47 protein-coding genes (2 of these 47 only partly in view) are annotated in these 57,671 nt (G+C 58.2%); 22 read left to right on the forward strand and 25 right to left on the reverse strand.

Translation table 11 applies throughout. From position 1 onward, the window contains the following. On the forward strand, positions 1 to 448 hold the 3' portion of the coding sequence (locus IE038_RS08595; protein WP_163935171.1) for a metal ABC transporter ATPase. It extends 515 nt beyond the left edge of the window; only the last 448 of its 963 coding nucleotides appear in the window; its start codon lies off the left edge, out of view; its stop codon occupies positions 446 to 448. A 15-nt stretch (positions 449 to 463) separates the two neighbouring features. Here the strand turns inward: IE038_RS08595 and hldE are convergent, their stop codons facing one another. Both hldE and msbA read right to left on the reverse strand, forming a co-directional pair. Further along, positions 464 to 1,885: a bifunctional D-glycero-beta-D-manno-heptose-7-phosphate kinase/D-glycero-beta-D-manno-heptose 1-phosphate adenylyltransferase HldE gene (gene hldE, locus IE038_RS08600; protein ID WP_189395467.1), complete on the reverse strand. Its 1,422-nt coding sequence runs from the start codon at positions 1,883 to 1,885 to the stop codon at positions 464 to 466. 132 nt (positions 1,886 to 2,017) lie between these two features. Further along, a complete protein-coding gene (gene msbA / locus IE038_RS08605; protein ID WP_163936192.1) occupies positions 2,018 to 3,820 on the reverse strand; it encodes a lipid A export permease/ATP-binding protein MsbA in 1,803 nt (600 codons plus the stop codon). Positions 3,821 to 3,935: 115 nt separating this feature from the next. Between msbA and IE038_RS08610 the strand changes: the two genes are divergently transcribed. Continuing rightward, positions 3,936 to 4,577 (forward strand): BUD32 family EKC/KEOPS complex subunit, encoded by a 642-nt coding sequence (locus tag IE038_RS08610; protein WP_163936189.1) that lies wholly within the window; start codon positions 3,936 to 3,938, stop codon positions 4,575 to 4,577. Between the two features lie 51 nt (positions 4,578 to 4,628). Here IE038_RS08610 and IE038_RS08615 read toward each other — a convergent pair whose 3' ends face one another. The 9 genes from IE038_RS08615 to putP all read right to left on the reverse strand — a co-directional run bounded on the left by IE038_RS08615 (position 4,629) and on the right by putP (position 15,308). Further along, positions 4,629 to 5,792, reverse strand: coding sequence for an O-antigen ligase family protein (locus tag IE038_RS08615; protein WP_163936185.1), 1,164 nt, complete (start codon positions 5,790 to 5,792; stop codon positions 4,629 to 4,631). Then, the gene (locus tag IE038_RS08620) at positions 5,785 to 6,549 is read right to left on the reverse strand and encodes a glycosyltransferase family 2 protein (protein WP_163936181.1); all 765 of its coding nucleotides are present in this window, start codon (positions 6,547 to 6,549) and stop codon (positions 5,785 to 5,787) included. The genes IE038_RS08615 and IE038_RS08620 overlap by 8 nt, the downstream gene beginning before the upstream one ends. 32 nt (positions 6,550 to 6,581) lie before the next feature. After that, positions 6,582 to 7,538: a glycosyltransferase family protein gene (locus tag IE038_RS08625; RefSeq protein ID WP_189395468.1), complete on the reverse strand. Its 957-nt coding sequence runs from the start codon at positions 7,536 to 7,538 to the stop codon at positions 6,582 to 6,584. 48 nt (positions 7,539 to 7,586) lie between these two features. Continuing rightward, positions 7,587 to 8,996 (reverse strand): PIG-L deacetylase family protein, encoded by a 1,410-nt coding sequence (locus tag IE038_RS08630; RefSeq protein ID WP_189395469.1) that lies wholly within the window; start codon positions 8,994 to 8,996, stop codon positions 7,587 to 7,589. Next, a complete protein-coding gene (locus tag IE038_RS08635; protein WP_163936175.1) occupies positions 8,993 to 9,889 on the reverse strand; it encodes an antimicrobial resistance protein Mig-14 in 897 nt (298 codons plus the stop codon). The genes IE038_RS08630 and IE038_RS08635 overlap by 4 nt, the downstream gene beginning before the upstream one ends. Next, positions 9,889 to 11,019, reverse strand: coding sequence for a glycosyltransferase (locus IE038_RS08640; protein ID WP_163936172.1), 1,131 nt, complete (start codon positions 11,017 to 11,019; stop codon positions 9,889 to 9,891). The genes IE038_RS08635 and IE038_RS08640 overlap by 1 nt, the downstream gene beginning before the upstream one ends. After that, entirely contained in the window at positions 11,003 to 12,760 is a 1,758-nt protein-coding gene (locus IE038_RS08645; RefSeq protein ID WP_163936168.1) for a carbamoyltransferase family protein, read from the reverse strand. The genes IE038_RS08640 and IE038_RS08645 overlap by 17 nt, the downstream gene beginning before the upstream one ends. Positions 12,761 to 12,871: 111 nt before the next feature. Then, a complete protein-coding gene (locus IE038_RS08650) occupies positions 12,872 to 13,708 on the reverse strand; it encodes a 23S rRNA (adenine(2030)-N(6))-methyltransferase RlmJ (protein WP_163936165.1) in 837 nt (278 codons plus the stop codon). A gap of 115 nt (positions 13,709 to 13,823) precedes the next feature. Continuing rightward, complete coding sequence (putP, locus tag IE038_RS08655) at positions 13,824 to 15,308, reverse strand: sodium/proline symporter PutP (protein WP_189395470.1); 1,485 nt, start codon at positions 15,306 to 15,308, stop codon at positions 13,824 to 13,826. Positions 15,309 to 15,787: 479 nt separating this feature from the next. On the opposite strand from putP, the gene putA reads away from it, so the two are divergent. Continuing rightward, complete coding sequence (gene putA, locus IE038_RS08660) at positions 15,788 to 19,741, forward strand: trifunctional transcriptional regulator/proline dehydrogenase/L-glutamate gamma-semialdehyde dehydrogenase (RefSeq protein ID WP_189395471.1); 3,954 nt, start codon at positions 15,788 to 15,790, stop codon at positions 19,739 to 19,741. A gap of 181 nt (positions 19,742 to 19,922) precedes the next feature. Here putA and IE038_RS08665 read toward each other — a convergent pair whose 3' ends face one another. Beyond that, positions 19,923 to 20,366, reverse strand: coding sequence for a hypothetical protein (locus IE038_RS08665; protein WP_189395472.1), 444 nt, complete (start codon positions 20,364 to 20,366; stop codon positions 19,923 to 19,925). A 346-nt stretch (positions 20,367 to 20,712) separates the two neighbouring features. Between IE038_RS08665 and IE038_RS08670 the strand changes: the two genes are divergently transcribed. The 6 genes from IE038_RS08670 (at position 20,713) to yccS (ending at position 29,950) form a co-directional block, all read left to right on the forward strand. Further along, positions 20,713 to 22,155, forward strand: coding sequence for a TldD/PmbA family protein (locus IE038_RS08670; protein WP_163933694.1), 1,443 nt, complete (start codon positions 20,713 to 20,715; stop codon positions 22,153 to 22,155). 8 nt (positions 22,156 to 22,163) lie between these two features. After that, the gene (locus IE038_RS08675) at positions 22,164 to 23,480 is read left to right on the forward strand and encodes a TldD/PmbA family protein (protein ID WP_189395476.1); all 1,317 of its coding nucleotides are present in this window, start codon (positions 22,164 to 22,166) and stop codon (positions 23,478 to 23,480) included. Between the two features lie 56 nt (positions 23,481 to 23,536). Beyond that, positions 23,537 to 24,964: a multidrug transporter subunit MdtD gene (gene mdtD / locus IE038_RS08680; protein WP_163933699.1), complete on the forward strand. Its 1,428-nt coding sequence runs from the start codon at positions 23,537 to 23,539 to the stop codon at positions 24,962 to 24,964. 105 nt (positions 24,965 to 25,069) lie between these two features. Beyond that, a complete protein-coding gene (gene dbpA, locus IE038_RS08685; protein ID WP_229775648.1) occupies positions 25,070 to 26,407 on the forward strand; it encodes an ATP-dependent RNA helicase DbpA in 1,338 nt (445 codons plus the stop codon). Between the two features lie 65 nt (positions 26,408 to 26,472). Then, positions 26,473 to 27,651 (forward strand): BaiN/RdsA family NAD(P)/FAD-dependent oxidoreductase, encoded by a 1,179-nt coding sequence (locus tag IE038_RS08690; RefSeq protein WP_163933705.1) that lies wholly within the window; start codon positions 26,473 to 26,475, stop codon positions 27,649 to 27,651. 118 nt (positions 27,652 to 27,769) lie between these two features. Next, positions 27,770 to 29,950 (forward strand): YccS family putative transporter, encoded by a 2,181-nt coding sequence (gene yccS / locus IE038_RS08695; RefSeq protein WP_163933710.1) that lies wholly within the window; start codon positions 27,770 to 27,772, stop codon positions 29,948 to 29,950. On the opposite strand, the gene IE038_RS08700 is transcribed toward yccS, so the two are convergent. After that, positions 29,951 to 30,691, reverse strand: coding sequence for a substrate-binding periplasmic protein (locus tag IE038_RS08700; RefSeq protein WP_163933707.1), 741 nt, complete (start codon positions 30,689 to 30,691; stop codon positions 29,951 to 29,953). A gap of 249 nt (positions 30,692 to 30,940) precedes the next feature. Here IE038_RS08700 and IE038_RS08705 point away from each other — a divergent pair, with 249 nt between their 5' ends. The 7 genes from IE038_RS08705 to IE038_RS08735 all read left to right on the forward strand — a co-directional run bounded on the left by IE038_RS08705 (position 30,941) and on the right by IE038_RS08735 (position 38,710). Then, entirely contained in the window at positions 30,941 to 31,387 is a 447-nt protein-coding gene (locus tag IE038_RS08705) for a GNAT family N-acetyltransferase (RefSeq protein WP_189395473.1), read from the forward strand. 677 nt (positions 31,388 to 32,064) lie between these two features. Next, positions 32,065 to 32,703 (forward strand): TnsA endonuclease N-terminal domain-containing protein, encoded by a 639-nt coding sequence (locus IE038_RS08710; RefSeq protein WP_011953077.1) that lies wholly within the window; start codon positions 32,065 to 32,067, stop codon positions 32,701 to 32,703. Beyond that, positions 32,684 to 34,642 (forward strand): TnsB C-terminal domain-containing protein, encoded by a 1,959-nt coding sequence (locus tag IE038_RS08715; RefSeq protein ID WP_011953078.1) that lies wholly within the window; start codon positions 32,684 to 32,686, stop codon positions 34,640 to 34,642. The genes IE038_RS08710 and IE038_RS08715 overlap by 20 nt, the downstream gene beginning before the upstream one ends. Beyond that, positions 34,639 to 35,598: a TniB family NTP-binding protein gene (locus IE038_RS08720; RefSeq protein WP_010951429.1), complete on the forward strand. Its 960-nt coding sequence runs from the start codon at positions 34,639 to 34,641 to the stop codon at positions 35,596 to 35,598. The genes IE038_RS08715 and IE038_RS08720 overlap by 4 nt, the downstream gene beginning before the upstream one ends. A 75-nt stretch (positions 35,599 to 35,673) precedes the next feature. After that, positions 35,674 to 37,590, forward strand: a complete 1,917-nt coding sequence (locus tag IE038_RS08725) for a TniQ family protein (protein WP_010951430.1) — start codon at positions 35,674 to 35,676, stop codon at positions 37,588 to 37,590. A 56-nt stretch (positions 37,591 to 37,646) separates the two neighbouring features. Next, positions 37,647 to 38,006 (forward strand): histone-like nucleoid-structuring protein, MvaT/MvaU family, encoded by a 360-nt coding sequence (locus tag IE038_RS08730; protein WP_010951431.1) that lies wholly within the window; start codon positions 37,647 to 37,649, stop codon positions 38,004 to 38,006. A 371-nt stretch (positions 38,007 to 38,377) separates the two neighbouring features. Further along, positions 38,378 to 38,710: a DUF2790 domain-containing protein gene (locus IE038_RS08735; RefSeq protein WP_011953079.1), complete on the forward strand. Its 333-nt coding sequence runs from the start codon at positions 38,378 to 38,380 to the stop codon at positions 38,708 to 38,710. A 97-nt stretch (positions 38,711 to 38,807) separates the two neighbouring features. Here IE038_RS08735 and IE038_RS08740 read toward each other — a convergent pair whose 3' ends face one another. From IE038_RS08740 to IE038_RS08765, 6 genes are all read right to left on the reverse strand, one after another. Next, positions 38,808 to 39,263: a DUF411 domain-containing protein gene (locus tag IE038_RS08740; protein ID WP_011953080.1), complete on the reverse strand. Its 456-nt coding sequence runs from the start codon at positions 39,261 to 39,263 to the stop codon at positions 38,808 to 38,810. Then, positions 39,253 to 40,032, reverse strand: coding sequence for a c-type cytochrome (locus IE038_RS08745; protein WP_011953081.1), 780 nt, complete (start codon positions 40,030 to 40,032; stop codon positions 39,253 to 39,255). Before IE038_RS08745 ends, IE038_RS08740 begins: the two co-directional genes overlap by 11 nt. 9 nt (positions 40,033 to 40,041) lie before the next feature. Next, entirely contained in the window at positions 40,042 to 41,157 is a 1,116-nt protein-coding gene (locus tag IE038_RS08750; protein WP_011953082.1) for a copper resistance protein B, read from the reverse strand. Beyond that, positions 41,147 to 41,470: a hypothetical protein gene (locus IE038_RS08755; RefSeq protein WP_012269845.1), complete on the reverse strand. Its 324-nt coding sequence runs from the start codon at positions 41,468 to 41,470 to the stop codon at positions 41,147 to 41,149. Before IE038_RS08755 ends, IE038_RS08750 begins: the two co-directional genes overlap by 11 nt. Before the next feature lie 14 nt (positions 41,471 to 41,484). After that, the gene (locus tag IE038_RS08760; RefSeq protein ID WP_012269846.1) at positions 41,485 to 43,443 is read right to left on the reverse strand and encodes a copper resistance system multicopper oxidase; all 1,959 of its coding nucleotides are present in this window, start codon (positions 43,441 to 43,443) and stop codon (positions 41,485 to 41,487) included. Between the two features lie 182 nt (positions 43,444 to 43,625). Then, the gene (locus IE038_RS08765) at positions 43,626 to 43,832 is read right to left on the reverse strand and encodes a co-regulatory protein PtrA N-terminal domain-containing protein (protein WP_011953085.1); all 207 of its coding nucleotides are present in this window, start codon (positions 43,830 to 43,832) and stop codon (positions 43,626 to 43,628) included. A 166-nt stretch (positions 43,833 to 43,998) separates the two neighbouring features. On the opposite strand from IE038_RS08765, the gene IE038_RS08770 reads away from it, so the two are divergent. The 6 genes from IE038_RS08770 (at position 43,999) to IE038_RS08795 (ending at position 52,768) form a co-directional block, all read left to right on the forward strand. Then, the gene (locus IE038_RS08770; protein ID WP_011953086.1) at positions 43,999 to 44,676 is read left to right on the forward strand and encodes a heavy metal response regulator transcription factor; all 678 of its coding nucleotides are present in this window, start codon (positions 43,999 to 44,001) and stop codon (positions 44,674 to 44,676) included. Further along, complete coding sequence (locus tag IE038_RS08775; RefSeq protein WP_011953087.1) at positions 44,676 to 46,082, forward strand: heavy metal sensor histidine kinase; 1,407 nt, start codon at positions 44,676 to 44,678, stop codon at positions 46,080 to 46,082. The genes IE038_RS08770 and IE038_RS08775 overlap by 1 nt, the downstream gene beginning before the upstream one ends. 470 nt (positions 46,083 to 46,552) lie before the next feature. Further along, on the forward strand, positions 46,553 to 47,806 hold the full coding sequence (locus IE038_RS08780) for a TolC family protein (protein ID WP_011953089.1): 1,254 nt from the start codon (positions 46,553 to 46,555) through the stop codon (positions 47,804 to 47,806). Then, a complete protein-coding gene (locus IE038_RS08785) occupies positions 47,803 to 49,269 on the forward strand; it encodes an efflux RND transporter periplasmic adaptor subunit (protein ID WP_011953090.1) in 1,467 nt (488 codons plus the stop codon). Before IE038_RS08780 ends, IE038_RS08785 begins: the two co-directional genes overlap by 4 nt. After that, positions 49,266 to 52,424, forward strand: coding sequence for an efflux RND transporter permease subunit (locus IE038_RS08790; protein WP_011953091.1), 3,159 nt, complete (start codon positions 49,266 to 49,268; stop codon positions 52,422 to 52,424). Before IE038_RS08785 ends, IE038_RS08790 begins: the two co-directional genes overlap by 4 nt. Beyond that, entirely contained in the window at positions 52,421 to 52,768 is a 348-nt protein-coding gene (locus tag IE038_RS08795) for a copper-binding protein (RefSeq protein WP_011953092.1), read from the forward strand. The genes IE038_RS08790 and IE038_RS08795 overlap by 4 nt, the downstream gene beginning before the upstream one ends. A 414-nt stretch (positions 52,769 to 53,182) precedes the next feature. Here the strand turns inward: IE038_RS08795 and IE038_RS08800 are convergent, their stop codons facing one another. From IE038_RS08800 to IE038_RS08825, 6 genes are all read right to left on the reverse strand, one after another. Continuing rightward, the gene (locus IE038_RS08800) at positions 53,183 to 53,842 is read right to left on the reverse strand and encodes a methyltransferase family protein (RefSeq protein WP_011953093.1); all 660 of its coding nucleotides are present in this window, start codon (positions 53,840 to 53,842) and stop codon (positions 53,183 to 53,185) included. Continuing rightward, on the reverse strand, positions 53,839 to 54,114 hold the full coding sequence (locus IE038_RS08805; protein WP_011953094.1) for a DUF2933 domain-containing protein: 276 nt from the start codon (positions 54,112 to 54,114) through the stop codon (positions 53,839 to 53,841). The genes IE038_RS08800 and IE038_RS08805 overlap by 4 nt, the downstream gene beginning before the upstream one ends. A 25-nt stretch (positions 54,115 to 54,139) precedes the next feature. Then, entirely contained in the window at positions 54,140 to 54,595 is a 456-nt protein-coding gene (locus IE038_RS08810; RefSeq protein WP_011953095.1) for a hypothetical protein, read from the reverse strand. A 138-nt stretch (positions 54,596 to 54,733) separates the two neighbouring features. After that, positions 54,734 to 55,756, reverse strand: coding sequence for a YncE family protein (locus tag IE038_RS08815; RefSeq protein WP_011953096.1), 1,023 nt, complete (start codon positions 55,754 to 55,756; stop codon positions 54,734 to 54,736). Positions 55,757 to 56,021: 265 nt separating this feature from the next. Next, positions 56,022 to 56,222 (reverse strand): heavy-metal-associated domain-containing protein, encoded by a 201-nt coding sequence (locus IE038_RS08820; RefSeq protein WP_004575963.1) that lies wholly within the window; start codon positions 56,220 to 56,222, stop codon positions 56,022 to 56,024. Between the two features lie 337 nt (positions 56,223 to 56,559). Beyond that, positions 56,560 to 57,671: the final stretch of a heavy metal translocating P-type ATPase gene (locus IE038_RS08825; protein WP_135198622.1), read on the reverse strand. Its footprint extends 1,411 nt past the window's final position; only the last 1,112 of its 2,523 coding nucleotides appear in the window; its start codon lies off the right edge, out of view; the stop codon is at positions 56,560 to 56,562.

The following is a 57,671-nucleotide window of genomic DNA, read 5'->3' on the forward strand; positions in this document are numbered from 1 at the left end:
GCAACTGTTGGAACGGCCACGCGCCTACGTACACTTGCCCACGGCATCACTACAACTGGTCTACGACCTGCGCCTTCAAGTGCCCAGGGAGGCCCGGTCGCTGAGCCTGTTCCATGTTGACGAACGCCTGGAAGGCGACCAGTTGGTCGCTCGGCTCAATCGCAGTCGCCCGGATCTTTACTTGATGCCATTGGAAGACGGACGCCCCTTGGCTGAACTCTACACACTGAAGAAGGATCGCCTGATCCCGGCCAGCACGCGTGGCCTCTATCTGGCAGAGAGCTTCGCCCGGCAGGACGGCTGGGTGGTTCGGGAAGAGCGAATTCGCTGGAAAGACTGGCTCAGGCAAGAAGGCCTGAGCCCCACTCGGAAAGAGTCGGGGCTGAGCCGCCTGACCGGCAAGGCCAGGCAACTGCTACAGATGGCCAGGGGCAGCCTGCACAAGTAGCACACGCTGCCTAGGTCAGTTTTTGCGGATTTTCTCGACGATAGCCGTGGTCGAGCTGTTTTCCACCAGCCCCAATACCTTTACGGTTCCGCCGTAGGCCCTGACGATCTCGGCACCGACCACCTGGTCAATACCATAGTCGCCACCCTTGACCAGCACGTCCGGCTTGAGCTGGCTGAGCAGGTTCTCCGGGGTAGCTTCAGGGAAGCTGATGACCCAGTCGACAGCGCCCAGGCCTGCCAAGACAGCCATCCGCCGGTCCACGCTGTTGATCGGGCGACCCGGCCCTTTCAGGCGACTGACCGATGCATCATCGTTTACGGCAACGATCAATCGATCACCTTGGGCCCGCGCCTGCTCCAGGTAGGTCACATGGCCTGCATGCAGGATGTCGAAGCAACCGTTGGTGAACACGATTTTCTCGTTGTGCGCACGGGCATCGTCAATGGCCAGCAGCAACTGCTCCAAGCCCAGCACGCCACGCTCGGAACCTTCCTCGCGCTGAATGGCGCGGCGCAGTTCCGGCGCGCTGATGGCTGCCGTACCGAGCTTGCCCACCACGATACTGGCAGCCAGGTTCGCAAGGCCCACTGCCTGCGGAAGCTCTTCACCGGCCGCAATGGCCGCCGCCAGTGTGGAAATGACCGTATCGCCAGCACCGGTGACGTCGAAGACTTCACGTGCGCGCGCAGGCAAGTGCAGGGCCGGATGCTCTGAACGCAGCAGGGTCATGCCATGCTCGCCACGGGTAACCAGCAAGGCCCCCAACTCCAGCTCACGCATCAATTGGCAGCCCTTGGCAACCAACTCGGTCTCGTCAGCGCAACGCCCGACAATGGCCTCGAACTCGCTCAGGTTAGGGGTGATCAGGCTCGCGCCACGGTAGATGGAGAAATCCTTGCCCTTGGGATCAGCCAGCACGGGAATACCTTTGGCGCGGGCTGCCTGGATCAGGCTTTGATGGTTCTTCAATGCACCCTTGCCATAGTCCGACAGCACCAGCACCTTGACACCATCCAGCAAAGCATCGACTTCGGCACCGAGCGACAGGGGGTCGGTGGCGAAAGGCTCTTCAAAGTCGATACGCAGCAACTGCTGGTGACGACTCATCACTCGCAACTTGACGATGGTCGGCTGGTGGGCAATACGCTGGAAGATCGAACGGACACCGGCTGCCTTCAGGCTATTGGTCAAGCTGTCAGCCGCTTCGTCCTGGCCGGTAACGCCGATCAGCAACGCCGGCGCACCCAGCGCAGCAATGTTCAAGGCAACGTTCGCTGCACCGCCTGGGCGGTCCTCGATCTGCTCGACCTTGACCACCGGCACCGGGGCTTCAGGCGAAATCCGTGAGGTGCCGCCATGCCAGTAGCGGTCGAGCATGACATCGCCGACCACCAGTACCGGGGCTTGATCGAAACGCGGCATGGACAACTTCATGGGTAACCCATATACAAAATGAACAGGGGCGGAATATTAGCACAGGCGAAACGACGGCTTGATTACCGCCGCACGCCCGGACGCTACACGCCGATTGACAGCCGGGGGCGAGCAGCCCCCAACCTTTCGGTATCAGGTGATGTCGGCCTTGCTCGGCTCGTCCAGCCCCATCGCATGGAGGCGGGCGTAGTAGCCGTTTTCGGCGATCAACTGACTGTGCGTACCACGCTCGACGATACGCCCCTGATCCATCACAAGAATCAGGTTGGCCTTTTCGATGGTCGAAAGGCGGTGGGCGATCACCAGGGTGGTTCGGCCTTTCATGACCTGATCCAGCGCGGCCTGGATATGCCGCTCCGATTCGGTATCCAGCGCCGAGGTTGCCTCGTCAAGAATCAACAACGGGGCATTCTTGAGCAGTGCCCGGGCAATCGCCAGACGCTGACGCTGACCGCCGGACAACAGCACGCCGTTCTCACCCACTTCAGTGTCGAAGCCATGCGGCAACTGCTCGATGAAGTCCTTGGCATAGGCGTCGGCAGCCGCGGCTTCGATCTGCTCACGCGGCGCTCCGGCAAGGTCGCCATAGGCGATGTTGTTGGCCACGGTATCGTTGAACAGGGTGACGTGCTGGGTGACCTGGGCAATGTGCCGACGCAGGTTACGCAGGCGATATTCCTCGATTTCCACACCGTCCAGCAGGATCTCGCCCTGCTCATGGCTATAGAACCGCGGAATCAGGCTGGCCAGGGTCGACTTGCCGCTGCCGGAGCGACCGACCAGCGCGATCATCTGCCCAGGTTCGGCGCTGAAACTGATGTCGTTGAGCACCTTACGCTCGGTACCCGGGTAGGTGAAGCTCAGGTTACGCACTTCCAGGCGACCGCTGATGCGCTCACGCTCCACCGTGCCCTCGTCGCGCTCAGGCTCGACATCCAGCTGCTCGAAAATACTCTCGGCACCGGCCACGCCCTTCTGGATGGTCGAGCTGACTTCCGACAACTGGCGAATCGGCTTGGGCAACAGGCCCGCGGCGGTAATGTAGGCCACCAGATCGCCAGCAGACGCCTCTCCGCGCAAGAACAGCACCAGGAACATCAACACCGCCATGGCCGAATAGATCACCAGTTGCAGCATCGGTGTATAAATGGCACCGGTCTTGGTCATGCGCAGCTGCTTGTTGGTGTTGGTCTGGCTGGCGTTGGTAAACCGCTCTTGCTCATACTGCTCACCACCAAAGCTGCGCACCACCCGATAGCCCTGGATGGTTTCCGAGGCCACGTGGGTTACATCCCCCATCGCCACCTGGATTTTCTTGCTCTGCTTGCGGAATTTCTTGCTGGCACTGCCGACCATGATTGCGATTAGCGGCAGGATTGCCAGCATGACCAGCGTCAGCTTCCAGTTCATCCACAACAGGTAGATGAACAGGAAAACAACCGTCAGGCCCTCTCGAATCACCACCTTGATCGCATCGGTCGCCGCACCTGTGACCATGGTCACGTTGAAGGTAATCCGTGAAATCAGATGGCCGGAATTGTGGCTGTCGAAGTAGCGATTGGGCAGGACCAGCAGCTTGTTGAACAACTCGACCCGCAGATCATGCACCAACCCCAGGGAGACCTTGGCCAGGAAGTAGTTGCCCAGGTACGAGCCAAGCCCCTGCCAGGCGGCAATGGCCACGATCAGCAAGGGCACCGCTTGAAGCAACTGAAGGTCGCGCAGGTAAGGCACATTGGGGAACAACACCGCTTCGGGGTTGCTCAAGCCATCGACGAAATACTTGAGAATGCCCGCCAGCATGGGCTGGGTCGAGGCGAAAATCACAAAGCCCACAATGCTCAGCAGGAAAATGCCTACATAGGGCTTCACATAGTTGAGCAGACGAAAATAAATTTTCAGGCTCGAGGGCGCAGACGATTCAGGGGCAGTCATAAGAATCTGTCGAGATAAAAAGAGACGGGATTGTACCACAAGCGGTTTTAGTCTCTTCCCGCTACGGTAAGATAGCCGGCCGTCCAGCACCCAGAGCATAGACACCGGAGTATTGATGCAAGCACTTGACCACGCCCGCTACCTGGCTTTGCGCGAAGGTGCCGAGGTTCTCGAAGCCGACGGCACGGGAGATAAAGTCTTGCGCCTGGCAGACGGCTCGATGCTCAAACTGTTCCGACGCAAGCGACTGATCAGTTCAGCGGCGTGGTACCCCTACGCACGACGCTTTGCCGATAACTGCAACAACCTGGCCAGCCGCGCAGTGCCCTGCCCTCACATTCGCAAGGTCTATCGAATTGCCGAAATAGCACGGGATGCCGTGCATTACGATCCATTGCCAGGGAAAACCCTGCGCCAACTGATCGAAAGCAGCGAACCAAGCGACCGACTCAGAGACCAGCTTGGGCAATTCATCGCCACGCTGCATGAGAAGGGCGTTTACTTCCGCTCAGCCCATCTGGGCAATATTGTTCTTACGCCAAATGGAGAACTGGGGCTGATCGATGTTGCCGACATGCGCACCTATCGCAAGCCGTTGAGCAAAAAAATGCGGCTACGCAACTTCAAGCACATGCTGCGCTACACAGAGGATCGGCAATGGCTGCTGAAGCCTGAGAATGCCATTTTTCTCAATGCTTACCTGAGCAGCCAATCGACCTGCAACGCCAACGAGTTGCAAACCATTTTAGGCGCATAAAAAAAGGCCGCTCATGGGGCGGCCTTTTTACCAACGCCAGTGCAGCCCTGATCAAAGCGATCTGTAGCGCGCCTGCCGAACCACATTCCCCAGGATCATTGCCGCCGGCAACAATACCAGTGGCCACAACTCATCCGGATTGCCAACCAACTTGCTGCCGTCGAAGTTGAGCATGACCAGGGCGCACGCCAGATACACACCCCAGGCGTCCCGAAGGCGCATGGCCTGCAAGAGCGTAAGCGCCATGACCAGCACGAACAACACCAGCGAAACAGCCCCCGTGTAGAGCCCCATGGCCACGAAAATGTTATGCGGATGCTGTATTGGCATACCACCTGTAAGCGTCTTGGTGGTTTGGAAATCGACGCCACACCCCAACAACCACCCACAGTTGCGCCACTCTCCAGTCATGATCTGGAACAGCTCGATACGATAGGAATCACCCCGCGCAAACAGCGAGAGAAACCACCTCTCGTTGTGCACCAGGCCGAACACCGCAGCCAGCAAGGCTACCGAGATCAACAGGCTCACTACACCGGCCTTTGGGTGACGCCAGATTCCATACACGCACCACAGCCCGGCCAGGAAAGCGGCGCCGACCAGTGCCGTGCGGGTTTGAAGCACAAAGGCAATCGCGACCAACGTCAGGACGATTGCGCAGAACCCTTCACCCCAGCGCCGCTCGCGGAGCCACAACGGAAGCGCCAGTGAAAGGGTGCACAGCAGCCAGATGCAGGCATAGATCACATTCTGCATGCGCGCTGGCAACAACGCGACCCGTGCACCGACCTCATACTGGCCCGAGGCGTAGGCATAGATCGACGCCGCAAAAATGTACAGGCAGATGATCCAGAATTGCAGCCGCACAAATGACGGGCTGCGGAAAAACTGTGGATCGGTCAACCCGCCAACCACGAAAACAAACAGCCCAACGTAAGCAATGTGCTTGTAGAACTGCCCATCTCCGGCAATAGCTGCGGGGACAAGAAACCAAAGTAGGAAGGCCACCCACGCCCAGCTCAACGAATCCTTGAACAGGCCTGCGCCACGCTCTTTCAGAAGAAAGACCAGGCCTGGCAATGCGATGAACGCGTAAAAGATGTTATTCGTCCACTTGGACGACGCCATCACCACAAAGCTCAAGAAAAACGCGACAACTGCAGCACTGAAGTAGCGCGTACTTTTTCGGCTGTCCACGGAAGAAACACTAAACATTCAAAAACCAGCCCACTATCAATCCAATGACAACTGCAATCACCAACTTGAGGCGATCGCGTTTTTTGCGCCGACGCTTGTTCTGACGCTCCTCTGAAACAACGACGTGCTCACCGAATCCCGTATGCAGAACGGCATCGTTCTCCAGAATCAGGGCATAACGGTTTTCATCGGCATACAGCCGAGAGAGGCTTTTCTCTCCTGCATGGCCGGAGTAAGGCGCATGCTGCTTGTAGTCCGCCAACCGACGCAGTCCCGGGTTGAAGGAAAAACCCTGCCAGTCCGGCTTGTGGGAACCCAACTGGTAAAAGGGTATACCTTTATACACTTGACGTTCATGAAGAAACACATAAGGGCTGTGCACCTGCAGGTCATGGTTGAAACTGCGCAACCATACCTGCAGTGCCTGTGGATCTGCCTCCAGCAGTGCTTGCGACTCTTCAATGAATCCGGGGCGATAGAACGCCCAGTCATCCTCGCAATGGAACACCCAGGCGGTAGAGATCTGCGAATAGGCCGCATCAATCGAGCGCAACTGGCCGAGCTTCGGATTGTTGATGATGAACCGCGTGTGAGGACGCCAGTGCTCGGGAATGCAGCGTTCAACGGCCGCGTCCCCGGAATCTTCGGTGATAAACACTTCACGAATAGGCGCTGTGTTGAATCGATCGAAGGTTTCGAGCGTACGCTTCAACAAATCGAAACGGCCACAACTGGTGACCATCAGCGTGATATCGCTGTTTTCACTGAAGACCATGCTTGTACTCAATCAATAAAGGGTTGAAGGGCTTACAGCCCCAGTGACGACTTGAGATTCTGAAACCAGCCAAGTACCGGGCGGGGCCGCAACGGCGCACGCATCTGCTCGACAATGGCCTTGCCTAACGCCTGGAAAGAAAAATGTTGCTCGACCAGCGCCTGGCCATTTTTCGATATCGCATCCGCCTGTTCAGGGTGCTCGCGCAGTTGTGCAAGCTTGGCGCGCAACTCGGCCAGGTCCCGATACAGGACGATATTCTGCATATCGACAAAGCCCAACGCCTGGTTTTCCTCGGCACCCTGATCAAAGGCCAATAGCACGCAACCACACGCCATGGCTTCAAAATTCTTGATCATGTACTCGCCCATGCCAACATCGGCACTGACGAAAAAGCGGATGCGACTCAATGTCTGGCTGTACTCCTCGCCCGAGTTGGTACGCGTAATAACCAGATTTTCTACCTCGGCCAATGCTTCCAGCATCGCCTTGCGGCCAGAATATGCCACGCTATTGATACTGCCCACAAACGCCAGCTCTATGTCCCGCTCTTGCTGGTGATTGCGCAACAACGCCTGGTCGTAACCCTTGGGCACAAACTGCGCATCAAAGCCCTCCTCACGCAAACGTCGGGTGACCATCGCACCGGAGGTTATCACCCTGGCCCACGGCAGCTTGCGGTAGTGGGCACTGAACTTACCGGTGTACTTGCAGGGAATGTAGTTCTGGTAAGCGTCATGCTCCAGAATCACCAGGTTTGGTAACGTTCGTATGAAGGAAACCTGACGAATCTCTTTCTTGAAGCGCAAGAAAAACAGAATGCGGTCGTACTGCTCAAGCTGAACATGCTTGCGGAAGTACCCCTTGAGGTCATCCTGCTCTTCACTGCTGAGCCAACGCAGGTCACACTCGCAATGCGCAGCAACCCCTTCGTACAAGCGATCCAGAATGGCCCGCTGTTCCTTCTGCACCAGAAATAGAACTTTCATTGTCTTCCTTACGGCGCATGCGCTACCGCTATCAATCACGCCCTGGACCTAAAGGTCCCGACGCCAGAACAATTCGTGTCGACGCACTGCTTTACGGAAAAATTCATTCTCACCGTAGGGTGAAGCCTTTCGCCCTGCCAGCCAACGCTGGAGCACGCGCCGAACGCGCCGCTTGAACGGTGGCGCGGGCTGCAGATCATGCATCATGCCCAGCGCCATGGCCTTGTCACGCTGTACATTCAGGTCGAGCACCAGGCTGTGCGGAATCCAGCCTTGGCTGGCCTCCATTTGCGGCGGCAATGCCACGCCTGCACCACTATCACCCATCGGCCAACGATCGTTGTCGTGCAGGTGGTTGGCGTAGCACAACAGCGTTTCAGGCTGCCACTCCAGCCCTTTCAAGGCTTCAAGCACCGCGGCCTGTGCGCAAATATGATCGGGGTGCGGGTCGAGTGCCGGGTGTGGCATGACCAGCACCTGCGGACGCGCCAGCACAATCAGCGCTCGCAAGTCAGCCAGCAGGTTGTTCCAGGTCGGTGCGCCATCCTCGTCGCCGGGCAAGGCAAGGCTATTGAACTGCCGGAATAGCCGGGTATCTGCCAGCTCCGCTTCACGGGAGGCAATGGGCTGGTCCGGTGCGGCCTGCATTGCCGGCAATTGCAGGCAGAAGTAACCCAGTTGTACGCACTGTTCCTGCGGGACACCCGCCCAGCGCGGCACCGCGATACTGTCCCAGGCGCGCAGGCGCCCTTTGAGACGCGCTGCTTCGGCACGCTCAAGGCCCATCTGCTGGTAATGCTCCGCCTCGATCTCACCGGCGGTGAGGGTCACGATCCAGGATTCTGCTGCCTTGCTATAAAGGCCATAGGCGGCCAGCTCAGCATCGTCGGCATGCGGCGCGATGACCATGACCCGCCGAGGGTACGGGTCGCCGCCACGCACGACCCACAGCTGCGACACCTCCTGCACCCGGCAATGCCGACCACGCAGGCGCAGGTTACCCGCCATCACGGCCGCCGCCTGCCCCGTCAGGTTGAGGTAGCGCACGCCTCGCACACCGCGCTCGAAGGTCTGCCGGTCCGGGGTGTCAGAGCCCAGTACCTCCACAGCCGGGTCGAAGAAACGCCCCAGCCAGGTGCTTTTCAGGCGAACCTGCAAAATCAGCGTTTCATCACCGCTCACCGACTGCGGCTGAGCCACACGCAAGGCCTCGCCCACCAGCGTCACGGCGACGGGCGCACACCCCTCGGGAAAGCTGTACTGGTAATCCTCGGTCGGCGAATAGAACAGGTGATCGGCGAACCAGGCCTCGTGAGCCGCCCACAACAGCGGCAACAGTAAAAACGGCAACCCGCCATGAACGCCCACACCAAGGCCGATCAACACGACCAGGCCAAGCAGCAAGCCCAGGCGCTTGTTACGCCGATGGCGCTTGAGCAGCTGTTGCTTGCGGCTCACACCTGGAACACCGGAACAGGATTGCACCATCGGTCCTTGTACTCGCGATCGGAGCGACCGAAAGAAAACCGCAACGGCTTGTTCCGCGCACGGGCATCTTCCCAGGCACTCTGTGTGTTGAGGAAGCTCAATACGCTACCAGGGCTGAACGCCTTGGTTTCCGGGTCGACGCCACCGTTGACGTACTCAACACTGATCCATTCCGGTGCTTCAACCCGATACACTAATTGAATGGCGATGGGGGCACCGTCAAGAAACAGCACCGAACCGATCAACAATTCACGCAAGCGCTCAAGCACTTCGGCCATACGCTCAGCGCCCGTAGCCGGGAACGTCCAGCGGCGCTGGAACAGGTCACAGTACATGGCCGCCAGTTCCGCGCTACTGAAGTCGGTCACAGGACGAACCTGCCCTCCCGCCTCTTCCAGCAACCGCAACTCGCGCCGCTGGTTGTAACGAAACTTCTTCGACAAATCTTCCGGGGTCCTGGCCATGGCCAAGGACTCCACTTGCGGTTTGAGGTTGGCGAAACGGCCCTGATTCAACTCGGAAAGGTAACGCCCGGCATGCCGCAACGGCACCTGAGCATCGGTCGCGGCAGGCAGAATCAGCTCGGCATTGCCCAAGTCGAACAGGCCTTTCTTGCCCGCACGCTTGAGCACGTCCTTGGACAGCGCCAGGTAGCGACCCCACGTTGGAATCGCCGCCTTGAGTTCGCCCTGTTCTTCCCAGGCAAGATAGCGCACCGGGATCTCGGCCAGGTCAGCGAGTTGCGCGATCACCAACGGATGAGTGGCAACGCTGCCGCCAAAACGCTGCCAGGCCTGTGCGTAGGCAGCAGCATCCACCTCGTGCCAGCCACGTTCGCGCCAGCCTTTGATTCGATTGAGCATCAAGCCTCCGCAGCCAATGCGCTGACAGTTGGCAGACGCCAGAAGGACTCACGTACGGCCACATCGGAAAAACGTTCACGCAGACGCTGCAGCATGCGCTCGGCGCAGGCCTGGCGTTGCGAATCATCCAGGCCGGCCAGATGCTGCAACCCTTGAGCAAGGTGTTCAGCATCACCCAGCGGGAACAGAATCCCAACGCCCTCGACCACCTCTTTCGCTCCACCACAGGCCGTCGCCAATAGCGGCAGGCCGGCAACCATGGCCTCCAGCAAGACCATCCCGAACGGTTCGTGATCGGAGCTCAAGGCAAAGGCATCGAACGCCCGGAAATAACGGCGACCTTCGGCAACCTGCCCAAGGAAATCGACCTGTCCGGCGACCCCCAGCTCTGCAGCCAGCGCCTTGAGGCTTTCTTCCAGGCGCCCCTTGCCCATGATCGCCAGACGAGCACCCGCTGGCAGCCCAGGCAGCGCCTTGGCAAAGCCACGCAAGAGCGTGGCCTGGTCCTTGTCCGGGTGCAGACGACCAACGTTAGCGACGATCCAGGCCTGCGGATCCAAGCCCAAGGCCTGACGCGCTTCAGCGGCTGGCAGCAAGCTGGACTGCAGTGCTTCGATATCGACACGGTTGTAGAGGGTCTGGATGCGCTGCTCCGGCCACTTCGGCAAACAGCGGCGCATGTCGTCACGTACCGCATCAGAGACGCCGAGCAAGCTCAAGCGTCGACGGAACAGGTTGGCAAACAACTGTCGGCTGCCACGTTTGTAATCACTGAACGCATGATGCACACCGATCACCGGCACGTCCGTCGCCAGCAAGGCCACATAGATCGGTTTGAAACGGTGGGCAATGCAGAAGCTGAAACGGCGACTGGAAGCGATCCGGCGCAGTGCGCGAATCGCCCCCAGCTTCAGGCCGCGAATGGCCTTGGAGCTGAACTCCATGAACAGCACTTCATCAGAAGCGCAGCCAGCGGCCACCTGCGGATCGGCAGCACCGGTCAGGAACACCGTGGTGACCCGATAACCCGTGCCCGCAAACAGGCTGGCGTACTGACGGGCACAGTCCAGGAACGGCCCGTCATAACCATGGCAGAACTGCAGGACATGCCGCTCAGCCGACGGTTTCATAACTGTCCGCACCGTCCTTGACCACCAAGATGTCTTCCATGATCAGGTACTGAAGGTCGGAGCCGAAGAACATGTTCAGTGCATCGGTCGGCGAGCAGATCATCGGTTCACCACGACGGTTGAGCGAGGTGTTCAACGACACACCGTTACCCGTCAGGTCTTCCAGCGCCTTCATCATGTCGTAGTAGCGCGGGTTGTACTCGCGCTTGAGCACCTGGGCCCGCGAGGTACCGTCCTCATGGACAACTTCCGGCACGCGGGTTTTCCACTCTTCAGCCACTTCAAACGTGAAGGTCATGAACGGCGCCGGGTGATCGACCTTGATCATCTGCGGACCAACGGTGTCGAGCATCGACGGGCAGAATGGCCTCCAGCGCTCGCGGAACTTGATCTGTTCGTTAATCCGGTTAGCCACGCCAGGCACGCTCGGGCAGCCGATAATCGAACGACCACCCAAGGCACGCGGACCAAACTCCATACGACCCTGGAACCAGGCAACTGGATTGCCATCTACCATGATCTTGGCGATACGCTGTGGCATGTCGTCGATCTTGCGCCATTTTGGCTGGCTCGGATGGCGGGCACAGGCCGCGATCACGTCCTCGTTGGAGTAGGCTGGGCCGAGGTAGACGTGCTCCATCTTCTCGACCGGCACACCACGGGCGTGCGACACATAGGCTGCAGCACCCACAGCGGTACCGGCATCACCTGAAGCCGGCTGAACGAACAGTTCCTTCAGGTCCGGACGGGCGATGATCTTCTGGTTCAGCTTGACGTTCAGCGCACAACCACCCGCAAACGCCAGCTTGCCGGTTTCCTTGAGAATGTCGCCTAGGTAGTGGTCGATCATTTGCAGAGCAAGCTTCTCGAACAGCGCCTGCATGCTGGCCGCATAATGAATGTAAGGCTCATCGGCGATATCGCCTTCGCGCTTCGGACCCAGCCATTCGATCAGTTTTGGCGAGAAGTAGAAGCCCTTGCCCTTCTCTTTATGGCGACGCAGGCCGATGACGTTGGCGTATTCGGTGTTGATTTCCAGTTCGCCATTTTCAAAGCTGGCCAGACGCGAGAAGTCGTACTTGCTGGCATCGCCATACGGCGCCATGCCCATGACCTTGAACTCACCGTCAAGCATCTCGAAACCGAGGAACTCGGTGATCGCGCCGTAAAGGCCACCGAGGGAATCCGGGTCGAAGAACTCCTTGATCTTGTGGATCTTGCCGTTCTCGCCATAACCGAAGAAGGTGGTGGCGTACTCGCCCTTACCGTCGATCCCGAGGATCGCCGTCTTCTCCTTGAAACCGGAGCAATGGTAGGCACTGGACGCGTGAGCCAGGTGGTGTTCAACCGGCTCGATCTTGATCTTTTTCGGATCGAAGCCCAGTTGCTCCAGGCACCAGACAATTTTCTTGCGATAGCGCTTGTAACGGCGGTTACCCATCAGAATCGCGTCAAGGGCGCGGTCCGGGGCATACCAGTAACGCTTGGCGTAGTGCCAGCGAGCCTTGCCGAACAGGCTGATCGGGGCAAACGGAATCGCGACGACATCGACGTCGGACGGTTTGATCCCGGCCTGTTCCAGGCAGAACTTCGCCGATTCGTAGGGCATGCGGTTCTTTGCATGTTTATCGCGCACGAAGCGCTCTTCTTCAGCGGCGGCAATCAGTTTGCCGTCGATATACAGGGCCGCGGAAGGATCATGGCTAAGGGCGCCGGACAGGCCAAGAATCGTCAATGCCAAGGGTCTAGCCTCTTCAAACTTTTAAAATGTGCCCCTGCGCCAGTGGCAAGCGGCAGCCAAAGGGCGGGATTATAACGTAAAGCTGCGCGCAACCCAGCACTGCGCACCGACTCATTCAGCGATCAGCCAGTCCATACGCCAGCTGCCGTGGGTCTGACCGAGTACGTGCGCCAACCATGGCAGCAGCTCGCGCAGCTCCTCTTCCAGCCCCCAGGGCGGATTGGCAATGGCCAGGCCCGAACCGTTCAGGCTTTGCGGTGTATCCAATGGGTGCACCAGCAACTCGACACGCAGCAGCTTCGGTGCCCCCGTGCTGGTCAGGTCTTGATAGAAGCGCGTCAATTGTCGCTCTTCCTTGATCGGGTACCAGATCGCCACCACGGTCTGCCGCATACGGCCGATGGCCTCTTTCATGGCCTGAGTGCAACGTTTGAGCTCATCGAGTTGTTCAAAAGGCGGGTCGATCAGCATCACCGCGCGCTTTTCCTGGACCGGCAGCAAGGCCCGCGGCACATGCCAGCCCTCGCCAAGGTGCACAGCAACGCGTCGATCACCTTTCATGTTCTCTTTGAGCAGACGACCGTCTTCCGGGTGTTTCTCATTGAGCAGCACGCGGTCCTGATCCCGCGCCAAACGCCGCGCCAACTCGGGCGAGCCAGGGTAATAGCGTAGCTCGCCATCGCGATTCATACGCTTGAGAATGCGCAGGTAATCGGCAGCCAGCTCGGGCAGGTCTTCACGACCCCACAAGCGCCCGACACCCTCAAGGTATTCGCCGGTGCGTGTCGCCTGATCACCCTGCAAGTCATACAAGCCAAGGCCGGCGTGAGTATCGATGTAGGCGAACGGCTGTTCCTTGCGCGACATCAGCGCAATGAGGCGGGTCAACACAAGGTGTTTGAAGACGTCGGCGTGGTTGCCGGCGTGGAAGGCGTGACGATAGTTCATGGCAACTCCTGCAAGGCCGACAAGTTTACCCTGTCGCAGGGGCCAGGCAAAACGACAACGGCCCGACCTCTGGAAGAGATCGGGCCGTTGTCAGGCACAGACCGGTACTAACCGATCAATGACCTTTCTTGAACGCCTCATCGGCCTTCTCAAAACGGGCAACCATACCTTGCGATGGGCGACCCAGGTTGCTGACCAGCAGGATTGCCAGTGCACCCAGGATGAAGCCCGGGATGATCTCGTAAAGACCCAGCAGGGAGAAGTGCTTCCAGACCACCACGGTAATCGCACCGACCAGGATACCGGCCAGCGCACCATTACGGGTCATGCCTTTCCACAGTACCGAGATCAGTACCACTGGACCGAAAGCAGCACCGAAGCCAGCCCAGGCATAACTCACCAGACCCAGCACCTTGTTCTCAGGATTGGCGGCGATGCCAATCGCGATCAGCGCAACAGCCAGCACCATCAGGCGACCGACCCAGACCAGCTCAAGCTGAGACGCGCTCTTACGCAGGAAAGCCTTGTAGAAGTCTTCGGTCAGCGCACTGGAGCACACCAGCAATTGGCAGCTCAGGGTACTCATCACTGCTGCCAGGATGGCCGACAGCAACACACCTGCAATCCATGGATTGAAGAGAATCTTGGCCAGCTCGATGAACACGCGCTCATGGTTCTCGGTCACAGGACCGGCCAGATCAGGGTGTGCCGAGAAATAGGCAATACCGAAGAAGCCCACGGCGCAGGTACCGACCAGGCAGAGGATCATCCAGGTCATGGAAATGCGACGAGCCTTGGCGATCGACTTCACCGAGTCTGCCGCCATGAAACGCGCCAGAATGTGCGGCTGACCGAAGTAGCCCAACCCCCAGCCCATCAGCGAAATGATGCCAATGAACGAGGTGCCCTTGAGCATGTCGAAGTTCGACGGGTCTTGCGCTTCAATGGCCAGGAAGGTCGTATCGACACCACCGGTGGCAAGCAGAACGATGATCGGCGTCAGAATCAGCGCGAAGATCATCAGGGTTGCCTGGACGGTATCGGTCCAGCTGACAGCCAGGAAGCCACCCACAAAGGTGTAGGCGATCGTAGCAGCAGCACCTGCCCACAGGGCAGTTTCATAGGACATGCCGAAGGTGCTTTCGAACAGACGGGCACCGGCAACGATGCCGGAAGCACAGTAGATTGTGAAGAACACCAGGATCACCACCGCAGAGATGATCCGCAGCAGGCCGCTCTTGTCTTCGAAACGGCTGGTGAAGTAGTCCGGCAGGGTCAGCGCGTCGCCGTTATGCTCGGTTTGAACACGCAGACGACCGGCAACGAACAGCCAGTTCAGGTAGGCACCGATGATCAGGCCGATGGCGATCCAGGCCTCTGACAGACCCGACATGTAGATTGCGCCTGGCAGCCCCATCAGCAGCCAGCCGCTCATGTCCGAAGCACCCGCCGAGAGCGCGGTGACCACGCTACCCAGGCTACGGCCGCCCAGAATGTAGTCGGAAAGGTTGTTGGTGGAGCGATAGGCCATGAAGCCGATCAGCACCATCGCCAGGATGTAGATCACGAAGGTGATCAGGGTTGGGTTGCTTGCACTCATGATGTTGCGCCCTGGAATTTGTTTTTATGGTAGCCGCAGTTGGCTGATGCCGCCGGCAAAGCGGTTCATTCCCTGAACGCTCGTCACGGGTAGCGCTGTAGCCCAACCGCGCATGAAGTGATGCGAAAACTTCCAGAAAAGTCCCGCACGGGTACACCCGACCTCTAAACGAGGTTGCACCGAGGCCGCGAATCCTATGCAACAACGCAAAGAAGGTGCAACCAATTTCTGCAATCAAGTTGCACCTCGTCGGATTTTTCCGATGACGACCACTTTTTGCTCTCTTATGGAGCAAAAAGCACGTTTCACAGAAGTAAACGCACCATAAACAGCCAAAACGGCTGAGCACCCCAAGCTGTCGGACGAGCTGCACTTTTTTTGTACGAAATTTGGGTTGCACCAGGTTGCACCCTGCCCCAGCCACAGCTAATCTTTGCGCCGGTTAGTGCCACATCACGTGGCGATAATGAGGATAAGAAATGGCGACGACCACCCTAGGGGTCAAACTCGACGACCCGACCCGTGAACGACTCAAAGCCGCTGCGCAGTCAATCGACCGCACGCCGCACTGGTTGATCAAACAGGCAATTTTCAATTACCTGGAAAGGCTCGAGGGTGGCGCCACCCTGACCGAACTCGACGGACAGGCCCATAATCACGCTGATGAAGCCGGTGAGGTGCAACCTGACCATGCTCACCAGTGCTTCCTTGAGTTCGCTGAGAGCATCCTGCCTCAGTCCGTTCTGCGCTCGGCCATTACATCTGCCTATCGCCGTCCAGAGCAGGAAGTCGTGCCCATGCTGCTGGAGCAGGCTCGCCTGCCAGCAACCATGGCCGATGCCGCCAACAAACTGGCCGCCGGTATCGCCGAGAAGCTGCGTAACCAGAAGAGCGCCAGCGGTCGCGCCGGTGTCGTTCAGGGCCTGCTGCAGGAATTCTCCCTGTCGTCCCAGGAAGGCGTAGCACTGATGTGCCTGGCCGAAGCACTGTTGCGCATCCCGGACAAAGGCACCCGTGACGCCCTGATCCGCGACAAGATCAGCACCGGTAACTGGCAGCCGCACTTGGGCAACAGCCCGTCACTGTTCGTCAACGCGGCCACATGGGGCCTGCTGCTGACCGGCAAACTGGTTTCGACCCACAACGAATCCGGCCTCACTGCTTCGCTTAGCCGCATCATCGGCAAGAGCGGCGAACCGATGATCCGCAAGGGCGTCGACATGGCCATGCGCCTGATGGGCGAGCAGTTCGTCACCGGCGAAACCATTGCCGAAGCCCTGGCCAACGCCACTCGCTTTGAAGCCAAAGGTTTCCGCTACTCCTACGACATGCTCGGCGAAGCCGCACTGACCGAGCACGATGCACAGAAATACCTGGCCTCTTATGAGCAGGCAATTCACTCGATCGGCAAGGCATCTCACGGCCGCGGCATCTATGAAGGTCCGGGCATCTCGATCAAGCTCTCGGCCCTGCACCCGCGCTACAGCCGCGCCCAGTACGAGCGCGTGATGAACGAGCTGTACCCACGCCTGCTCTCGCTGACCCTGCTGGCCAAGCAATACGACATCGGTCTGAACATCGACGCCGAGGAGGCCGATCGCCTGGAGCTGTCGCTGGACCTGCTCGAGCGCCTGTGCTTCGAGCCACAACTGGCCGGCTGGAACGGCATCGGTTTCGTTATCCAGGCTTATCAGAAGCGCTGCCCGCATGTCATCGACTACGTGATCGATCTGGCCCGCCGCAGCCGTCACCGCCTGATGATCCGTCTGGTGAAAGGCGCGTACTGGGACAGCGAGATCAAGCGCGCCCAGGTCGAAGGCCTGGAAGGCTACCCGGTCTACACCCGCAAGGTGTACACCGACGTTTCCTATATCGCGTGCGCACGCAAGCTGCTGTCGGTACCGGAAGCCATCTACCCGCAGTTCGCCACGCACAACGCTCACACCCTGTCGGCCATCTATCAGATCGCCGGGCAGAACTACTACCCGGGCCAGTACGAGTTCCAGTGCCTGCACGGCATGGGTGAGCCGCTGTACGAACAAGTCGTAGGCAAGGTTGCCGATGGCAAGCTGAACCGTCCATGCCGCGTGTATGCCCCGGTCGGTACCCACGAAACCCTGCTGGCCTACCTGGTTCGCCGCCTGCTGGAAAACGGCGCGAACACCTCGTTCGTCAACCGTATTGCCGACCACTCCATTTCCATTCAGGAACTGGTAGCCGACCCGGTTGCAACCATCGAGCGCATGGCCACCCAGGAAGGCAGCGCTGGCTTGCCGCACCCACGCATTCCATTGCCGCGTGAACTCTATGGCAGCGAGCGGGCGAACTCCGCCGGCATCGACATGGCCAACGAACACCGCCTGGCTTCGCTGTCCTGCGCCCTGCTCAGCAGTGCCCACAACAACTGGGTGGCCGCACCGATGCTCGGTTGCACCGCCAGCGCGGGTATTCCGCAGCCAGTACTGAACCCTGCCGATCATCGCGATCTGGTCGGTCACGTTCAGGAAGCCAACATCGAAGACGTCGACAACGCCATTCAGTGTGCATTGAATGCAGGGCCGATCTGGCAGGCCACGCCGCCAGCAGAGCGCGCCGCCATTCTGGAACGCGCCGCCGACCTGATGGAAGCCGATATCCAGCCGCTGATGGGCCTGCTGGCGCGTGAAGCCGGCAAGACCTTCGCCAACGCCATCGCCGAAGTGCGTGAAGCCGTAGACTTCCTGCGCTACTACGCGGTACAGGCACGCAACGACTTCAGCAATGACGCCCACCGCCCACTGGGCCCAGTGGTCTGCATCAGCCCGTGGAACTTCCCTCTGGCCATCTTCAGTGGCCAGGTTGCAGCTGCACTCGCTGCAGGCAACCCGGTACTGGCCAAGCCTGCCGAGCAAACCCCGCTGGTCGCCGCGCAAGCTGTACGCCTGCTGATCGAGGCCGGCATTCCGGAAGGCGTGCTGCAACTGCTGCCAGGCCGCGGCGAAAGCGTCGGCGCACGCCTGGTCGGTGACGAACGCGTCAAGGGTGTCATGTTCACCGGCTCCACCGAAGTCGCTCGCCTGTTGCAACGCAACATCGCCGGCCGCCTCGACAACCAGGGCCGTCCGATCCCGCTGATCGCCGAAACCGGCGGCCAGAACGCCATGATCGTCGACTCCTCGGCACTGACCGAACAAGTGGTCATGGACGTAGTGACCTCGGCCTTCGACAGCGCCGGTCAACGCTGCTCGGCACTGCGCGTGTTGTGCCTGCAGGAAGACTCGGCCGACCGCGTGATCGAAATGCTCAAGGGCGCCATGGCGGAGTACCGCATGGGCAACCCGGAGCGCCTGTCCGTGGACATTGGCCCGGTGATCGACGCCGAAGCCAAGGCCGGTATCGAGAAGCACATTCAGGGTATGCGCGAGAAAGGCCGCTCGGTCTATCAAGTGGCGATCGCCGATGCCGAAGAATGCAAGCGCGGCACCTTCGTCATGCCGACACTGATCGAGCTGGAAAGCTTCGATGAGCTGCAACGCGAAATCTTCGGCCCGGTATTGCACGTCGTGCGCTACAAGCGCAAGGAAATGGACCAACTGATCGATCAGATCAACGCTTCTGGCTACGGCCTGACCCTGGGCGTCCATACCCGTATCGATGAAACCATCGCCAAGGTCGTCGGCAGCGTCAATGCCGGTAACGTCTACGTCAACCGCAACATCGTCGGTGCTGTAGTCGGCGTTCAACCGTTCGGTGGTGAAGGCCTGTCGGGCACCGGCCCGAAAGCCGGTGGCCCACTGTACCTGTACCGCCTGCTGTCGACCCGTCCGGCCAACGCCATCGAACAATCGTTCAAGCGTACCGACGGCGAAAACACGCCGGATACCCAGATGCGTGACAACCTGACCAAGCCGCTGCAAGCCCTGAAAGCCTGGGCCGGCAGCAATCAGATGGTTGAGCTGGGTGCACTCTGCGAGCAGTTTGCCGAGCAGTCGCAAAGCGGCATCACCCGCGTCCTCACCGGCCCAACCGGCGAGCGCAACAGCTACACCATCCTGCCACGCGAGCATGTACTGTGCCTGGCCGAAGGCGAAGCTGACCTGCTGACACAACTGGCAGCGGTACTGGCAGTAGGGAGCTCGGCGGTATGGCAAGACAATGCGCTGAGCAAAACCCTGCGCACTCGCCTGCCGAAAGATGTACAAGCTCAAATCAAGCTGGTGGCCGAGTGGAACAAGGACGACGTCGTGTTCGACGCCGTTCTGCACCATGGCGACTCCGACCAACTGCGCAGCGTTTGCGAGCAGGTGGCCAAGCGTGCTGGTGCCATCGTCGGCGTCCAGGGCCTGTCCTCGGGCGAAACCACGATTGCCCTGGAGCGTCTGGTGATCGAGCGTGCACTGAGCGTCAACACCGCTGCAGCGGGTGGTAACGCGAGCCTGATGACAATCGGCTAAGCAATACGCGCCCAAACAAGCAGAAGAGGCGCGCTCGCGCGCCTCAGACTGCTGACAAACCCCCGCTCTTTAGCGGGGGTTTGTTTTTTTAAGCCAAAGACAGTGACACTCACTACCACCGAACCCATCGCAGGCAAGCCTGCATCCCAAAAAAACGCAGTGTTCTGCATAGCTGGCGTTATCAGCACGCTACTGCGCGCGCACCAAACTTGCGAAGACTCCAGAACTTCATTAATTCAGACACCATAACCAATACCGTCATTAACACCGTGCTATACCCCGGAAAGAATTGCGCACCCAGTACCAAAATCGACACTGACGGCGTAATGAAAAAAATCCTCAAGGGAATCTGCGCGTAGCCCACCCACCGCGCCGCCTCTCGCTGGGCAAAAAATAAAAAACAGCTAACAAATAATGACACCTGCAACACCCAACTCAGCACGACCTTTAGCCCTTGGACAGGATCGAGCATCCCCCAATAAGTCAATGTCATTTCCCACGCTGCCAGGTAGGGTATTTTGTCGTGCCGAAGATTTTTCGTGACGTATAACGCGATACAAAGAACGTCAAACCACCCCCACAGAAACCACACTGTCGTTTTACAGTCACTACGTGTTGTATTCATTCGCCCCCTCCCTTTCTTCTGCCCACGTTGGCCAGGTGTGACTCGTTGGCGTAAGTTGAAGTGCGGCGTATTTCGATCTGCACGGTGGTGACCTTAGAGGCGTGTTGGTTCGCCATAGAGCCAGATCAAACAATTCGTTTGATGTAGTCCGCGTCCCAGTAGCGAGTAGGACGCATCCCAAACCCCAAAAAAGGGACACGCGCTGTGCAGCGCGCTTTTTCCTCACCCGTAAAGTAGCGGGCTGCCATAATGAGCTCGCACTGCTCAAGGCCCGTGACCACACTTGCCTGAGCAGGCATGACGAGTGGTTCTGAGGGGGAGCCACCGTGCGCACGGAGGTTCACCCATGTTCGATATCACCGCACTGCTGCGCCAGCGCTTCGCGGCCTTGCGCAGCACCGCCGAATTTTTCTCGCTGCGCTATGTGCAGGAGTCCCGGCAACACCTGTCGGTACGCAAGAACGTCGCCGAGCCACCTAGCCTGGGTCGTGACGAAGGCGCAATGCTGACGGTGCGCCTCAACGGCGTGGAAGCCTATGCAGCAACTGCCGACCTGTCCCAGACGGGCCTGCAGCGCGCACTGGAACAGGCTGAAGCACTGGCACGCAACATCAACGGTCACGCCCTGCTCAACGTGAGCCAGCAGCCCGTGACCACCGTTCAAGCCGATTACTGTTCCCCCAACCTTGAGCAACCGTTTCCCAGCCTGGGCGACTGCTATGCACTGCTGGCCAGTGAATCAGCCAGCGTTCCGGCAGACCCGCGCCTGGTGAATTGGCAGGCCAGCCTGGGGATCACCACTGTCGAGCAGATTTACCTGAACAACGCAGGCGCGCAGTTGCGCCAGGCCCAACGCTTCGTCTATCCCGGCTTTGGCGTCACCGCCTTTGACGGCCAGGACAGCCAGAGCCGCAGCCTGGGCCGGGAAAACTTCGGCCAGCAGGGCGGGTTCGATGTAATCGAGCGTTGTGGACTGATCGGTGCCGGCGCCTCGGTCGCCGACCAGGCGCTGCAACTGCTGCTGGCACCCAATACGCCGAGCGGCGTGCGCGACCTGCTGTTGATGCCGGATCAAATGATGCTGCAGATCCACGAGTCCATCGGCCATCCACTTGAGATGGACCGCATCCTCGGTGACGAGCGCAACTACGCGGGTACCAGCTTCGTCAAAGCCAGCGACTTCGGCCATTTACAGTACGGTTCCACGCTGCTGAATGTCACCTTCGATCCTGATATCCCGGAACAATTGGCCAGCTATGCCCATGACGATGATGGCACGCCGGCACACAAGACGTTCCTGATCCGTGATGGCTTGCTGCTGCGCCCCTTGGGCAGTGCATTGTCGCAATTCCGCTCAGGCCTGGACGGCGTTGCGAACAGCCGCGCCTGTGGCTGGAACCGTGCACCGATCGACCGCATGGCCAACCTCAATATCGAACCGGGCGAACAGAACCTGGCGCAACTGATCAGCGGCATCGAACACGGCATCTTGATGAAAACCAACCGTTCGTGGTCCATCGACGATGCACGCAACAAGTTCCAGTTTGGCTGCGAGTGGGGGCAGTTGATCGAAAACGGCGAGCTCAGGGGCGTGGTCAAAAATCCAAACTATCGCGGTGTTTCGGCACAATTCTGGCGCAACCTCAGCGCCGTGGGCGATGCCAGCACCTTCCAGGTACTCGGCACACCTAACTGCGGCAAGGGCGAACCCAATCAGGTGATTCGGGTAGGGCATGCCTCGCCGGCCTGCGTGTTCAGCCAGATCGACGTATTCGGAGGAGATGCCTGATGGCCTACCTGGAACATTTCCAATGCCTGGTGAACAGCCTGCGTGATGCCGTGCTCGCCACCGAACACTTCACCCTGAGCTACAGCGCCGAGCAATCCCAGTTCATTCGTTTCAATCACGCTCAGGTCCGCCAGGCCGGCGAGGTCGCGCAGGCCAGCGCCAGCCTCAAGCTGATCGACAGCGGACGCCAGGCGGACTTTCAGCTCACCCTCAGCGGGGACAGCGATGTTGACCTCCAACGCTTGCATCAGGCCTTGGCGCAACTGCGCCAGACCTTGCCACTGATCCCGGTCGATCCCTACCTGCAACTCAACAAAGCCGTCTGGCATAGCCACAATGTGCAGGACACTCGCCTGCCAGACACCGCTGACGTGCTCGCCCAGATTGCCGAAGGTGCCACGGGGCTGGATCTGGTCGGGATCTACGCCGCTGGCCCGATCTGCCGAGGCTTCGCCAGCTCATTCGGCGCCTTTGGCTGGCATCAGGCCAATAGCTTCAACTTCGACTGGAGCCTGTTCCATGCCAACGGGCAGGCGGTCAAAGCGAACTATGCGGGTCAACACTGGGACCCCACAGCATTTGCCCTGCGCCTGCAACAAGCCCGCGCGCAACTGGACTACCTGGACCGCCCTCTGAAGGTCCTCGCACCCGGCCAGTACCGTGCTTATCTGGCCCCCGCAGCGCTGGACGAAATCATCGGCATGCTCTGCTGGGGTGGTTTCTCTGCCCAGGCCATCGCCAACAAGGACAGCCCACTGCAGCGCCTTTATGCCGGCGATGTACAACTGAGCCCACTGCTCGGCATCGCTGAGCACGTCAGCGGTTCACTCAGCCCGGCATTTTCCGAGGAAGGCTACCCGCGCAGCGACCTCACGTTGATCGCACAAGGCAAGGCCCAGCAACGACTGGTCTGCGCCCGCAGTGCTGCCGAATTCGAGCTGCAAGCCAATGGCGCCGACAGCGATGAGTCACCCTGCGCACTGAGCCTGGCTGCCGGTGAGCTGGCGGCAGATGCAGTCCTTGCCCAACTGGGCACGGGCCTGTACATCAGTAACCTTTGGTACCTGAACTACTCGGACCTGCCAGCGGCGCGCATGACCGGCCTGACCCGCTTCGCCACCTTCTGGGTTGAAGACGGGAAAATCCAGGCGCCGGTCAGCACCATGCGCTTCGACGACAGCGCCTACAGCCTGCTCGGTACACAGCTGGAAGCACTGACCCGCGACCGCGAGCTGATCCTCTCCACCAGCACCTACGATCAGCGCCAGACCCGCTCAACACACCTGCCGGGTGCATTGGTCAAATGCCTGACACTGACCCTGTGATAGCCACTTATCGCCGGTAATACCGGCGATAAGGCCCCAGCCCCAAGAGAGGCCTTATGCCTGATCGCGCGCCACTAGACAGTGTCACCGCCCGCTGGATCCCCTGGGTGGTGGCCATCGCCTTCTTCATGCAGTCACTCGACGGCACCATCCTCAACACCGCCCTGCCCGCCATGGCCCTTGACCTGGCCGAAGACCCGCTGCGCATGCAGTCCGTCATCATTGCCTACATGCTCACCGTGGCCCTGCTGATTCCTGCATCGGGCTGGATTGCCGACCGCTTCGGCACCAAGCGGATTTTCTTTGGCGCCATTTTGCTGTTCAGCATCGGCTCGCTGCTTTGCGCCCTGGCCGACAGCCTTGGGATGCTGGTCGCCGCACGGGTGATCCAGGGCCTGGGCGGTGCACTGATGCTGCCGGTTGGGCGCCTCGTGGTACTGCGCGCCTACCCACGTTCCGAGCTGGTGCGGATCATGAGCTTCATCACTATTCCCGGCCTGCTCGGCCCGCTGCTGGGGCCAACGCTGGGCGGCTGGCTCGTAGAGATACTCAGCTGGCACTGGATCTTCCTGCTCAACCTGCCGGTCGGTGTAGTGGGCTGCTACGCCGTGTGGAAGTTCATCCCCGACTTGCGCGGCACTGAGCGCACACGCTTCGACGGCATGGGTTTCCTGCTGTTCGGTGCGGCAATGGTGCTGATCACCATTGCCATGGAAGGCTTGGGCGAGCTGCACCTGCCCCATCTGCGGGTGATGCTGCTGCTGTTCGCCGGCATGGCCTGCCTGGCGGCCTATTGGCTGCGCGCTGGCAGTACCGATAACCCGCTGTTCTCGCCCCTGTTGTTTCGCACGCGTACCTTTTCGGTCGGTATTCTTGGCAACCTGTTCGCCCGCCTGGGCAGCGGCGCCTTGCCGTTTCTGGTGCCACTGCTGCTGCAGGTTGCACTGGGTTACTCGCCTGCAGAAGCCGGTATGAGCATGATTCCGCTGGCAGCAGCGGCGATGCTGGCCAAATCGGTGGCCCAACCACTGATTGAGCGCCTCGGCTACCGTGCCATCCTCACCGGCAATACCCTGCTACTCGGCTTGCTGCTGGCCAGTATGGGGCTGGTCGATGAGCAGACCCCCTATGCCTTGCTGCTGGTCCAACTGGCATTGCTCGGGGCAGTTAACTCGCTGCAGTTCACCGCAATGAATACCGTAACCCTGATCGACCTCGATGATGCCAGCGCCAGCAGCGGCAACAGCTTGCTGTCCGTAGTGGCACAACTCTCGTTGAGTCTGGGCGTTGCCTGCGCAGGAGCGCTGCTGGGCGGGTTCACCGCGGCAGGCAGTGCCGAAGGAGTGAGCAGTACCTTGGGGGCGTTCCAGTTGACGTTCCTGACCATCGGCCTGATGGCCATGTTGGCCGCGGCGATCTTCGTGCAGTTGTCGAAGACGGACGGAAGGCGTGCCCGTCGTCTGGAACCAGAGATCGAGCCTTAGGGCGAATGGCCACGAGGCTGGTACACTGCGCGACATTTTGTTTTGCAGGCCCGCCTCGTGACCACCATTGCCACCGCCTTCAATACCCTGCCGTTGTCCAGCGCCATGCTGGCCAACCTGGACGCCCTCGGCTACGCCCAGATGACCCCGATTCAGGCACAAAGCCTGCCGGTGATTCTCAAAGGCCTGGACCTGATTGCCCAGGCCAAGACTGGCAGCGGCAAGACCGCCGCTTTCGGTATCGGCCTGCTCAACCCGATCAACCCGCGCTACTTCGGCTGCCAGGCGCTGGTGCTGTGCCCAACCCGTGAACTGGCCGACCAGGTCGCCAAGGAACTGCGTCGGCTGGCCCGCGCCGAAGACAACATCAAGATCCTGACCCTCTGCGGTGGGGTTTCGCTCGGCCCACAGATCGCTTCGCTGGAGCACGGCGCGCACATTATTGTCGGTACCCCAGGACGGATTCAGCAGCACCTGAGCAAAGGCACCCTGGTACTCGACGGGCTCAACACCCTGGTACTCGATGAAGCGGACCGGATGCTCGACATGGGCTTCTACGACGCCATCGCCGACATCATCGGACAAACGCCAAAGCGCCGTCAGACCCTGCTGTTCTCGGCAACGTACCCGGCGGGCATCAAGCAGCTGTCGGCCGCCTTCATGCGTGACCCGCAGCAGGTCAAGGTTGAAGCCCTGCACGCCGACAACCAGATCGAACAACGCTTCTACGAAATTGATCCTGAGCAGCGCCTGGAAGCCGTAACCCGTGTACTCGGGCACTTCCGCCCCCAGTCCTGCGTGGCGTTCTGCTTCACCAAACAGCAGTGCCAGGAGGTGGTCGAACACCTGCAAGCCAAAGGCATCGTCGCCGCGGCCCTGCACGGTGACCTGGAACAGCGCGACCGCGATCAGGTCCTGACCCTGTTCGCCAACCGCAGCAGTTCGGTTCTGGTCGCCACCGACGTCGCCGCACGCGGCCTGGACATCGACGCCCTGGACATGGTCATCAACGTCGAACTGGCCCGTGATGCCGAGATTCACGTGCACCGCGTCGGTCGTACCGGGCGCGCAGGTGAGAAAGGCCTGGCTGTCAGCCTGGTCGCGCCGGCCGAGGGTCATCGCGCCCAGGCGATCGAAGCCCTGCAAAAGGCTCCGCTGCGCTGGGAACAGCTTGATAGCCTCAAGCACCAGGGCGGCGCACCGCTGCTGCCAGTGATGAGCACCCTGTGCATCGCCGCTGGCCGCAAAGACAAACTGCGCCCGGGCGACATTCTCGGGGCCCTGACCGGTGATGCCGGCCTGCCTGGCACTCAAGTCGGCAAGATCGCAATCTTCGACTTCCAGGCCTTTGTCGCCGTAGAACGTGCGGTCGCCAAGCAGGCGTTGCAGCGGCTGAACAGCGGCAAGATCAAAGGGCGTTCGTTGCGCGTACGGATCGTCTGATCGAATCGCCAGCAATGCTGGCGACTGGCAACAGGGTTTCAGCTTTCTACCCCGAGGATTTTGCAGTGCGTTCCACCGAAGTCATCATCATTGGCGCAGGCGCCGCCGGCCTGATGTGCGCCCTGACCGCCGCCAACCGTGGCCGTCAGGTTGTGTTGCTCGACCATGCCAACAAACCGGGCAAGAAAATCCTGATGTCCGGTGGTGGCCGCTGCAATTTCACCAACATGTACACCGAACCGAGCAATTTTCTCTCGCAGAACCCGCACTTCTGCAAGTCTGCACTGGCCCGTTATACCCAGTGGGATTTTATCGAGATGGTCGGAAAGCATGGTGTGCCGTACCACGAGAAAAAGCTCGGCCAGTTGTTCTGCGACCATAAATCCAGCGACATCCTCGACATGCTCCTGGCCGAGTGCGACGCCGCAGGCGCCGAGCTGAACATGAACACCCGCATCGATCAGATCGAAAAACTCGAAAGCGGCTATTTGCTGGAAACCAGTGCAGGCAAACTGCAGTGCCAGTCGCTGGTGATCGCCACCGGCGGCCTGTCGATCCCGACGCTGGGGGCGACTGGCTTTGGTTATCAGGTAGCGCGCCAGTTCGGCCATAGTGTGCTGCCAACCCGCGCAGGCCTGGTGCCCTTCACCATCACCGATCAGCTCAAGGCGCTGTGCACCGAGCTGTCCGGTACCTCGGTCGACTGTATCGCCAGCTGCAACGGCACCAGCTTTCGCGAAAACCTGCTGTTCACCCACCGCGGCCTCAGCGGCCCGGCGATCCTGCAGATTTCTTCGTTCTGGGAAGCCGGTGATACGCTGGAAATCAACCTGCTGCCGGACCACGACGCGCTGGCCTGGCTGCAGCAGCAACAGGCCGAGCGGCCTAACAGCGAACTGAAAACCCTGCTCAGCGAGATCTTCACCAAGAAAATGGCCAACCTGCTGGCCGAGCACTGGTTCGTGTCCAAGCCAATGAAGCAGTACACACCAGCTGAACTGGCTCAGGTCGCAGAAAAACTCGGTGCCTGGCAACTGGTTCCCGCCGGTACCGAAGGCTACCGCACCGCCGAAGTCACGCTGGGCGGCGTCGACACCCGCGAGGTGTCCTCCAAGACCATGGAGTCGCTGAAAAGCCCAGGCCTGTATTTCATTGGTGAAGTGCTGGACGTCAGTGGCCACCTCGGTGGATTCAACTTCCAGTGGGCGTGGGCCTCAGCCTACGCCGCTGCACAATTCGTCTGACCTTCGCGGTAGAATCGGCGCGTCACGGAACAAATTTTGCTGGGATATCAGCGTGGCGGCAGCTTGCCGTCGCGACCCGCTCAATTTCGATCACTGCCCTGCAGGCCTGCCTCACGCCATGTCATCCTCATCGTTGCGCCACTCACTGCGTCGCCTCTGGGCTCTGGACAAATTCAGCTACAGCATCCGGGTATCGATCGCCCTGACCGGAAGCATGGCGCTGTGTTGGTACCGGGACGAAATGGGCCTGCTGATTCCATTGTTCCTCGGTATTATTGCCAGCGCCCTGGCAGAAACCGATGACAGCTGGCAGGGCCGACTCAATGCCCTCGCCGTTACCCTGGTCTGTTTTACCGTCGCCGCGCTGTCGGTAGAGCTGCTGTTCCCTTATCCCATTGTGTTTGTCTGCGCCATGGCATTGGCGGCCTTCGGCCTGACCATGCTCGGCGCACTGGGCGAACGCTACGGTGCGATTGCTTCAGCGACGCTGATCCTCTCGGTCTACACCATGATCGGTGTTGACCAGCGCGGCGGCGAAGTCACGGACTTCTGGCACGAACCTTTATTGCTGGTGGCGGGCGCGGCCTGGTATGGCCTGCTCTCGGTACTCTGGCAGGCATTGTTCTCCAACCAGCCAGTGCAACAAAGCCTGGCCCGGCTGTTTCGCGAGCTCAGTCGCTACCTCAAGCTCAAGTCCACCTTGTTCGAGCCCGTTCGCCAACTGGATGTCGAGGCTCGACGCCTGGAGCTGGCACAACAGAATGGGCGGGTGGTGGCAGCGCTCAATGCCGCCAAGGAAATCATCCTGCACAGGGTCGGCAATGGCCGCCCCGGCTCGAAAGTCAGCCGCTACCTGAAGCTGTATTTCCTCGCCCAGGACATCCATGAACGCGCCAGCTCGTCGCACTACCCGTACAACGCCTTGGCCGAGGCATTCTTCCACAGCGATGTGCTGTTTCGCTGCCAACGCCTGTTGCGCCAGCAGGGTGTGGCTTGCCAACAGCTTTCGGAGTCGATTCAGCTGCGTCAGCCGTTTACCTACGACAGCGGCTTTGCTCAGGCCCAGGAAGACCTGCACGCCTCACTTGAGCACCTGCGCGGTCAAAACAACCCCGCCTGGCGCGGCTTGCTCCGCTCGCTTCGCGCCCTGGCAGCCAACCTGGCCACACTCGACCGTCTGCTCTGCGACGCCAGCAACCCTGACAACCTGGCTGACAATAGCGACTCCAGCCTGCTCGACCGTTCGCCGCACAGCCTGGCCGATGTCTGGAATCGGCTGCGTCAACAACTGACACCGACCTCATTGCTGTTTCGTCACGCGTTACGCCTGCCGCTGGCGCTGTCCATCGGCTATGGCATGGTGCACCTGATCCACCCCACCCAAGGCTACTGGATCATCCTCACCACGCTGTTCGTCTGTCAGCCCAACTATGGCGCCACGAGACGCAAACTGGTGCAGCGGATCATGGGTACAGGTATCGGTCTGACCGTCGGCTGGGCATTGTTCGACCTGTTCCCCAACCCGTTGATCCAGTCGATGTTCGCCGTCGTCGCCGGCGTCGTGTTCTTCGTCTACCGGACCACACGCTACACCCTGGCGACTGCAGCAATCACCCTGATGGTGCTGTTCTGCTTCAACCAGATCGGCGACGGCTACGGGCTGTTCCTGCCTCGTCTGTCCGATACGTTGATTGGCAGCTTGATAGCCATTCTCGCGGTGTTCCTGTTCCTGCCCGACTGGCAGGGTCGGCGGCTGAACAAGGTGCTGGCCAACACGCTGAGCTGCAATAGCATCTACTTGCGCCAGATCCTCCAGCAGTACGCCAATGGCAAACGCGACGATCTGGCCTACCGCCTGGCACGCCGTAACGCCCACAACGCCGATGCAGCACTGTCGACCACCTTGGCCAACATGCTGATGGAGCCGGGACACTTCCGGAAAGAAGCCGATGTCGGCTTCCGATTCCTGGTGCTGTCCCACACCCTGCTCAGCTACCTCTCGGGCCTCGGCGCCCACCGTGATAGCGCACTGGCGGCAGAGGCACGTGCCGAACTGGTCGAAGGGGCCGGAGCACGCCTGGCTGACAGCCTCGATGAAATTGCCGTCGGCCTGTCAACCAAGCTACCCGTGGCGATTCACAGCGATGACGAGGAAACCTTGGCCAATGCGCTAGAACAAATGCCAGAAGAGATCGACGAAACTCAACGTCTGGTTCAAACCCAATTGGCCTTGATCTGTCGCCAATTGGGCCCGCTACGCACCTTGGCAGCGCATTTGATCAAGGAATCTGCGGCCTGATCACAAGCCGTACTGTTTGAGCAGACGGGCATAACTGCCATCAGCCTGCATTGCCACGATGGCCTTATCGAACGCCGCCACGATCTGCTGGTGACGGGGGTTTTTCAGGCTGACCAGAATGTGCAGGCTGTTCTCGCTGAGCGGCTTGCCGAAGAACTCAACGCTGTCACGAACATGCGCTGGCTCTTGTGTGAGGAAGTAGCGGGCGACGTATTCGTCTTCGAGCGTCAAGCGTACCCGGCTTGCGGCCAACATCCGTACCGCCACGGAAAAACTGCGTACCGGGACTTTCTGCAAGCGGGTATCGCTATCAAAGCTGTGGGAGTATGCATAGTCGCGAACAACCGCGATCGGATAGGGATACAAATCGGCCAGGGCCTCAAAGGTAATCGCTTCATCCTTGCGCTTGAGCAAGCGTATGCGATTGGTCAGGTAACCCGCCGAAAACGCCCCGATCCGCGTACGTGAGTCGTTGTACCAGGCGTTGACCAGGATGTCGTAACGGCCTTCTCCCACGCCCATCAATGCCCGCGCCCAAGGCACCTGCTCAAACTCGCTGGCATAGCCTGCACGTTTGAGCGCTGCGGTAACAATCGCCGTGGCCAGGCCACCCCCCTCCAGGCTGGCCTCCGTAAACGGTGGCCAGGCATCCGCCACAAGCCTGAGCTTGTCCGCTGCAATCGAGGGGGATATCGGGCAAAGCATTCCAAGCAAAATCAAGACTCGAAGCAATACAGACATGCTCAAATCCCTTAGCGAGCACCCTGCCCGCGCCAATGTCCAACTGCCCGAAAATGCACTTGGTGCCAACACTCTAGAAGGCCAATTCAGATTACACAAAGATGAACAACTCGGGCAGAGGAAATAATAGCTATTTGCCTCTATCTTTTGATCGAACGCACAACACGACACAATCGGCTGCAACTTCAACCTCGTCGCGGGGGCAGCGCTCTGCGAAGATGAATCATTGAACTCAGTACGAGGCGTATCATGCCCATCGAATGGCTCTGCAAACACCACTCGGATCTCGGTAAGGAACAGCTCCACGCCATCCTTCAACTGCGCGCGGAGGTCTTTGTCGTTGAACAGAAGTGCCCCTATCTGGACATCGACGGCCAGGATCTGGCCAGTGACACCTGCCACTTGATGGCATGGCAGGATGACACGCTGGTGGCGTATCTGCGCCTGCTTGACCCGACGTCACAGGGCGGCGACGTGGTGATCGGCCGGGTGCTGATCGCACCGCACGCACGCGGCAAAGGCCTGGGCCATGAGCTGATGGATGTAGGTTCACAGAAAAGCTGCACGCTTTCACAAATAGATGACCGGCCGGGCTTCAACCATGGCCCCTGTCGGTCACCATCAAGCCCGCCTTCGCGGGCTTTTTTTTGCCTGGAATTCCTGCCGGGGCGCCCTACTCCGCTCATTGGAAAATGATGCAGATGGGGGGATTTGAGGAAGTGATTTGATGGGGCGCTGGAAGTGCTGAGAGGGTCGGCGGGCGGATCTGAGCAGCAGAGAGATTGAGAGGACTTTAAAACTAATATTTGAACACCTTAATAGTTAATTAAGCGTACGTGTTAAGTATTAATTTGAACAATTTAGTATGGAAATGGAATTTGGTGGAAGTTGCCATTTTGGATTTTTTGTAGATTTCGAAGGGATGTTGGAATAAGATCTATGACCAACTTTTCCGCTTTGCACTGAAGATTTTCAGCCAAATCAGCTGTTTGAAGCGAGAGCTTCAGACCTGATCCAAATTGCTCCAGCGATCACGAAGTGGCCGTTTAGAAATAAAGAGAGCAAGCCGATTGCTTTAGATTCTGATCAGTCATGAGAGTCATGACCAATGAGAGAAAAGGAGACCTGAAAATGTAGAAAAACGCGATCAATCCCGAGAGGACTGACCGCGCTTAGCGAAGCAGACTTGCGTCCTCAGAACCCGCAATGTCTGCTTTTTCGAAGCGACTGTCAATCCTCTCCCATTTTTTCGACCTTAGCGAGGTTACTCGACGGCACAGTGTTGCCTGTCGAAAGGCCTCACTTCGCCCGCCCTGCGCCTTGATTTTTTGGCGCAGCGTCGGCGCTCGTTTCGAGATTTTCGGAGGTGTTTCATGACAGTACGAAAGGTGGTCACGCGGCGGTCCAACCATTACCGCGGCTACTTCCCATCGCTCAAAAATAAAAAGCCTGTGCCCTGGGAGTCCCAGCTCGAAGGCGCTCTTTTTCGGCTTCTTGAGCTGTCTCCTGCGGTCATCGGCTACGTCCCGCAGCCCAGTGAGGAACGTGTTCCATCGCTCCAGGGCTACTTCAAATATTACCCAGACGTACAGGTTTTCCTCGCGGATGGGCGCGAGTGGTGGTTTGAAGTGAAGCCTCACGACCGACTGAAGATTGCCAGCGTCAGGCAGCGACTGGATGCCGCTGAGCGCTACTTCAACGCCACTGCCCGTAACTTTTCGGTGATCACTGAAAAGTTAATTGAAGCTGAACCCCTGGCTACCAATCTTAGAAGGCTGATGTATCACCGGCGCGGTCCAGAGCTTTCGCATCAGGCGTTGGAGGAGGTAATGGCGACCTTCAACGAATGGCCGCCTATGACCGTTGCAGATCTGCTCTACGTGGTTGGTGAGGGGAAAGCCTGGCGCTTGTTAGGCCTTGGGGTGGTGGGCATTGACCTTGATAGGTCAATTGACACTGACTCCCCGGTCTTCCTGCAAGGGGGGCACCGTCATGCAAACCTTTTCCCTTAGGGTGAAATTGGTCGTCATCGTTCGTGGCGTACTGATGGTGCTTGAGAAGAGGCTTATTGACCGGAAGCTGCTCTTTTTCGATGAGCTTGGTGAGCCCACGAAGCTATCCGAGAAGGAGTTCTATGAGGCCTACGAGAAGCGCGAGATCGAGATCTCCGCTGATCAGCCATACCTTGGGAGGGTTCCGTATGTGCGGAACGTCCCTCCAGATATTTCATGCTTCCCCAAAAAACATGGAGATGAGGCATTGCGTCGACGCAAGTATCTGGACGACCTAACTAAGCGCGGTAAATACAAGCTACCGGGTGACGAAGACATGATCAAGAAGCTTAGAGATATCGCCAAAAAGATTGGGGATGCGTGCGCACCCTCGGTTTCCACTATTCGACGTTGGGCAGCCAAATACATTGGCCAGAACGTAGTAAAGCTTATCCCTCAGCATGCCAAAAAGGGTCGGGCTGCCGCGATACAGGGAGAGCTCGAAGTTATTCTTGAAGGGGTGATTAATAAAACCTACCTGCAGGATACGATTCCAGCGGTCAGCGTGGTCGTTTCAGAATTCGAGGATCAGATAAAAGAGAGGAACAAAAGTCGTTTGCCTTCGGATCAGCTCAAGATCCCAAGCGGAATGACTGTCCGAAGGTACATCGCCAAGCTGGATCCGTACCTTGTGGATAAGGAGAGGCTCGGAAAACACGCAGCAGACAAGAAGCACCGTGTTGCGGCGGGTGTCCTACGTGTCCATGAGATTTTGGAACGTTGGGAAATTGATCACACCTTGTTGGACGTCCAGCTTGTGGATGAAACCTCGGGGCTGTGCATTGGGCGCCCCTATCTGACGATCGTCCTCGACCGCTTCTCTCGAATGGTGATGGGATATTTGCTCCACCTGTCGGCGCCAAATACGGAAACCGTGCTTCGTGTGATCGAACGCTCAATCCGTCCAAAAGCCGAATTGCTGAAGCGCTTTCCGAAAGTGAGAAATGAATGGTGGGCACGTGGGCTGCCGGCTCGAATAGTCCCAGACAACGCAGCGGAATTTCACGCGGGCGATCTCATCATGGGATTCAACGAGTTGGGTATCGAGATCATGTATCCCGCTTCAAGGGCCCCTCAAAGGAAAGGTGCCGTCGAACGCTTTTTCAGCACACAGAACCTGGGGCTTATCCACAACCTCCCGGGTACCACCTTCTCGAATATCCAGCAGCGTGGCGATTACGACTCGGAGAAGAATGCATGTTTCACGCTCCCTCAATTGGAGGCGGTGGTAGTGAAATGGATCGTCGATGGTTACCACCAGACTCCTCATCGGGGGCTGGACAACAGAACACCGGCTCAAGTCTGGGGGACTAGCGAGGCGAACCATGTCATCAGCCTTCCCGTCGACCTGGACTCGTTGGAGTGCATTCTGGCCAAGCGGGCCTCGGTGAAGGTTCACCATTACGGCATCGAGGTTGCCAAAGTGGGCTACCACTCTACGGAACTTGCTGAGCTCCGTATGCGTTTGGCAGACGGAGAAAAGGTAAACGTCCGCTATCGAGACGAAGCCGGGCACGTTTGGGTTCACGACCGCTTCAGAAACTTGTTCTTCAAAGTGCCCGCCAAAGATGAGCGAATGGCCGGTAAGAGCAGGGAGGTGTGGAAGGCTGCCGAGAAAGCGCTGCGAGAAAAATATAATGAGCAGCCTAGCTTCGAGGCTACGCACAGGTGCTACCAGGAAATTATGGAAGATGCAGACGAGGCCCGCCGTTCGCAGACGCTCAGAAAACGACGCGCAGCTGCCATAGCGAAAATCGACAAGGAGGGTCGAGTGACCGAAAGCACGCCTCCACCCAAGGTACTCGCTGAAGTGGAATGGACCGGTGACTCTATTCCTAACATTCCGCCAGCAGCCTTCAAGGTCTCGGTTCGTCGCCCTGCTGGGAGTTCTAAGCCATGAACGCCATCAATCTGTACGAATGCTACGAGCATGGTGAATACAGCTTTACGCTCCGCGATCGTTTTATTCACAGCCCTCAAGTCGAGCGAGCGTTGACGCGACTAGGCGATATCCACGGCGATAGTCGGCGTACCAGAGCAAGTAAAGGGTTGCTGATCCAAGGTCCAAGCGGAGTGGGCAAGAGCACATTGGTCAAGGAGTACATTCGGTCATTGGAGGAATTGGAGAGCCATGACCCACAGAAGCGGACAGTTCTGTTCGTCGAGATGCCTTCGTCTCCAACCAAAAAGAACCTGGCAGCAGCCATTTTGGCAGAGCTGAAGGATCCCTTCGCAGAGGCACGAGGACATTCGGCAGAGGTTAAATTTGCGCGAGTAGTCCTGCTGCTGAAGAACCTTGGCGTGGAGATGTTGGTCCTCGATGAGGCGCAGCACCTGGTCGATTATCGTCGTAATGGTGCGTATGAGGCAGCAGACTGGATCAAGAGTCTGATGAATGAAACCAGTATCGCGTTTGTTCTGATTGGGCTGAAGCGCACCGAAAATCTCCTGCTAGCAAACGAGCAACTGCGACGCAGGTTTTCGGCCACGGTGGCATACGATCGCTTCACCTTCTCCGCTAATACGTCTCTTCATTTCGTGATGTTGTTGCAGGCAATCGAGGGCGAACTGCCTGTTCAAACCATCAGTTTTGTAGAGCCAGCGATGATTAAACGCTTCTACCTGGCTTCCTATGGATTGATCGACTACCTCATTAAGATTGTGGACAGGGCTGTTTGGCTGGTTCAAGTCCAGGACCTTGTCGGGATTGAACTTCCTGTGCTGGCCCAGGCTTTTGAAGACGAGGTTTGGAGCTACGCCACCGAGGATCGAAACCCCTTCAGTGCGAGCTTCAATTTCCAGCCTCTGTTCGGGAAGCGGGAGCCGTTTGAGACGTTCGAAGAGAGCAGTACCTGACGGCCAAGGGCCGGGCTTATCGGCCCGGCTCTACTCCCCTGATTTTTATGTCTTCGATTTCATGGATGTGTAGGAATGTTTGGTCTTTTAATCAACCCACGACCACACCAAGACGAAAGTCTTTTGGGGTACCTGCAGCGCCTGGCGAAAGCCAACGGATTACCCAGAAAGGAACTGCTCACCGCCTTTGCACGAGCCGACGAGACCGATGTTGCGGACTGGCTGCAGATGATGGAAGGACCACTGAGCTGGCCTGCGGTATCTGCTGAGTTTCGTGATCCAAGGCCCAAGGGGGTCAAGTTATGGACGACTCATCACGCTCGTTACTGTCCGATCTGTTTGGGCGAAGCCGGTTATTGGAGAGAAAGCTGGGGCTTGACCCTGGTTACGACGTGTTCTGTCCACGGCACTGAACTCCACGGGCGGTGCCCCAACTGTCTGAAGGAAACCGATCCAAGCGCAATGAGTGCGAATAGTTGCCAAGCGTGTGGCACCTCATTGAGTGGGACCAATTTTGAGATCGCGCCGGCGAGTGATACGGCCGCCTGGCTCACCTCTGGCTTTGAAGATAGGTTTTACGCCGACTCGTTGCCAGCTGACGCGGGATTGGCGGCCCTCACCTACGAACAGTTTCACGAGTTGTCATCGCGTCTCGCTGTCAGAAGTTTGCCTACGGAAAGAACCCAGCCGCTGAAGGTTGCTGATTCGGGTTCGCTAGAGATATCGCGGCTTATGGCAAACGCGGCGGGCGTGGTTCTCATGAACTGGCCTCTCGCATTCAGAGAACTGCTGAGTGGCCTCAAGGCAGTCCATTCCGATAACGAACATTGGACGCTCAGCAGATCGTTCGGCCCGATATACCACGACATCCACCGTGATCTGGATGACTCTTGTTTTGACTTTCTTCGTCGAGAGTTCGAATCATTTCTGCAGCATGCGTGGGAAGCACCGTTAGCGAAGCGAAATCGCAATTTGAGTGAGGAGACGATTGAGAGACATCGTTGGGTGTCGTTCGATTCTGCTGCTGAAGCTTGTGGTCTCGGGGTATCAGTCATAAAACGCCTTCATCAGGAGGGACAAATCGCCTATCGGGAGAAGGTCCATGAAGATCGAGTCTTTACGGTCGTGGACCTGGATCATTTGAAGGCAATCTCGCAGCATCTCCAGGGCGTGGCTGATATGAAAGAAACCTCGACTTTGCTAAGCCTCTGTCGCAATCGGGTTAGGCAGCTGCTAGCTGGTGGTACCCTCCAGTTCTTTGGTGGAGAACCGCGCCCAGGCGAAAGGTGGCTGATTGACTGCCGCTCGATCAACGAATTGATTGATGAGAAGCTGCCTACCAGCTCTGACCAGAGCCTGGTGTCGATCAACTACTTGGCCAAGCATTCTCTGCCCAAGGGGGGTGGGTTGGTCGAGTTGGTTCAGGCAATACGTGCAGGTGAACTTCGCGCTTACGGCCCAGCTGAGAATGGCTCGGTTGCGGTAGGGGCGTGGTTACTCAAGCCGCAAGATTTTGCAGCGTGGCAACAAGCCCGAGCTGAGAACAAGAGTCCGGTCTTTCCCGGCCTGTCGGTAGTCAAGGCTGCTGCGCTGTTAGGCGTCAAAGAACAATGCGCATACGCGTTCGTTCGACTGGGTCTGCTATGGAGCACTGCTGTCGAACGAGGCCGGCGTACGCAATTGATGGTTAAGCCTCAAGCCATCGACAGATTCAGGCGTGGCTATATCTTGGGACCGGAGATTGCGGTGTATTTGGGGAAGTCGACCAGGGAGGCGTTCAAGCACCTTTGGGAGGCCAGGTTTCGCCCCGTTGCGGGGCCATCCATTCCAAACGCGGCTTGCCGGCAGTACGTTTGGGTAAGAAGCAAAAAGCTGATCGATTACCTCGCAAGTGAAGCCGCCCAGATCGACGATCCTGAAGCCATCACGTTTTTATCCACACCGATCGCTCAGCCTCGTGATTGCCGATTCAGGCATGTGGGATCAAGATAGTTAGCACGCTTTCTTTCTTGATTGCTAAAATCATCGAACCCATTTTGGAGAATCTTATGTCCCGTCTCGCTGAATTCCGCCTGCTCGAACAACAGCTCGCAGCCCAACTGGCGGAGCTGGAAGCGCTGAAAAATGACTCTGCCCTGAAGCAGGAAATGGAATTTGAAACGAAGCTGCGCAGTTTGCTCAACGAGTATGGCTACGGCCTGCGCCAAGTGGTGCTGATCCTCGATCCGCAAGCGGTGGCTTCCACTGATATGGCCCCAAAAACCTCTCGGAAACCACGCGAAGTGAAGGTCTACAAGAATCCACACAGCGGAGAGGTTGTTGAGACCAAGGGTGGTAATCAGCGTACGCTTAAGGCCTGGAAAAACGAGTATGGCGCTGAGGTAGTCGAGTCTTGGCTCGCCAATTGATTGCACTGCAGGCGGCTTCTGGCACGAGATGAATCGTGGTGCGCCCCGAATGCAAATTCCCATTCTGGGGCGTGACGAAATTTTCTGCGGGTGGTGGATTTAGAGAATTAAAACTGTCGCTAGAGGGTCCCGTCTTTCGCGGCCTGCAGCCATTTGGAGAGGAAACGCAAAACTGTCGCAATCACCCAAAACGCCGGTTCAGACTGATTCGCTAGAGAATTAAAACTGTCGCAGCCTGAAACGACGCGGCTTTCACGTGTATTCAGAGCCATCATTATCGATAGCCTGCTTACAAACATGTAATTCCTGGATCACGTGGATGACAGCTCCCAGTCGGTAAGCTTCACTCATGTCTTCATGGAGTAACAGAAATGAACACCGCTAAAAGCATTGCCGCCCTCATGCTCGTAATCGCCTCCTCATCCGCTTTAGCTGAAGGAGGATCTGATCGCTTACACGGAAAGATGATTCAGGCAAATGAGCAAGCAATGCGTGCCTACGCCGCTGCCAATGGAAAAAAACCACCTGAAGTGATCCATTATCGCTACGGAATGAAACTGGATGTGGCGAGAGTTATCAGTATGACTTCGCTCAAAGGTAGCTGCGACGTGATGCCGACACAGATGAATTACGAGGACTCAACAGGTGAGTTGAAAATCCTCGAATATCGCTCTGCTGGAATTAACTGTAGAGGTCAAAACTGACCGAAGGGACAGGGTAAGTCTTGGAGTAAGCTGACCACGACCAGCGCTGCAGCTGGTCGGCTGGCCGGCAGAAGCCCTTCCCCCGGGGCATCTTGCATTACGTGTCAGGATAACTGGCAACTACTTGATCGTCCCCACTCTTGGTGAGGCCGATGACTTGATAGGCGTGTTTCATGCCATCAACCTCCATACCTGGTGAGCCAGCGGGCATGCCAGGTACCGCGACGCCTGCCAGGTCGTTGCGCTTTATGAGCTCCTGCACCTGGGCTGCGGGGACGTGACCTTCCACAAACTTGCCATCGATAACCGCGGTGTGACACGAAGCCAGCCTCGGAGCTACTCCTAGCTCTTGCTTCACCGCCCTCATGTCCGTTTCAACGTGGTCGACGACCTTGAAGCCGTTTGCCTCCAAGTGCGCTATCCATTTCTTACAGCAACCGCAATTAGCGTCCCGGTGCACATCGATAGTCAGGGGCTCCGCAGCAAAGGCGGCTGAGGCGATTAGAAGTGACGCTGCGGTACTTAAACCGAGGAAGCGGCGCTTACTTGTCATGAGTGTGCTCCTTCCCGTCTTTGTGCACATGGGTTTTGGGAGTAGAACCTGTGTGGTGGTCCGAGTGCGCCTCGCCGGACTCGTGTTCACCGTGGTGCTCCGCTACTGATGAAGACTCCGAATGCGAACTGCCATGATCATGACTTTCCTCAGCCACGCCGTTTGCTGCGGAATCATCATGATTTCCATGACCTGATTTCGCACCACCGTGTTGGCCTTCATGGTTATGCATATCGCTTTCGCCACCGCCATGTTGGTGACCACCACTGGAAGCGACCATCATCTGGTACTGCTCAGCATTGAGTTGCGGTAGCTGGTCCAGGAACGCGACGATTCCCCAGATGTACTGGTCGTCCATGCTCTTACCCCAGGCTGGCATGCCTGTCGCTTTGATACCGTGCTTGATGGTCCAAAACGCAGCAGCAGGGTCACCGCTTACACCTATCTCGGTGAGGTTTGGTGGGGATGGGTATAGGGCTTGGCTGAGTTCAGTTTTCTCCACCCCTGGCGCGAGGTGGCAACCGATACACATGGCGTTGTAGTTGCCTGCCCCTGCTTGGATGAGAGCAGGATCTTTAAGGTTTGGCACCTCAATGTCGCTTGCTCGGACTTCAATCGAGCGATCCCGCGCCATGGCCAAAAACGCATGCACAGCGGGGAAGTGTGGGTCGTCCGCACCAACGTTCACGAGACCGAAGTAAGCAGCACCTAGCACTGCTGCGCTAGTAACAGCACCTGCCGCCACCAGCGTTGTAATTGTTTTTTTCATGTTGAGTTCTCAAAACCACATCCGAATACCGGCCACAAAACGAGCTTCGTCCACGTCCCCGCCTTCATCCCGAATGAAATCGGCGGTTTTGCCGTAGGAACGGCTCCAGGTGACACCTATGTATGGCGCGAACTGGCGAACAATCTCGTACCGTAACCGCAGCCCGACTTCGGTGTTTGCCAGGCCAGAGCCGACGCCGCGTTCCGGGTCGTTCTTGCCATAAAAGTTGGCCTCAGCGGTTGGCTGAAGAATTAAACGATTGGTTAGCAAGATGTCGTACTCGCCCTCCAGACGGGCAGCGGTTTGACCGTTCTCGCCGATAAAGGCGGTGGCTTCAGCTTCGAAGTCATACAGGGCCAGGCCCTGAATACCGAACGCAGCCCAGGTCTGCGGATCCTCCGGTTTGAAATCCTGCCGGACGCCGGCGACAACATCCCACCACGGGCTTACCGAGCGGCCATAGAGGAGCTGCAGCTCAGCATCTTCAGTCACACCATTGGTTCGTTCACCTTCCGAGCGAATCCAGAGCCTATTGATATCGCCGCCCACCCAGCCGGATGCATCCCAAGCAAGCGTGCTACCTTCATCGGCATCTTGGTATTCCAGTTGGTCTAGCAAGAAAAAGCTGTTGAACCCGCTGTCATCCATTTTGTGCCCGTCAAGCGGGGGGAAGGCAGCCTGCCGGTCGGCATCAGTCAGCACCGGGATTGGCGTACGGCTGGTCGGGGTCGGCGAATCAGCGTTCCCGTTTCCCATCGTGGAATGACCCATCGCGCCATGATCCATGCCTTCCATGGACCCGTGATCCATGCCTTTCATGCTTCCATGGTCCATCTTGCTGTGGTCCATCGAGGCGGGTTTCGCTTTGGGCTGGCCATGGCCCATTTTGCTGTGATCAACGGGTGCAGGTTGCGTGGGTTGCTTGCTCGCGCCCATCTGGCTGTGGTCCATGCCCGGCATCGCAGCCTGTGATGAGGCGTGGTCCATCTGCATGGCACCGTGGCCCATTGCCGAGTGGTCCATTCCGGAATGATCCATTTCAGCGGCGAAGCTGGGCGAAACGCCCAGCACACCTAAAGAAACGGCGAATGCCAGCAGCGATGGTCGTGCAACGCTATTGGCCATTTTTCCCTGCCTTAGCTTTGTCGCTGCCATGCGATTCCATCATTTTGCTGTGATCCATTCCTTCCATGGAACCATGATCCATGCCCTCCATAGAGCCATGATCCATGCCTTTCATGGAGCCGTGATCCATGCCTTCATGGTTCATGCCCTGGGCTTGCTTGCTCTTCGAGCCGTTCGATTGCGCCGCGTTGGACGACTTTTGAGAGTGCTGATCATGGTTGTCACTGGACCAGGAAGACGGGGCGTACACCGCGAGCAGGCCAACCATCGCGGCAGAGAGGAAAAAGGCGCTTCGTTTCATTGGTTTGCTCATCTCGTATCTCCAGTTCATTCGTCCACGCGGACTTCTCGGAACATGCCCATCTCCATGTGGTACATGAGGTGACAGTGATAGGCCCAGCGCCCGAGTGCATCTGCGGTTACGCGATAGCTTCGTTTCGAGCCAGGCGGCATATCGATCGTGTGTTTTCGCACCATGAAATTGCCGTCCTCATCCTCCAGGTCACTCCACATGCCGTGCAGATGGATGGGGTGAGTCATCATGGTGTCGTTGACCAAGGTAATACGCAGGCGCTCGCCGTACTTGAGCCGCAGCGGCTCTGCGTCAGAAAACTTGATCCCATCGAAGGACCAAGCGAACTTTTCCATATGCCCGGTAAGGTGCAGTTCGATTGTCCGGCCAGGTTCCCGGCCGTCAGGGTCGATGAAGGTGCTACGCAAATCCGAATACGTGAGAACCCGACGCCCGTTATCGCGAAGCCCGATCCCCGGATCGCTCAGCTTTGGCGTAGGGGTCATGGTCTGCATATCGACCAGAGGGTTGTTTGTTTCGGAGGCGGGATGGTTCTGCATGGCACCGCTGGCGGCCATATTGCTTTGGTCCATACCGGTCATGTTGCCGTGGTCCATGCCAGCCATCTTGCTATGGTCCATACCGGCCATGCTGCCGTGGTCCATGCCAGCCATCTTGCTATGGTCCATACCGGCCATGCTGCCGTGGTCCATGCCAGCCATCTTGCTATGGTCCATACCGGCCATGCTGCCGTGGTCCATGCCAGCCATCTTGCTATGGTCCATACCGGCCATGCTGCCGTGGTCCATGCCAGCCATCTTGCTGTGGTCCATACCGGCCATGCTGCCGTGATCCATGCCACCCATGCTGCCGTGGTCCATCCCCATATCACTCATGGAGATGAGAGGCCTTGGATCTACAGCCGGCACCGGTGCCTGCAGGCCCTCACGGACAGCCAAGGTACCCCTTGAATAGCCGGTGCGATCCATGGATTGAGCAAAGATGGTGTAAGCCTGCTCGTTTTCAGGCTCGACAATGACATCGTAGGTTTCAGCAACGGCAATCCGGAATTCATCGATCGACACTGGCTTAACGTACTGACCGTCGGCTGCGACAACCGTCATTTTCAAGCCGGGGATCCGCACGTCGAAATAGGTCATCGCCGAGCCATTGATAAAGCGAAGCCGGATTTTCTCCCCTGGCTTGAAGATTCCCGTCCAGTTCCCATTTGGCGCCTGGCCGTTCATGAGGTAGGTGTAGGTGTGCCCGCTCACGTCAGCGAGATCGGTTGGGCTCATCTTCATCTCGGCCCACATCTTTCGATCGGCCACAGCAGCAGACCAACCTTTCTCGCTCACGTCGTCGACGAAGTCGCCAACGGTGCGCTTGTGGAAGTTGTAATAGTCCGACTGTTTTTTGAGCTTGGACATAACCCGCGCCGGGTCTTCGTCGGTCCAATCACTCAGCATGACGACATAGTCACGATCGTAGGTGAAAGGCTCTGGATCCTTGGCATCAATCACCAGCGCACCGTAAACACCGACCTGCTCCTGGAAGCCCGAATGGCTGTGGTACCAGTAGGTGCCGTTCTGGTGGACCTTGAACTTGTACTCGTACATGCCGTCGGGAGCGATGCCATGGAAGCTTAGACCCGGCACGCCGTCCATATTCGCCGGCAGGATGATGCCGTGCCAGTGGATGGACGTGTCCTGCTTCAAGCGGTTGCGAACCCGTAGCGTGACCGTGTCGCCTTCGCGCCAACGGAGTATTGGTCCTGGCAGCGAACCGTTGATGGCCATCGCCGTTCGAGCTGCCCCGGTAATGTTCACCGGGAGCTCCCCGATGTACAGGTCAAAATCGGTGCCGGTCAGTACGTTAGGCTGGCCAGGGCTGGTTACGGCCCAGACCGGCGCGCGCCACATGCCCAGCCCACCCAGTAGTCCGGTAGCAGCCAGGCCTTTGACGAATGAACGTCTCGTGGTTTTGCTTTGCATGCCGTTGCGTCCAATCAGGTAGATCGCTGATATCCAGACTGCGGGATCCGCAGCCATCTGGTTTCAATTGAGCTCCCCCAAGCCTCGTAGACTTTCGCCAAAGCACAAGGATTGCGGGAGGCAATACCCCGAAAGCTGACATAGTTCAGATTCCGGGGTGATTACATTTCTGTAAGCTAAGCTCAGCAGCTCTCGTGGCCGGGGTGCTTTTGGCTTTGGGCGGTAACAGGAGCCTCTGCTTTTTTCTCCTGAGCAACCTGGTAAGCCTGCATGGAAGATGCACGTGCAGCTTCCATCCTGGCGAAGGTGCGATCCGCGCCGCCTTCAGCCAGGGCGAGGCTCGCCATGCCGAAGGTGACTACCATCACAATCGCTTTGATCATGTTCATTTGCGTTTCCTCTAAGGGTCAGTTTCGCCTGATTGGCGCCGTTCACAGTGCTCAAGCTAGCTACCCGGCACTGTCAGCAAGCTGAGCCCGACATTACTTTTCCGTCAGCTTCTGGTTGGGTGCCTTTTTTGCTGCACACTGAAGGGCATCCAAGGGGGCGCAGCAGATGAAATTACTCGTAGCCGAAGATGAGCCAAAAATCGGGGCCTACCTGCAGCAAGGGCTGACGGAGGCAGGCTTTACCGTCGATCGTGTGGTCACAGGGACCGACGCGCTGCAATACGCTTTGAGCGAGGCGTATGACCTGCTGATTCTTGATGTAATGATGCCGGGGCTAGACGGCTGGGAGGTGCTGCGGATGGTACGTGCGGCAGGGAAAGAGGTCCCAGTCTTGTTTTTGACGGCCCGTGATGGCGTGGACGATCGCGTGAAAGGGTTAGAACTCGGGGCTGACGATTACCTGGTCAAACCCTTTGCATTCTCGGAACTGCTAGCGCGTGTGCGCACTTTGCTGCGAAGAGGCAGCAGTGGCTATGCTCAGACCACTATGAAGATGGCTGACCTGGAGGTAGACCTGCTTAAGCGCCGGGCCACCCGAAATGGCAAGCGGATCGACCTCACAGCCAAGGAGTTCTCCTTACTGGAACTACTCATGCGCCGACGCGGCGAGGTACTGCCGAAGTCCCTGATCGCATCGCAGGTGTGGGATATGAACTTCGACAGCGACACTAACGTGATCGAGGTTGCTGTTCGTAGGTTGCGGGCCAAGATTGATGACGATTTCGCCCCCAAGCTCATACATACAGTTCGTGGCATGGGCTATCTGATGGATGTTCCCGAGTAATGCGCGCCCAATCGTCGCTCGTTAAACGCCTTACCCTCATGTTCATGTTCGCGGTCATCGCCGTATTGGTCGTTGCCGGCGTGAGCTTCTACATGCTCAGTCAGCACCATTTCCAGATGCTGGATGAGCAAGCCCTGGCCGAGAAACTCGAATCCACCCGGCACATCCTTTCACTTTCAGCAGCACGTGATGAACTTGAGGATCAGGAGCCTCAACTGCGTGCTTTGTTGGGGGCTCATCAGGACCTTTCTGCGGAGATTCTTGATGCTGACGGTACTGTCCTGTTCTCGGACTCCAAGGCATCCCGCATCCCTGAGCGCTTTAAGCAGGCCTCTTCTGGCGCCGTTTGGGACTGGCAAATCGACTCGCGGAACTTCCGGGGGATTACCTCTCAACTGGCTATAGCGCAGGCGCAGGCGCCGGTAACAGTCATGTTGATGCTGGATGTCACCAGCCATGCCCACTTTTTCAAGACGCTGCAATGGTGGTTCGGCATTGGCTTGGTCATCAGCGCTCTGGTTAGTGCAGGATTGGGGTGGATCGTGGCCAAGAGCGGTCTTCGGCCGGTTGGGCAGATCACCAAGGTGGCGACATCCATGTCTGCCCGGTCCCTTCGCGAGCGAATTCCATTGGAGCCCGTGCCGCTTGAATTGCAGGAGCTGATCCTCTCCTTCAACGGAATGCTTGCACGCCTGGAAGACGCGTTCGTCCGGCTATCAAACTTCTCAGCCGACATCGCACATGAGCTGCGGACTCCGGTAAGTAATCTTCTGACGCATACCGAAGTCGTTCTGACCAAAAAACGCGACCTCGATGCCTACGAAGACAACCTCTACTCCAATCTTGAAGACCTCAAGCGCATGTCGCGCATGATCGATGACATGCTGTTCCTGGCAAAAGCTGATAACGGCTTGATCATCCCCGAGCAGGTTGATATCGATCTGGTCGGGCTAGTGTCCAGACTGATTGAGTACTACCAGCTTGCAGCCGAAGACCGAAGCATTCGGCTTGCCCTTCAAGGCGAAGGTACGATCCGTGGTGACCGGCTAATGATTGACCGGGCGGTTTCCAACATTCTATCCAACGCTTTGCGCTATACCCCCGAAGGCCACGATATCGCCGTCCGGATTGTCGAGGCGGCTGATCAAGTGAACCTGTCCGTCCAGAACAATGGGGCCACGATTGATCCGGAACATATCAACAAAATCTTCGACCGGTTCTATCGCGCTGACCCTGCAAGGCGGGAAGGAAGCCCAAGCAACGCCGGCTTGGGTCTGGCCATAACGCGTTCGATCATCGAGGCTCATGGTGGGCGAATTTGGTGTACCTCCGCTGACGGCGTGACGAGTTTTCACATCGCTCTGCCGCACGCCAAACAATCCACTTCCAAGCCTCAAACGGCTTAATGCTCATTTCATGCGTGTAACCTATACTCGGCCATCATGAACCGGCTCCTACGACTGTTCACCATCCTGCTTCTAATCGCATCGCTTCCTCTCAACGGCATGGCGGGAGTCGACTCAGCCATTGAACCATGCCCCATGCAAACCATGGGGATGGAGATGATGGCGGGGATGGATCACGATTGTTGCCAGGATACTGATCCAGGATCAGCTGCCGACCACTCCAAAGCCTGCAAAGTGGGCCAGGAGTGTAGAACCGCGAGCACAGTTCAGGTCGAAATAATTAACCCCACGCTCACCTATTCTGCGCCTAGGCCAGTAGATACCTATGCGGTGAGCCTCGTAAACAGGGCGCCTCCTGACCCTTGGCGGCCACCCCGCGCCTGATTACCTCTTAAATTCACCCCATCGTCCTGTTTTGCAGCCGGATGATGGCATGCGCTTGCGCGCTGATTTTTTGAGGAATCATTTCCATGACTCCCCCACGTTACCGATTAGGGATGGCATGTCTGGCCGCTCTGATCAGCCTGTTGTCGACGTTACCGGCTCAGGCTACACCGTTGTCTCTGGAGGAAGCGCTTCAACTTGCCGAACGCAATGCCCCCATCCTCCAGGCCAGGCAAGAGCAAATGACGGCCGCTCGACACGCTGTGATCCCAGCAGGCGAGCTGCCTGATCCACGTCTCAACCTAGGAGTGCAGAACCTTCCTGTTGACGGCAGTGATCGTTGGAGCATGAACCGCGATTTCATGACGATGCAGGTTGTCGGCCTCTCCCAGGAAGTACCAAACCGGGACAAGCGGGAGGCACGAGTTGAGACGGCACGAGCGAGCGTTGAGCGAGCCGATGCAGAGGCGGTGTTCGAGCGCTTAAAAGTGCGTGCTGCCACAGCCCAAGCTTGGGTCGCGGCGTACACCGTTCAACGGAAACTGCAGCAGTTTGAGGACTTCTACAAAGAAAACCGTCTGTTGGCCGCAGCAATCCGCGCACGCCTGGCCGGCGGTACCGGCGCGACGGCCGACGCACTTGCTCCTGACCAGGAAGCTGCGCAACTCGATGAGCAAAAAGATGTTCTGCTCACACAGGCCGCTCAGGCACGGGCTGCACTCAAGCGATGGATTGGAGAGGATGCTGATCCGCAAGCTCAAGCATTTCCGCGCTGGCCAGTGAGCGCGCCGGACTATCTACACGCTATACATGCACATCCAGAATTGGCGACCTACAACGCCCTTACGCGGGAAGCACAAGCTCAAGTGCACCAAGCCTTGGCAGAAAAGAAGTCGGACTGGGGGTGGCAGGTGGATTACCAGCGGCGCGGGCCTGAATTCAGCAATATGGTGAGCCTGCAGGTAAGTTTCCAACTGCCCTTGTTCGCTGGCTCACGGCAGGACCCGATGATCGCGGCACGTCGCGCACAAGTCCGGCAACTGGAGGACGAACAGGAAGCGGCATTGCGTGAGCATAAAGCGCAGCTGGAGACAGATCTTGCGGATTACCAGCGATTGCAGCGAGCAGTGCAGCGCAGCCGTGAAACATTGTTACCGCTAGCGGAGGATCGAGTCCGCCTCGCCCTTGCTGACTATCGAGCCGGTAAATCACCCTTAAGTGAGGTTCTCACCGCTCGACGTCAGCGGGTTGAAACACGACTGCAAGACATCGATCTGCAAGGACAGTTGGCCGCGACAGCTGCACGGCTGCACTTCGCGTATGGAGAGGTGCGCGCATGAGAAATTCAACTATCAGCCTTGTGGTATTGGCCGCGTTGGCTATCGGCGGTGGCGTTGGCTATCAGCTAGCAAAGCGTGGGCAGGTGTCCACTGCCTCCCCTGAAACGCTACAGAAGGTGCTGTATTGGTATGACCCGATGTACCCCCAGCAGCACTTTCCAGCACCGGGCAAGTCGCCCTTCATGGACATGCCACTGGTGCCGAAGTACCAGGAAAGCACCGCTGCTGAGGTGAGCCCCGCAGTTCAAGTTTCACAGGGGCTCCAACAAAACCTGGGGGTCCGTCTGGCTACCGTAGCGAAAGGGCAGCTTGCTCGAACCCTCCAGGTGAGCGGCGTGCTTACCTTCGATGAGCGGGATTTTAGCGTTCTGCAGGCTCGTACCGGTGGCTACGTCGAACGCACCTATGGCCGCGCTACAGGCGACGTGGTTGCCAAGGGCGCCCCATTGGCAGATGTGTTGACGCCTGAATGGGCGGGCTTGCAGGAAGAGTACCTGGCGCTTCAGCGATCTGGGGACAATGAATTGCGCGCTGCAGCTCGGCAACGACTACTGCTGGCGGGTATGCCTGCCGATCTTATCAACCGGATTGACCGTACGGGAAGGGTCCAGAATTCGGTAACGCTCTTGGCCCCAACAGCAGGCGTCCTTCAGGCTCTGGAATTGCGGCCAGGCATGACAATGACACCGGGTGCAACGTTGGCGAAGATCAATGGTATCGCGAACGTCTGGCTTGAGGCCGCAGTACCTGAAGCGCAAGCCCAAGGCCTACAGGAAGGACAGGCAGTGCAGGCGAATCTGGCAGCGTTCCCAGGCGAACCTGTTCCCGGCAAGCTGACCGCATTGCTGGCTGATGCGGATCTGCAAAGCCGCACCTTGCGGCTTCGTATAGAACTGCCCAACCCCGGCGGCCGGTTGCGCCCAGGCATGACCGCGCAGGTTTCCCTCCATCCGTCCGGGCAACAGGATGACAGCCTACTGGTGCCAGCCGAGGCGATCATTCGGACGGGGAAACGCGATCTCGTAATGGTGTCAGAAGACGGAGGTCGATTCCGGCCGGTGGAAGTAGTGCTCGGCCAGGAAAGTGCTGGCCAGGTGGTCGTGCTGCGAGGCCTTCAGGCGGGCCAGCGCGTTGTGGCGTCCGGGCAGTTTCTGCTGGACTCCGAAGCGAGCTTGAAAGGTATCGAGGCCGTTACTGCTGGCGATGCTCCACTTGCGCAACCTGTACAGCCGGCTCTACATCAGGCCAATGGGCGCATCGTTCAAATAGAAGGTAATCAGCTGACCATCGCTCATGGACCGTTCGTGACGCTGGGCATGCCTGGTATGACGATGACTTTCCCTGTGGCAGATCCCCGCTTGATTGCCGGACTCAAGGTTGGCGAACGCATCCGGTTTGGAGTGCGCGAGCGCGATGAAGGCATGGTCATCGAGCAAATAACCCAGCAGGAGAACCAGCCATGATCGCGAACCTGATTCGTTGGTCGGTTGGCAACCGCGTCCTGGTCCTGCTGGCAACACTGTTTGCCGTAGCTTGGGGCGTTTTCTCTCTGCGAAGTTTGCCGATCGACGCGTTGCCTGACCTGTCAGATGTGCAGGTGATTATCCGCACCTCCTACCCAGGGCAGGCACCGCAGATCGTGGAAAATCAGGTGACATATCCCCTGACCACCACAATGCTTTCCGTACCCGGAGCCAAGACAGTGCGGGGCTTTTCAGCATTTGGAGACAGCTTCGTATATGTGTTGTTTGAGGACGGCACAGATCTCTATTGGGCGCGGTCCAGGGTGCTCGAATACCTAAGCCAGGTTCAGTCTCGATTACCGGCGTCCGCTAAGCCAGTGCTCGGACCCGATGCCACTGGTGTAGGCTGGATCTACCAGTATGCGCTGGTGGACCGCAGTGGTACCCATGACCTGGCACAGCTGCGCAGCCTTCAGGACTGGTTCCTGCGCTTCGAGTTGAAAACTCTTCCGGACGTTGCCGAAGTGGCGACGATAGGCGGGATGGTCAAGCAGTACCAGGTAGTGCTCGATCCGCTGCGCATGGCCAGCTTGGGAATCACTCAAGTTGAGGTTTCGGACGCCATCGCCAAGGCCAATCAGGAAACCGGTGGCGGCGTGCTCGAACAAGGCGAAGCTGAGTTCATGGTAAGGGCTTCCGGCTATCTGAAGTCACTCGATGATTTCCGAGCCATTCCCCTGCGCCTGGCTGCGAAGGGTATACCCGTAACACTGGGCGATGTAGCCACTGTACAGCTGGGCCCTGAGGCACGTCGCGGCATCGGCGAGCTTGATGGACAGGGCGAAGCGGTGGGCGGCGTAGTAATTCTGCGCAGTGGCAAGAATGCGAAAGATGCCATCGCTCACGTCAAATCCAAGCTTGAATCGCTGGAAAAAAGCCTGCCTGCCGGGGTCGAGCTGGTCACTACCTACGACCGTAGCCAGTTGATCGATCGTGCTGTGGAAAATCTGAGCCAGAAGCTGATTGAAGAGTTCATCGTGGTCGCACTGGTGTGCGCTGCATTTCTTTGGCATCTGCGCTCATCGTTGGTCGCCATCGTCTCGCTTCCGGTTGGTGTCCTCATTGCCCTGATCGTCATGCGCCACCAGGGCATCAACGCCAACATCATGTCGCTTGGGGGCATAGCCATTGCAATCGGTGCGATGGTGGACGCCGCTGTGGTGATGATTGAGAACGCGCACAAACGGGTTGAGGCTTGGCATACGTGGCACCCTGGAAAGTCGTTGCGTGGCGAAGATCATTGGAAAGTGATGACTGAGGCAGCAGTCGAGGTCGGGCCTGCGCTGTTCTTCAGCCTCATGATCATTACGCTGTCCTTCATACCGGTATTCACCTTGCAGGCTCAGGAGGGAAGGCTGTTTGCGCCCCTCGCATTCACCAAGACTTATGCAATGGCAGCAGCAGCGGGCCTTTCGGTTACCCTGGTACCCGTGCTGATGGGGTACTGGATTCGGGGTCGTTTACCGGCAGAAGAGCGCAACCCACTCAATCGAACCCTGATACGGCTCTATCGCCCAGCATTGGAGATCGTTCTACGCCGGCCAAAGCTCACGTTGGCGGGTGCACTGTTGATTTTGCTCAGCAGTGTCTGGCCCCTGAGCCAGCTCGGCGGCGAATTCTTGCCGCCACTGGATGAAGGCGATTTGCTGTACATGCCGACTGCCCTGCCAGGTCTTTCGGCGCAGAAAGCCTCTGAGCTTTTGCAACGTACGGACCGGCTGATCCGAACGGTACCGGAGGTCGCCAGTGTCTTCGGTAAAGCGGGCCGGGCTGAATCAGCGACCGACCCGGCCCCGCTGGAGATGTTCGAGACGACTGTCCGACTTAAACCGAAGGATCAGTGGCGAGCAGGGATGACCACTGAGAAGCTGATCGAAGAGCTGGACCGTACCGTGCAGGTACCTGGGCTAACCAATATCTGGATCCCACCGATTCGAAACCGTATCGACATGCTCGCAACCGGTATCAAAAGCCCGATCGGCGTAAAGGTTGCCGGCAGCAATTTGAATGAGATCGACCGGGTGACTCTGGCTATCGAGAAGGTGGCCAAAACGGTTCCAGGGGTGACTTCCGCCCTCGCCGAGCGATTAACCGGTGGACGCTACATCGATCTGGATATCGACCGCCAATTCGCAGCGCGTTACGGCCTGAACATTGCTGATGTCCAAGCGATTGTTGCCGGCGCCGTTGGGGGCGAAAACATCGGCGAAACCGTAGAAGGCCTGGCGCGATATCCCATCAGTGTTCGGTACCCACGGGAGTGGCGTGACTCTGTTGATGCCCTGCGGCAGCTACCGATTTACACCAGCCAAGGGGGGCGAATCACACTGGGAACCGTGGCACGGGTGCGTATTGCGGACGGTCCACCCATGCTCAAGAGTGAAAACGCGCGCCCCTCGGGCTGGGTGTATATCGACGTGCGGAGACGGGACCTGTCCTCCGTCGTTGCCGACCTGCGCCGGCTAGTCGATCAGCAGGTGAAGCTCGATCCTGGCATAAGCTTGAGCTATTCCGGGCAGTTCGAATACCTGGAGCGCGCCAATGCGCGCTTAGCATGGGTAGTACCGGCGACGCTGGCCATTATTTTCGTCCTTCTCTACCTCACGTTTGGCCGCCTCGGTGAAGCGCTGCTGATCATGGCTACCTTGCCATTTGCGCTAACCGGCGGCGTATGGCTGCTGTACATGATGGGCTACAACCTGTCGGTGGCCACGGGTGTCGGTTTTATCGCCTTGGCTGGGGTCGCAGCAGAGTTTGGAGTCATCATGCTGATCTACCTCAACAATGCCTGGACTGAACGAAACGGCAACGGTACGCAGGGGCAACCTGCGCTTCTGGATGCTATCCGCGAAGGGGCCGTGCAGCGCATCCGCCCCAAAGCCATGACCGTAGCAGTGATCGTCGCAGGCTTGATGCCAATCCTCTGGAGTAGCGGTACCGGCAGCGAAGTCATGAGCCGGATCGCTGTACCCATGGTCGGCGGCATGCTCACCGCGCCTTTGCTCTCACTATTTGTAATCCCTGCGGCTTACTGGCTCGTCAGGCGCCGCGGACTCGCTGTACACGATAACCCCCAAACAGGAGTAACCCGATGAAGAAGCTACTGATCAGCGCTGGCCTGGTGTTCGCCGTTGCGGCGGCGGTGCAGGCCCAAGACATGTATGGCACGGATATGAAGAATATGCCCATGGAAGGCAACGAGACCCAAGGCAGCCAGGCGGCTCCGACTGCATCGGCTGAGGGAACCATCAAAGCTTTGGAACCAGGTAAAGTTACCTTGGCGCATGGACCAGTATCAGCCCTGAAATGGCCGGCAATGACCATGGGCTTCAGCGCTACCGAGCAGCAACTCAAGGGACTCAAGGTAGGCGACAAGGTCAGCTTCGATTTCCGAATGAATGGGGGCACAGCGACGATCGTAGGCATTCGCAAGCAGTGACGGATTGACTTCTAACCCTGCCTATTAGAGCTGATAGGCAGGGTCATTTAGCCAAACTTTGGAAAAAGTGCTGCCGCAATTCCTGACCGCGCCGCCTTCAGCTCTGTGCCTCGGGACGCTAGTTGGTCTTTGCGCTCTGTAGCCGGGATGCATTCAGATCAGAGTAGTAGCTGACGTTTGAGCAGAGATCTTCGTGCATCACGATCTATATGGGTCGAAAGCGGACAGGGCATCGCAAAGTCATCCAACTGCCTGAGTTATCCGAACGCCAACAAGGATTCCACCGAGCTTGTCGACAAGAAAACCCGCGACAACTCAGAGTGTTATCCGAGCAAACAGACTTTGGATACCCTATTCCCGCTAGAAACACTGCCGCTGAAACCCTCCTGGCATGTAGCTCCTTCGTCCTACGCTTCAGCCTCTATGACCCCCACCCAACCTTTCGCGCAGGTGCGGAACGAACCTAGGCGTAACGCGGGTATAAGCTTCGTAGGCAGCGCCAAACTGCTTGTGCATTTCCCGCTCTTCGGAAACCGCCAAACGCCCGTACATCACCAGCAACACCGGGAACATTGCCAGCGTCAGCAGCGTCGGCCACTGAAGGAGAAAGCCCAGAAGAATCAGCACAAATGCCACGTACTGCGGATGTCTGATCCAGCCATAGGGCCCGACCGTTGCAAGTGAACGGCGGCGTTGCGCGTGATATAGCACGTTCCAGGCGGCAGAAAGCAAATAGAAGCCGAAACCCAGGAATAGGTAACTGGCAATGTGCAAAACACTGAAGTGTGGGTTGCCCTGGTCACCGAGCAACGTCGACCACAGATGGCCGGATTCGTGGGAAAGCAGATCGAGGTTGGGGAACCTGGCCTGCAACCAGCCTGACAACAGATAGATCGTCAGGGGGAAGCCATACATTTCCACAAACAGGGCAACGATGAAGGCCGAGAATGCACCGAAGCTCCTCCAGTCTCTCGCCGTTGCCGGCTTGAAGAAACTGAAGGCAAACATGATGAAGATCGCGGAGTTGATGAAAACCAGCGACCAGAGGCCATACGCGCTTTCACCATGATTCATGATGGATCTCCCGGCTTATGGATATCAGCCTTATCGGAGGGGGCCGGTTTGCTCTGGCCCTGGTGATGGTGTCCCCCATGTCCTCGATGCATGAAGACATGCATCAGCGGACAGGCGAGCAACAACAGATAAGGCAGGGCTCCAACGACATGGGCAAGGTGCTCGGTGAGCAGGAAGTAGACGGCGATCCCACCGATTACCACCAGGCCGATTGCATAGCGTGAACGCCAGAAACTGTGTGGTGAGCCGTTTTCATCGAAGTGAGGGTTCATAGCGACTCCTGGGAAAGGAGATGGGTTACTTCGATGCAGCAGATGGCATGCGGTCCATCATCATCTGCATCATCGACTCCATCATGTCCATGCGCTTTTCCATCATCTGGTGGCGGGCGGCCATATCCCCGCCCATGCCGCCATGCATGCCCCCCATTTCAGGCATGCCACCCTCCATGGACTTCATCATGGCCATGCCATTTTTCATCAGCGCCATATGCTCGGCCATCAACGCCTGACGGGCTTCCGGCGTTTTGGCTGCAGCCATCTTTTCGTGCATGGCTTGCATGGCCTTCATTTGCTGGTCCATCGCCGCCATTTGCCCTTTGTCCATTGGCTGAGAAGGCGTCTTCTCGGTAGCCGCCGCGCTTGGCGCATCGGCCGGGTGATGTGTCGAGTGTTCATCGGTGTTTTGCGCCATGGCGCCCACGGACGCTGCGGCCAAACAAAGTCCGATCAGTAAATTTCGAACGTTGTTCATCATCATCTCCTTAGCACTGTTTTAAAGCCGGATGCCTTGGTCTGGGCGCTAGGCCTCACCTGGCACGACAAGCAAATTACTGCGCCGGCGTGAATGCTCATTTTTCGCGTCGTGCTCGGGTTGTACACCGACGGGCTATTATTGGGCACTCGGCGGCTCGAAGCTGATCCCGTTTGGCCCGGCGCCAACCTTATGGGTAGCAACGACCTTTCGGCTGCTCGTATCGATGACAGATACGGTGCCCGCTTCAATATTGCTGACAAACACATAAGCGCCGTCGCTGCTGATGGCCACACCATGGGCACCCTTGCCGGTGGTCACGGTGCCCAGGCTGCTACGCGTCTGGAGATCTACGATGGAGACTCGGTCGTCCGGATTCTGGCCACTGCCCTGATTCGCGACATAGACCTGGCGACCGTCAACGGTGGCCATCATCTGGATTGGCGTGCGGCCGACATCAACCTTGCTGATCACCTTGCGTCTGGCCGTGTCGATGATGCCAAGCTGATTTGTCGCACTGAGCGAGACGAATGCCAGGCGACCGTCAGGGGCAAAGCCGACCTGGACAGGGCCTTTGCCCACGGGAATCTGCGCGGTTTCTTTGAGTGTGACGACATCGATAAGCGATACGCTGTCGCTCTTCATGTTCGCGATATAGAGTGTCCGGCCATCAGGGCTCAAGCGCAGCCCATGGGGATAACGCCCAGTTGGAATACCGGGCAACTCGATTCGCTGCTCAAGGTCAAATACTCGCACCTGGTTGGCAGCGGAATCGGTCACAAAAGCTCGCAGCCCGGTGACGTCGGTGACCACATGAGCCGGGTGATCGCCTGCCGGGAAGCTGAACGGTGGCCTGTCCAGCGCGCTGGTACTGAACACCAGCAACTGCCCACCGGGCTTTTCACCGCTCGAATGCCCCGCATGTCCAGCCACTCCAACAACCAGAAGCAAGCTGCCGTCGGGCGAAACCTGTAGGTTGTGGGGTGCGATCGGCAAGGCGACCGTGCTCACATCACCTGTCGCAAGATTTACCTGGCTAATGGAAGCGGACCGTTCATTGGCCGTGTAGACGTTACCCGTAGGGTTTGCCATGACCAGCCCCAGAGGGATGAGCAGGGATATCCCCAAGGCCATAGAACTAAACCGCTTGGCAGTCATCATTGTGAATGAGCTCCAACGAGGGGCCGGGGTATGTGAGCCAGGCTGGCCTATACATTTACTCAAGATAAACACCAATCGCGAAGCATTTTCTTGATCAGCGTCAACGTCCACAGCTTGACTCGGCACTGGGTGATCGAAGGCCGTCCATTTCTTGGGGAGTATTGCTGGCTATCCCGACCCGGAGTCAGTCGACATCAGGCTGTATATGAAGAAACCGCGCCATGAAACATGGCACGGCGGCTTGCCATCTGAGCGGTAACGAGACTTAGCGACTGACTTTGGTTGGGTAACCAAGCGCCTGGACCAGTGCACCGACGCGTTCCGCCTCGATGTTGCTTTGGACACTCACTGTACCGGCAGCACGATCAACGATCACCTTCGCGTCGCCATCGGCAGCCTGGATGGCCTTGGTGATCTTGTTGACACAACTGCCACATCCCATACCGGAAACTTCCAAAACGAACATAGCGGGCCTCTCATGCTGGTACGGCTTTTCTCGCCGCATTTACAGCTTCAACCTTGACACGATGACAAGGTCAAGGCCCGGTCAAAGGATTTATCTTCGCCCTGAAATCTTGTCCAACTCCTCTGGCGGCGGCCCCTGCTGCATCACAATTGTCCCTTACGATCTTGGCAGAAGATGGCGGACGTCGCAGTTGCCCGATGTCCTCCATCAGGACCAGATTGGCGCCGAACTCGCGGACATACCCGCTAAGGCCAAAGCCCTAGACAGTCAGTCATATGGATCAGGCGTTGAAACGCTGATGGCGGAACTTCCTCTCATAGGTTGCGGTGTGCCCATTTCAGTCTGTGACTACGCGCTTCAGCCGCAGTGCGTTGAATACCACGGAAGCCGAACTTACGCTCATGGCCAATGCCGCAATCATCGGTGACAATAGATGGCCGGTAAGCGGGTAGAACAAACCTGCCGCCAGCGGTATGCCCATAGCGTTGTAGAAGAATGCGAAGCCCAAGTTTTGACGCATGTTCTTCACCGTGGCCACGGATAGTGTTCTGGCCCGCAGGATGCCCATCAGGTCGCCCTTGACCAGCGTCAACTGGGAGCTGTTCATGGCAACATCGGTGCCAGTTCCCATGGCGATCCCGACATCAGCCCGGGCCAGCGCAGGGGCATCGTTGATCCCATCTCCTGCCATGGCAACCCGGCGCTTATCGCCCTGCAGGAGCGCCACCAGTTGCTCCTTGTCCTCGGGTTTCACTTCTCCGTGGACTTCCTCGATGCCGAGTTGTTTCGCGACCGCACGTGCCGTAGTCAGGCCGTCGCCGGTGGCCATGATGACCTTCACATCTTCTGCCTGTAGCCGGGTTACCGCCTCCTTGGAGGTGGGTTTGACCGGATCGGACACCGCTAGCAGGCCAGCGAGCACGCCATCGACGGCCAAGTACATGATACTCATGCCTTCCAGACGCAGCTGCTCGGCGCGGTCTCGCAACGGACTGGTGTCGAGGCCAGCCTCTTCCATCAAGGTCGTGTTGCCAAGCTGCAGCCGTTTGCCGTTCACCTGGCCACGTACACCGATCCCAGAGCCCGACTCAAACGCCTCTGGCTTGGACAAGCTGTGTCCATGCGCTCGCGCATGATCGACAATCGCATGTGCCAGCGGATGCTCGCTGCCTTGGTCCAGGCTGGCGGCAAGGCGCAAGACTTCGGGTGGCATGAACTGCCCGGTACCGACCACGCTATGAAACACTGGCCGGCCCTCGGTGAGGGTCCCGGTCTTGTCGACGATCAGCGTGTCGATCTTGCAGAGGTTCTCGATAGCACTGGCGTCTCGGAAGAGCACGCCACTGCTGGCAGCCTTCCCGGTAGCGACCATGATCGACATGGGAGTGGCTAGGCCGAGCGCGCAGGGGCAGGCAATGATCAGGACCGCGACCGCATTGATCAGGCCGA

This window comes from Pseudomonas laurentiana, assembly GCF_014648275.1.
Taxonomy (GTDB): Bacteria; Pseudomonadota; Gammaproteobacteria; order Pseudomonadales; family Pseudomonadaceae; genus Aquipseudomonas; species Aquipseudomonas laurentiana.

Coding starts and splice junctions, on each gene's coding strand:
- IE038_RS08800 (WP_011953093.1), bottom strand. CDS start 53,842: ATGAATCATGGTGAAAGCGCGTATGGCCTCTGGTCGCTGGTTTTCATC.
- putA (WP_189395471.1), top strand. CDS start 15,788: ATGGCGACGACCACCCTAGGGGTCAAACTCGACGACCCGACCCGTGAA.
- IE038_RS08790 (WP_011953091.1), top strand. CDS start 49,266: ATGATCGCGAACCTGATTCGTTGGTCGGTTGGCAACCGCGTCCTGGTC.
- IE038_RS08610 (WP_163936189.1), top strand. CDS start 3,936: ATGCAAGCACTTGACCACGCCCGCTACCTGGCTTTGCGCGAAGGTGCC.
- dbpA (WP_229775648.1), top strand. CDS start 25,070: ATGCTGGCCAACCTGGACGCCCTCGGCTACGCCCAGATGACCCCGATT.
- IE038_RS08750 (WP_011953082.1), bottom strand. CDS start 41,157: ATGGCCAATAGCGTTGCACGACCATCGCTGCTGGCATTCGCCGTTTCT.
- IE038_RS08700 (WP_163933707.1), bottom strand. CDS start 30,691: ATGTCTGTATTGCTTCGAGTCTTGATTTTGCTTGGAATGCTTTGCCCG.
- IE038_RS08670 (WP_163933694.1), top strand. CDS start 20,713: ATGTTCGATATCACCGCACTGCTGCGCCAGCGCTTCGCGGCCTTGCGC.
- msbA (WP_163936192.1), bottom strand. CDS start 3,820: ATGACTGCCCCTGAATCGTCTGCGCCCTCGAGCCTGAAAATTTATTTT.
- IE038_RS08785 (WP_011953090.1), top strand. CDS start 47,803: ATGAGAAATTCAACTATCAGCCTTGTGGTATTGGCCGCGTTGGCTATC.
- IE038_RS08625 (WP_189395468.1), bottom strand. CDS start 7,538: ATGAAAGTTCTATTTCTGGTGCAGAAGGAACAGCGGGCCATTCTGGAT.
- IE038_RS08805 (WP_011953094.1), bottom strand. CDS start 54,114: ATGAACCCTCACTTCGATGAAAACGGCTCACCACACAGTTTCTGGCGT.
- IE038_RS08665 (WP_189395472.1), bottom strand. CDS start 20,366: ATGAATACAACACGTAGTGACTGTAAAACGACAGTGTGGTTTCTGTGG.
- putP (WP_189395470.1), bottom strand. CDS start 15,308: ATGAGTGCAAGCAACCCAACCCTGATCACCTTCGTGATCTACATCCTG.
- IE038_RS08735 (WP_011953079.1), top strand. CDS start 38,378: ATGAACACCGCTAAAAGCATTGCCGCCCTCATGCTCGTAATCGCCTCC.
- yccS (WP_163933710.1), top strand. CDS start 27,770: ATGTCATCCTCATCGTTGCGCCACTCACTGCGTCGCCTCTGGGCTCTG.
- IE038_RS08810 (WP_011953095.1), bottom strand. CDS start 54,595: ATGAACAACGTTCGAAATTTACTGATCGGACTTTGTTTGGCCGCAGCG.
- IE038_RS08705 (WP_189395473.1), top strand. CDS start 30,941: ATGCCCATCGAATGGCTCTGCAAACACCACTCGGATCTCGGTAAGGAA.
- IE038_RS08620 (WP_163936181.1), bottom strand. CDS start 6,549: ATGGTCTTCAGTGAAAACAGCGATATCACGCTGATGGTCACCAGTTGT.
- IE038_RS08640 (WP_163936172.1), bottom strand. CDS start 11,019: ATGAAACCGTCGGCTGAGCGGCATGTCCTGCAGTTCTGCCATGGTTAT.
- IE038_RS08765 (WP_011953085.1), bottom strand. CDS start 43,832: ATGAACATGATCAAAGCGATTGTGATGGTAGTCACCTTCGGCATGGCG.
- IE038_RS08815 (WP_011953096.1), bottom strand. CDS start 55,756: ATGATGACTGCCAAGCGGTTTAGTTCTATGGCCTTGGGGATATCCCTG.
- IE038_RS08795 (WP_011953092.1), top strand. CDS start 52,421: ATGAAGAAGCTACTGATCAGCGCTGGCCTGGTGTTCGCCGTTGCGGCG.
- hldE (WP_189395467.1), bottom strand. CDS start 1,885: ATGAAGTTGTCCATGCCGCGTTTCGATCAAGCCCCGGTACTGGTGGTC.
- IE038_RS08650 (WP_163936165.1), bottom strand. CDS start 13,708: ATGAACTATCGTCACGCCTTCCACGCCGGCAACCACGCCGACGTCTTC.
- IE038_RS08775 (WP_011953087.1), top strand. CDS start 44,676: ATGCGCGCCCAATCGTCGCTCGTTAAACGCCTTACCCTCATGTTCATG.
- IE038_RS08615 (WP_163936185.1), bottom strand. CDS start 5,792: ATGTTTAGTGTTTCTTCCGTGGACAGCCGAAAAAGTACGCGCTACTTC.
- IE038_RS08710 (WP_011953077.1), top strand. CDS start 32,065: ATGACAGTACGAAAGGTGGTCACGCGGCGGTCCAACCATTACCGCGGC.
- IE038_RS08725 (WP_010951430.1), top strand. CDS start 35,674: ATGTTTGGTCTTTTAATCAACCCACGACCACACCAAGACGAAAGTCTT.
- IE038_RS08820 (WP_004575963.1), bottom strand. CDS start 56,222: ATGTTCGTTTTGGAAGTTTCCGGTATGGGATGTGGCAGTTGTGTCAAC.
- IE038_RS08635 (WP_163936175.1), bottom strand. CDS start 9,889: ATGCTCAATCGAATCAAAGGCTGGCGCGAACGTGGCTGGCACGAGGTG.
- IE038_RS08755 (WP_012269845.1), bottom strand. CDS start 41,470: ATGAGCAAACCAATGAAACGAAGCGCCTTTTTCCTCTCTGCCGCGATG.
- IE038_RS08780 (WP_011953089.1), top strand. CDS start 46,553: ATGACTCCCCCACGTTACCGATTAGGGATGGCATGTCTGGCCGCTCTG.
- IE038_RS08770 (WP_011953086.1), top strand. CDS start 43,999: ATGAAATTACTCGTAGCCGAAGATGAGCCAAAAATCGGGGCCTACCTG.
- IE038_RS08760 (WP_012269846.1), bottom strand. CDS start 43,443: ATGCAAAGCAAAACCACGAGACGTTCATTCGTCAAAGGCCTGGCTGCT.
- IE038_RS08715 (WP_011953078.1), top strand. CDS start 32,684: ATGCAAACCTTTTCCCTTAGGGTGAAATTGGTCGTCATCGTTCGTGGC.
- IE038_RS08745 (WP_011953081.1), bottom strand. CDS start 40,032: ATGAAAAAAACAATTACAACGCTGGTGGCGGCAGGTGCTGTTACTAGC.
- IE038_RS08740 (WP_011953080.1), bottom strand. CDS start 39,263: ATGACAAGTAAGCGCCGCTTCCTCGGTTTAAGTACCGCAGCGTCACTT.
- IE038_RS08730 (WP_010951431.1), top strand. CDS start 37,647: ATGTCCCGTCTCGCTGAATTCCGCCTGCTCGAACAACAGCTCGCAGCC.
- mdtD (WP_163933699.1), top strand. CDS start 23,537: ATGCCTGATCGCGCGCCACTAGACAGTGTCACCGCCCGCTGGATCCCC.
- IE038_RS08720 (WP_010951429.1), top strand. CDS start 34,639: ATGAACGCCATCAATCTGTACGAATGCTACGAGCATGGTGAATACAGC.